43 protein-coding genes and 2 tRNA genes (2 of these 45 only partly in view) are annotated in these 57,671 nt (G+C 34.2%); 16 read left to right on the top strand and 29 right to left on the bottom strand.

Features of this window, described 5'->3' with window-relative positions; genetic code table 11:
- The 14 genes from L1276_RS10840 to L1276_RS10775 all read right to left on the bottom strand — a co-directional run.
- Nucleotides 1–1,645 carry the 5' portion of an OmpA family protein gene (locus tag L1276_RS10840; RefSeq protein ID WP_253787622.1) on the bottom strand. The gene continues 356 nt to the left of window position 1, outside the view, so the window shows 1,645 of its 2,001 coding nt (coding positions 1–1,645); it begins with the start codon at nucleotides 1,643–1,645; its stop codon lies off the left edge, out of view.
- A gap of 10 nt (nucleotides 1,646–1,655) precedes the next feature.
- Nucleotides 1,656–2,567 (bottom strand): type IX secretion system membrane protein PorP/SprF, encoded by a 912-nt coding sequence (locus L1276_RS10835; RefSeq protein WP_253787620.1) that lies wholly within the window; start codon nucleotides 2,565–2,567, stop codon nucleotides 1,656–1,658.
- A 52-nt stretch (nucleotides 2,568–2,619) separates the two neighbouring features.
- Entirely contained in the window at nucleotides 2,620–10,083 is a 7,464-nt protein-coding gene (locus L1276_RS10830) for an HYR domain-containing protein (RefSeq protein WP_253787618.1), read from the bottom strand.
- Between the two features lie 550 nt (nucleotides 10,084–10,633).
- Complete coding sequence (queG, locus tag L1276_RS10825) at nucleotides 10,634–11,560, bottom strand: tRNA epoxyqueuosine(34) reductase QueG (protein WP_253787617.1); 927 nt, start codon at nucleotides 11,558–11,560, stop codon at nucleotides 10,634–10,636.
- On the bottom strand, nucleotides 11,557–12,903 hold the full coding sequence (locus L1276_RS10820) for a cytochrome P450 (protein WP_253787615.1): 1,347 nt from the start codon (nucleotides 12,901–12,903) through the stop codon (nucleotides 11,557–11,559). Before L1276_RS10820 ends, queG begins: the two co-directional genes overlap by 4 nt.
- 5 nt (nucleotides 12,904–12,908) lie before the next feature.
- The gene (gene ruvB, locus L1276_RS10815) at nucleotides 12,909–13,931 is read right to left on the bottom strand and encodes a Holliday junction branch migration DNA helicase RuvB (protein ID WP_253787613.1); all 1,023 of its coding nucleotides are present in this window, start codon (nucleotides 13,929–13,931) and stop codon (nucleotides 12,909–12,911) included.
- Nucleotides 13,932–14,041: 110 nt separating this feature from the next.
- On the bottom strand, nucleotides 14,042–15,844 hold the full coding sequence (locus tag L1276_RS10810; protein ID WP_115888314.1) for a cbb3-type cytochrome c oxidase subunit I: 1,803 nt from the start codon (nucleotides 15,842–15,844) through the stop codon (nucleotides 14,042–14,044).
- Nucleotides 15,845–15,874: 30 nt separating this feature from the next.
- Entirely contained in the window at nucleotides 15,875–17,065 is a 1,191-nt protein-coding gene (locus tag L1276_RS10805; RefSeq protein WP_253787611.1) for a cytochrome c oxidase subunit II, read from the bottom strand.
- 19 nt (nucleotides 17,066–17,084) lie between these two features.
- Nucleotides 17,085–18,479 (bottom strand): quinol:cytochrome C oxidoreductase, encoded by a 1,395-nt coding sequence (locus L1276_RS10800; RefSeq protein ID WP_253787609.1) that lies wholly within the window; start codon nucleotides 18,477–18,479, stop codon nucleotides 17,085–17,087.
- Between the two features lie 27 nt (nucleotides 18,480–18,506).
- Nucleotides 18,507–19,052, bottom strand: coding sequence for a cytochrome c (locus L1276_RS10795; protein WP_253787607.1), 546 nt, complete (start codon nucleotides 19,050–19,052; stop codon nucleotides 18,507–18,509).
- An 8-nt stretch (nucleotides 19,053–19,060) separates the two neighbouring features.
- The gene (locus tag L1276_RS10790; protein ID WP_025572651.1) at nucleotides 19,061–19,585 is read right to left on the bottom strand and encodes a DUF3341 domain-containing protein; all 525 of its coding nucleotides are present in this window, start codon (nucleotides 19,583–19,585) and stop codon (nucleotides 19,061–19,063) included.
- Complete coding sequence (gene nrfD / locus L1276_RS10785; protein ID WP_042566279.1) at nucleotides 19,578–20,978, bottom strand: NrfD/PsrC family molybdoenzyme membrane anchor subunit; 1,401 nt, start codon at nucleotides 20,976–20,978, stop codon at nucleotides 19,578–19,580. The genes L1276_RS10790 and nrfD overlap by 8 nt, the downstream gene beginning before the upstream one ends.
- A gap of 32 nt (nucleotides 20,979–21,010) precedes the next feature.
- Nucleotides 21,011–24,070, bottom strand: a complete 3,060-nt coding sequence (locus L1276_RS10780) for a TAT-variant-translocated molybdopterin oxidoreductase (protein WP_253787605.1) — start codon at nucleotides 24,068–24,070, stop codon at nucleotides 21,011–21,013.
- Nucleotides 24,071–24,102: 32 nt separating this feature from the next.
- Nucleotides 24,103–25,434 carry a c-type cytochrome gene (locus tag L1276_RS10775; RefSeq protein WP_253787603.1) on the bottom strand — a complete coding sequence of 444 codons (1,332 nt, stop codon included), beginning with the start codon at nucleotides 25,432–25,434 and terminating at the stop codon, nucleotides 24,103–24,105.
- Nucleotides 25,435–25,653: 219 nt separating this feature from the next.
- Between L1276_RS10775 and L1276_RS10770 the strand changes: the two genes are divergently transcribed.
- On the top strand, nucleotides 25,654–26,043 hold the full coding sequence (locus tag L1276_RS10770) for an SPOR domain-containing protein (RefSeq protein ID WP_253787601.1): 390 nt from the start codon (nucleotides 25,654–25,656) through the stop codon (nucleotides 26,041–26,043).
- A gap of 208 nt (nucleotides 26,044–26,251) precedes the next feature.
- Here L1276_RS10770 and L1276_RS10765 read toward each other — a convergent pair whose 3' ends face one another.
- From L1276_RS10765 to rimP, 4 genes are all read right to left on the bottom strand, one after another.
- Nucleotides 26,252–26,764, bottom strand: a complete 513-nt coding sequence (locus L1276_RS10765; protein ID WP_253787599.1) for a DUF4920 domain-containing protein — start codon at nucleotides 26,762–26,764, stop codon at nucleotides 26,252–26,254.
- Between the two features lie 1,073 nt (nucleotides 26,765–27,837).
- Entirely contained in the window at nucleotides 27,838–30,711 is a 2,874-nt protein-coding gene (gene infB / locus L1276_RS10760; protein ID WP_253787597.1) for a translation initiation factor IF-2, read from the bottom strand.
- A gap of 49 nt (nucleotides 30,712–30,760) precedes the next feature.
- On the bottom strand, nucleotides 30,761–32,011 hold the full coding sequence (nusA, locus tag L1276_RS10755) for a transcription termination factor NusA (protein ID WP_253787596.1): 1,251 nt from the start codon (nucleotides 32,009–32,011) through the stop codon (nucleotides 30,761–30,763).
- A 13-nt stretch (nucleotides 32,012–32,024) separates the two neighbouring features.
- Entirely contained in the window at nucleotides 32,025–32,489 is a 465-nt protein-coding gene (gene rimP / locus L1276_RS10750; RefSeq protein ID WP_253787594.1) for a ribosome assembly cofactor RimP, read from the bottom strand.
- Between the two features lie 173 nt (nucleotides 32,490–32,662).
- Between rimP and L1276_RS10745 the strand changes: the two genes are divergently transcribed.
- Nucleotides 32,663–33,487, top strand: coding sequence for a universal stress protein (locus L1276_RS10745; protein WP_253787592.1), 825 nt, complete (start codon nucleotides 32,663–32,665; stop codon nucleotides 33,485–33,487).
- A gap of 55 nt (nucleotides 33,488–33,542) precedes the next feature.
- Here the strand turns inward: L1276_RS10745 and L1276_RS10740 are convergent.
- Nucleotides 33,543–33,613 (bottom strand) — tRNA-Gln (locus L1276_RS10740).
- A gap of 111 nt (nucleotides 33,614–33,724) precedes the next feature.
- Nucleotides 33,725–33,795, bottom strand: a tRNA-Gln gene (locus L1276_RS10735).
- A 245-nt stretch (nucleotides 33,796–34,040) separates the two neighbouring features.
- Here L1276_RS10735 and L1276_RS10730 point away from each other — a divergent pair.
- On the top strand, nucleotides 34,041–37,322 hold the full coding sequence (locus tag L1276_RS10730) for a DUF2723 domain-containing protein (RefSeq protein WP_253787590.1): 3,282 nt from the start codon (nucleotides 34,041–34,043) through the stop codon (nucleotides 37,320–37,322).
- Nucleotides 37,323–37,413: 91 nt separating this feature from the next.
- Entirely contained in the window at nucleotides 37,414–38,052 is a 639-nt protein-coding gene (locus tag L1276_RS10725) for a polysaccharide deacetylase family protein (protein ID WP_253787588.1), read from the top strand.
- 23 nt (nucleotides 38,053–38,075) lie between these two features.
- On the opposite strand, the gene L1276_RS10720 is transcribed toward L1276_RS10725, so the two are convergent.
- The 7 genes from L1276_RS10720 to L1276_RS10690 form a co-directional block, all read right to left on the bottom strand.
- The gene (locus L1276_RS10720) at nucleotides 38,076–38,378 is read right to left on the bottom strand and encodes a co-chaperone YbbN (protein WP_053474396.1); all 303 of its coding nucleotides are present in this window, start codon (nucleotides 38,376–38,378) and stop codon (nucleotides 38,076–38,078) included.
- Nucleotides 38,379–38,449: 71 nt separating this feature from the next.
- Nucleotides 38,450–39,685, bottom strand: a complete 1,236-nt coding sequence (locus L1276_RS10715; RefSeq protein WP_253787586.1) for a metallophosphoesterase — start codon at nucleotides 39,683–39,685, stop codon at nucleotides 38,450–38,452.
- 157 nt (nucleotides 39,686–39,842) lie between these two features.
- Complete coding sequence (locus L1276_RS10710; protein WP_253787584.1) at nucleotides 39,843–40,025, bottom strand: hypothetical protein; 183 nt, start codon at nucleotides 40,023–40,025, stop codon at nucleotides 39,843–39,845.
- A gap of 101 nt (nucleotides 40,026–40,126) precedes the next feature.
- Nucleotides 40,127–41,464 (bottom strand): ATP-binding protein, encoded by a 1,338-nt coding sequence (locus L1276_RS10705; RefSeq protein WP_253787582.1) that lies wholly within the window; start codon nucleotides 41,462–41,464, stop codon nucleotides 40,127–40,129.
- A 10-nt stretch (nucleotides 41,465–41,474) separates the two neighbouring features.
- Nucleotides 41,475–42,149, bottom strand: a complete 675-nt coding sequence (locus L1276_RS10700; protein ID WP_253787580.1) for a response regulator transcription factor — start codon at nucleotides 42,147–42,149, stop codon at nucleotides 41,475–41,477.
- Between the two features lie 185 nt (nucleotides 42,150–42,334).
- Nucleotides 42,335–42,517, bottom strand: a complete 183-nt coding sequence (locus tag L1276_RS10695) for a hypothetical protein (protein WP_253787578.1) — start codon at nucleotides 42,515–42,517, stop codon at nucleotides 42,335–42,337.
- Between the two features lie 51 nt (nucleotides 42,518–42,568).
- On the bottom strand, nucleotides 42,569–42,766 hold the full coding sequence (locus L1276_RS10690; RefSeq protein WP_253787576.1) for a hypothetical protein: 198 nt from the start codon (nucleotides 42,764–42,766) through the stop codon (nucleotides 42,569–42,571).
- 325 nt (nucleotides 42,767–43,091) lie between these two features.
- Between L1276_RS10690 and polA the strand changes: the two genes are divergently transcribed.
- The 3 genes from polA (at nucleotide 43,092) to L1276_RS10675 (ending at nucleotide 47,703) form a co-directional block, all read left to right on the top strand.
- Nucleotides 43,092–45,944: a DNA polymerase I gene (gene polA, locus L1276_RS10685; protein ID WP_253787574.1), complete on the top strand. Its 2,853-nt coding sequence runs from the start codon at nucleotides 43,092–43,094 to the stop codon at nucleotides 45,942–45,944.
- A gap of 146 nt (nucleotides 45,945–46,090) precedes the next feature.
- Complete coding sequence (locus L1276_RS10680; RefSeq protein ID WP_253787572.1) at nucleotides 46,091–47,203, top strand: hypothetical protein; 1,113 nt, start codon at nucleotides 46,091–46,093, stop codon at nucleotides 47,201–47,203.
- An 11-nt stretch (nucleotides 47,204–47,214) separates the two neighbouring features.
- Nucleotides 47,215–47,703 carry a hypothetical protein gene (locus L1276_RS10675; protein ID WP_253787571.1) on the top strand — a complete coding sequence of 163 codons (489 nt, stop codon included), beginning with the start codon at nucleotides 47,215–47,217 and terminating at the stop codon, nucleotides 47,701–47,703.
- 60 nt (nucleotides 47,704–47,763) lie between these two features.
- Here L1276_RS10675 and L1276_RS10670 read toward each other — a convergent pair whose 3' ends face one another.
- Nucleotides 47,764–48,789: a LacI family DNA-binding transcriptional regulator gene (locus L1276_RS10670; RefSeq protein WP_253787569.1), complete on the bottom strand. Its 1,026-nt coding sequence runs from the start codon at nucleotides 48,787–48,789 to the stop codon at nucleotides 47,764–47,766.
- A gap of 196 nt (nucleotides 48,790–48,985) precedes the next feature.
- On the opposite strand from L1276_RS10670, the gene L1276_RS10665 reads away from it, so the two are divergent.
- From L1276_RS10665 to tsf, 6 genes are all read left to right on the top strand, one after another.
- Entirely contained in the window at nucleotides 48,986–49,732 is a 747-nt protein-coding gene (locus L1276_RS10665) for a ferritin-like domain-containing protein (RefSeq protein WP_253787567.1), read from the top strand.
- A gap of 26 nt (nucleotides 49,733–49,758) precedes the next feature.
- Nucleotides 49,759–50,571 carry a ferritin-like domain-containing protein gene (locus tag L1276_RS10660; RefSeq protein ID WP_253787565.1) on the top strand — a complete coding sequence of 271 codons (813 nt, stop codon included), beginning with the start codon at nucleotides 49,759–49,761 and terminating at the stop codon, nucleotides 50,569–50,571.
- Nucleotides 50,572–50,767: 196 nt separating this feature from the next.
- On the top strand, nucleotides 50,768–51,223 hold the full coding sequence (gene rplM, locus L1276_RS10655; RefSeq protein WP_232675962.1) for a 50S ribosomal protein L13: 456 nt from the start codon (nucleotides 50,768–50,770) through the stop codon (nucleotides 51,221–51,223).
- Entirely contained in the window at nucleotides 51,223–51,609 is a 387-nt protein-coding gene (rpsI, locus tag L1276_RS10650) for a 30S ribosomal protein S9 (RefSeq protein ID WP_017497947.1), read from the top strand. Before rplM ends, rpsI begins: the two co-directional genes overlap by 1 nt.
- A gap of 176 nt (nucleotides 51,610–51,785) precedes the next feature.
- A complete protein-coding gene (gene rpsB, locus L1276_RS10645) occupies nucleotides 51,786–52,556 on the top strand; it encodes a 30S ribosomal protein S2 (protein WP_253787563.1) in 771 nt (256 codons plus the stop codon).
- Nucleotides 52,557–52,693: 137 nt separating this feature from the next.
- Nucleotides 52,694–53,656: a translation elongation factor Ts gene (tsf, locus tag L1276_RS10640; protein ID WP_253787561.1), complete on the top strand. Its 963-nt coding sequence runs from the start codon at nucleotides 52,694–52,696 to the stop codon at nucleotides 53,654–53,656.
- A 62-nt stretch (nucleotides 53,657–53,718) separates the two neighbouring features.
- On the opposite strand, the gene L1276_RS10635 is transcribed toward tsf, so the two are convergent.
- Nucleotides 53,719–55,782 carry a M3 family metallopeptidase gene (locus L1276_RS10635; RefSeq protein ID WP_253787559.1) on the bottom strand — a complete coding sequence of 688 codons (2,064 nt, stop codon included), beginning with the start codon at nucleotides 55,780–55,782 and terminating at the stop codon, nucleotides 53,719–53,721.
- A 155-nt stretch (nucleotides 55,783–55,937) separates the two neighbouring features.
- Here L1276_RS10635 and L1276_RS10630 point away from each other — a divergent pair, with 155 nt between their 5' ends.
- The 3 genes in view from L1276_RS10630 to L1276_RS10620 are tightly spaced (each overlapping or abutting the next) and all read left to right on the top strand, a layout consistent with a single transcriptional unit that may run on beyond the window.
- Nucleotides 55,938–56,621: a queuosine precursor transporter gene (locus L1276_RS10630; protein WP_253787864.1), complete on the top strand. Its 684-nt coding sequence runs from the start codon at nucleotides 55,938–55,940 to the stop codon at nucleotides 56,619–56,621.
- Entirely contained in the window at nucleotides 56,608–57,234 is a 627-nt protein-coding gene (locus tag L1276_RS10625) for a hypothetical protein (protein WP_253787557.1), read from the top strand. The genes L1276_RS10630 and L1276_RS10625 overlap by 14 nt, the downstream gene beginning before the upstream one ends.
- Nucleotides 57,234–57,671, top strand: partial view of a DNA-3-methyladenine glycosylase I gene (locus tag L1276_RS10620; protein ID WP_253787555.1) — the 5' portion only. The gene runs 129 nt beyond the window's last position; only the first 438 of its 567 coding nucleotides appear in the window; it begins with the start codon at nucleotides 57,234–57,236; its stop codon lies off the right edge, out of view. Before L1276_RS10625 ends, L1276_RS10620 begins: the two co-directional genes overlap by 1 nt.

Here is a 57,671-nt window from a genome sequence, read left to right as displayed (position 1 = left end):
TCCCTAAATCGGTTCCAACTGCAATGGTAACTTTAACCGGTTTAATCGAATTATTGGTTTTTATTACAACCGGAATTGCTGTTATTGGTTTTGGTTTCTTTTCTAAAGCTATTGGCAGAGAAGCAGATCCTGTTGCTTTTTTCAGCGTTATCGAAACTTCTTTAAACAAATAATCTTCTTTAGATGTTTTGATATAGTATTTTTTACCGCATCTTACATTCGAAAAAACATAATTTCCGTTGGCATCAGATTTGGCTTCAATGGCAGTTTTACCTGTTTCATCAAATAAAATCAAAGCAACATTTGAAAGTTTTTCGTTTGTTTCCTGATCTGTAATTATTCCGGATATTTGCTGTTCGCAAATTAATCTGCGGTTTTCTGTAAATCGGTACACATCGTCAAGTCCGTGGCCGTTTGCTCTGTTTGAAGAGAAAAAACCATTTCTGTTTTTGCTGTTAATGATAAAAGCAAAATCGTCTTGTTTGCTGTTAATAGGTTCTCCAACATTTTGCACTTCCTCAAAAGTTCCTTCTTTGGTTATTTTAGAAACATAAATATCGAGTCCGCCTAAACCCGGTCTTCCGTCACTGGCAAAATAAAGTTCGTTTTCATCTGAAATGAAAGGAAAAGTCTCTCTTCCTTCGGTATTAATTTCCGGTCCTAAATTTTCTGGTGTTCCATAAGCTCCGTTTGAAAAAAGACTTACTTTATATATATCCGAAAGTCCTAACGTTCCCGGCATATCTGATGCAAAATATAATGTTTTTTCGTCTACACTTAAAGCAGGATGCGCCACGCTGTATTCGTCGCTGTTAAAAGGAAGTTCCTGTACTTCTTTCCATTCGTTATTAATTAAAACTGCTTTATATAGTTTTAAAAAGGTAACCTTATTTTCGTTTTGTTTTCTTTTTCTATCTACTGAATTATTTCTGGTGAAATACATCGTGCGTCCGTCTTTTGTAAAAACCGGAGTAGACTGATTGAAGTTAACCTGTAGATTTTGTTTATGGAACAACATTGGTTTTCCAATGCTTCCGTCAGGATTTAAATCTACGGCGTATAAAGTCGAAATGGCTTTATTTGTCCATTTAAAATTCTTTTTGATTATTGAACCTGTATCTCTTGCTGATGTAAAAACTAGTTTATTATCTAAAATAGTGCTTCCATAATCTGAATCTTTTGAGTTGATTCCGGCATCTGCAATATCAAAACGTCCTGAATTTGATTTAATATCTTCTAAATAATTTCTGCTTTTTGAGAATAAAACGGCTCTTTTATCTGAAGGTGCTTTTTGGGAGAATTTCTCTAGAATTTCATCGGCTTTAGCATAATTTCCTTCTGATTTTAAGCACTGAGCATATTTATACAAATAGTCTGCTTCCTGATTTTCATTGATGCTGAATAATTCCTGATAGTATTTTAAAGCGTCTTTTAATTCGCCAATGAAATAATAGGAATTGCCGAGTCTTTGAAATATTCTTTCTTCTCTAACTCCTTTTTCAACTAATTTTTCATAGGCTTTTATAGCATCCGCGTAAGCGTAACTATCATATTTTTTATCTGCATTTTTTATACTGGCCGTTTGGGCATCTGCCATGAAAAAGCAAAAGAACAAAAAGGGAAAAAGTATTTTTTTAAGCTTCATAATTTATCGATTAAAAGAATCTTGGTGAGGTAAGTTTGCTGTAATTATTAAAGAAATCAAAACGAAGGAAAATCTCGTGCGATCCTGAATTGTATTTTCTTAATTGTGTGGTTTCATGATCGTAACCATATCCTATATACATTCCTTTTGTAACCTGAAAACCTGCCATAGCACTTACCGAAGCACTCCAGCGATAAGCAAGCCCAAGAACAAACTTATCATTAAACATAAAGTTACCCGAAACATCTATTTGTAAAGGTGCCCCTTCTACCATTTTGGTCAATAAAGCCGGTTTAAATTTTATATACTCTAAATGATCCAGATTAAATACATAACCGGCCATGAAGTAGTAGTTTATTTTTTCTTTGAAAATGGCTGTATCATTATCATCATACCGATTCGTTTCGATAAAATTAGGAACTGATAATCCTAAATAAGCACGATCTGAATGCCAGTAAATTCCGGCTCCAATATTGGGCGTAAACTTATTTTTGATGTCCTGAAACAGTTCGTCGTTTTGATCTTCATAACTTAATTTACTTGCATCAAGATTAAAAAGATTTGCTGTTGCCTTGATACCAAACGAAAGTTTAAATGATTCTGATGTTGGAATGCTGTATGACAAATCTGCCGATAATGTGTTTTCGTTTGTTGGCCCGATTTTATCGTTTACCAAAGAAACTCCTAATCCTAAATTGCTGTTAGTTAAAGGTGTATTTACAGAAAAAGTACTTGTTTCCGGCGCTCCGTCAAGACCAATCCATTGTGTACGATATAAACCAAAAACGCTCAGTACGCCACGAGAACCTGCATAAGCGGGATTTATTTCGATCGTATTGTACATATATTGCGTGAATTGAGCGTCTTGCTGCGCTGAACACACAATAGTAAAAAACATAAAAATTAAACCTAATTTTTTCATCTTAAAGATTTTAAAAAAACGGCTCAGCTTGTGGTAAGCCGTTTGTATTTTTTTATTTATTAATGTATAAATAACCTGATGTTTCGTGAGGATTTGAATCGCTGTCTTTGTATTTCAGAATATAGAAATAGGTTCCTACCGGAAGTCCTTCTGACTGTTTCATGGTTGTGCGTCCAAATGAATATCCTTTAAACACTCTGTCGATATTGTTATAATGATCTACATCAAAAACCAGAACGCCCCAACGGTTGTAAATTTCTACGGTATTTTCAGGATAACATTCTAATCCCTGAATGTAAAATCGTTCGTTTTTCTGGTCTCCGTTTGGAGAAAAGGCATTTAGAACTTTGATTTTACATCCGTTTAAATCTAATACTGTTGGTTTGTCTCCATCAATATTTTCGTAATCAGAGTTGTCTTCTACAGTAATTCCTCTTGCACTTTTTCCTTGTACACTTGCCTGATTACTAACTTTTCCGGCGTTAATATCTGTTTGTGTTATTTTGTACAGCGCCAAGAAATTTGTATCGTTTGACTCGCCAACATTTAAATCTAAAGCCTGTCCAGAAACAACAACTCCCGGCAGAAGATCTGTAATCGTGATTCCGGTTAACGGTACGTTTCCTGTATTGGTTACCGTAAACTTATAACTGATTGTTTCTCCTGCATTTGCAATTGTATTGTTGTTTTCGTCATTGAATACTGCAGTTTTAACCAGTGCAATTGCCGGAACTTCTACAAACACATTTAATGTTGCTGTGCTGCAGTTTGTATCGTTTGCTTTCTCGCAAACCTGATATACAATTGCGTAAGTTCCGCCTGGTGTATTTGGTTTAACATTTACAGTTCCGTCAGCATTAAATTCGAAATTTGAATTTCCTGACTGGTTTTTAATAAGCACATCAACCGGATTAATTGGCTGTCCGTTTAACAGGTCATTATCTAAAACATTTACAAATTCAAAAGAACCATTAATTCCATCAACCGCCACAAGGGCATCATCTGTTAAAACAAGTGGCTGCAGAGGACTGACTGGAGCAACTGAATTTAGCACCACAACATTTACAACTGCCTGACTGCAGTTGTTTGAGTTCGAAGCATCGCATATTTGATATGTTAATTGATATGTTCCTGATGGCGTTCCCGCTTTTATACTTACTGAACCATTTGCATTTAAAATTAAATTAGCATTTGGAACCAATGTGTTCAAAATAACATCTGCAGGATTAATTGTTAATCCATTTAATTTATCATTATCAAAAATATTCGTTCCTGTGTTAGCTCCTTTGCTTGTATCTACCGGACCTGCTGTATCATCGTTTGCAACAATTGCAAAAGTTGGTCTTGCATTACATTGTGATGTTGCAGCAGGATAACTTACCGGAATACTGGCTGTTGGGTTTACAGAGAATTCCATTGTAACTCCTGTTTTGGTATTTTCGAATCCGTCAGCACCTTCTGTCCATTGACCATTTGCTAATAACCATCCAGGCCAGTCTACTCCATTTCCGTTTCCATCGATAACCGCTCCCGGCCATAAAATAGTACCACTTAATGGCTGATCTATTTGTGTTGCTACAACATTGTTTGCGCTGTCAATCCATTTAATCGTTACTAGATTATTTGGCGTGAAATTATCTGCCACAACTTTATACGTTACGTAAGGAACGTTGTTTGAGCAAAAACTTTCAGCCGTAACGGTTATTGTTGGCTCTTCTACTGTAACTTCTACCTTACCTAAGCTGCAATTTGTTTGATTTAATACTTCACAAATCTGATACGTTAATTCGTAAGTCCCTCTTGGTGCATTTGCTCCCAATGTAACTGTCCCGTCAGGGTTTAATGTTAAGAATCCTTTTGGATCTGCAATTTCTACAGAAAGTTTTACATCACTTGGTAAAAGTGGCAATTCGTTCTTCGTATCATTATCAAAAACATTCACAATTGTTTGCGGCTGATTTATTCCTACAACCGATGGAATGCTGTCAGGATTTGCAACTAATATTGCTCCTGTAACTTCAACTGTGCTTTTTGCAATATCACAGTTTCCTATATTTGTTACTTCGCAAATACTGTATTCAATTTCATAAGTTCCAATTGGCGTATTAGCCGGAACTGTTACTCGTCCGTCTAATTCTAATACAAAACCTGTTGGAAGATTTACTTTTGATAAAATAACTTCTCCTTGATTAGATCCAATGGCTGCCTGAGTCCCATTTAGTTTGTCATTTATAATTACCGAAACTGTTGTTGTTCCGCCAATACTTCCGTTTACTGATCCTAGGTTTTCTCCAACAGCGTCGATTATTGGCGCTGTAACGGTAACCTGAACTTTATTTGTACTGCAGTTGGATGGATTGAAAAGCTCACAGATTTCGTACGTTAGTTCATAATTTCCTGCCGGTGCATTGGCTCCTAAAATTGCTTTTCCGTCGGCATCAATTGTCAAGAATCCTTTCGGGTCTGTTCCCGGAGTCAGTTTAACTTCTAACGGATCTAGTTTTGATCCATTTTTAGTATCATTATCAAAAACATTAATAAGTGTTTGTGAAGCGTTTCCTCCAACTACTGAACCAACTGCGTCTAGGTTTGCTGCTAAATCTGCTGCGGTTACCACAACCGTTGATGTTACTGTCGAACAGTTGGTTGTTGGATTATTATTATCGCATATTGTATATTCAATATCATAATTTCCTTTTTTAACTCCTGCGCTTACCGTAATAGTTCCGTTGGCATTAATCGTAAATCCTGTTGGGGCAGTTGCTGTTAAAGTAACTTGTCCCGGATTTGATCCAATAACGGCCTGAACTCCGTTTAGCTTATCAAGTCCAATAAGTGAGGTTGTTGTACCGCCGATTGTTCCGTTGATCGGGCCTAAATCTTCTTTTATCGCAAGGATTGCAGGCGCTGTAACGGTAACCTGAACTTTATTTGTACTGCAGTTGGATGGATTGAAAAGCTCGCAGATTTCGTACGTTAACTCATAATTTCCTGCCGGTGCATTGGCTCCTAAAATTGCTTTTCCGTCGGCATCAATTGTCAAGAATCCTTTCGGGTCTGTTCCCGGAGTCAGTTTAACTTCCGACGGATCTAGTTTTGATCCGTTTTTAGTATCATTATCAAAAACATTAATAAGTGTTTGTGAAGCGTTTCCTCCAACTACTGAACCAACTGCGTCTAGGTTTGCTGCTAAATCTGCTGCGGTTACCACAACCGTTGATGTTACTGTCGAACAGTTGGTTGTTGGATTATTATTATCGCATATTGTATATTCAATATCATAATTTCCTTTTTTAACTCCTGCGCTTACCGTAATAGTTCCGTTGGTATTAATCGTAAATCCTGTCGGAGCTGTCGCTGTTAAAGTAACTTCTCCCGGATTTGATCCAATAACGGCCTGAACCCCATTCAATTTATCTAATCCAATAAGTGAGGTTGTTGTACCGCCGATTGTTCCATTGATCGGGCCTAAATCTTCTTTTACCGCAAGGATTGCAGGCGCTGTAACTGTAACCTGTACTTTATTCGTACTGCAGTTGGATGGATTGAAAAGCTCGCAGATTTCATACGTTAACTCATAATTTCCTGCCGGTGCATTGGCTCCTAAAATTGCTTTTCCGTCGGCATCAATTGTCAAGAATCCTTTCGGGTCTGTTCCCGGAGTCAGTTTAACTTCTGACGGATCTAGTTTTGATCCGTTTTTAGTATCATTATCAAAAACATTAATAAGTGTTTGTGAAGCGTTTCCTCCAACTACTGAACCAACTGCATCTAGGTTTGCTGCTAAATCTGCTGCGGTTACCACAACCATTGATGTTACTGTTGAACAGTTGGTTGTTGGATTATTATTATCGCATATTGTATATTCAATATCATAATTTCCTTTTTTAACTCCTGCGCTTACCGTTATAGTTCCGTTGGCATTAATCGTAAATCCTGTTGGGGCAGTTGCTGTTAAAGTAACTTCTCCCGGATTTGATCCAATAACGGCCTGAACCCCATTCAATTTATCTAATCCAATAAGTGACGTTGTTGTACCGCCGATTGTTCCGTTGATCGGGCCTAAATCTTCTTTTACCGCAAGGATTGCAGGCGCTGTAACGGTAATTTCTACAGTCGCTGTATTGCAATTTGAATTATTTGCAACTTCACAAATTTTATAGTCAAATGAATATTTCCCTACTGGTGTATTTGGTTTAACAGTAACTTCTCCAGTTGTAATATTAAAAGTTAAAACTGAAGGTAATGTAGACGCTAAAGTTAAGACAACTTCATTTTTTACTACTGCATTACAATTAAGCAAATCGTTTGCTAAGACATTTGAAACTGCAATTCCTCCTTCATATCCGTTAACCGATGCGGTATCTTTATTTGCTGCAATAGGACCAACAACTTTTACTGTCTGAGTACAAGTTTGTGTATTTCCTGCTGCATCTGTCGCTGTCCAGGTTACCGTTGTATTTCCAATTGGAAAACTTGACGGTGCGTTATTTATTACAGTTACTGTTCCTGTACAATTATCTGATGTTGTTGGAGTTCCTAAAGTTACACCTGTTGCAGTACATGCATTGGCATCTGCAGAAACCACAACTGTTGACGGACAAGTTATTGTTGGTTTTTGAGTGTCGTTTACCGTTACTGTTTGAGTGCAAGTTTGTGTATTTCCTGCTGGATCTGTAGCCGTCCAGGTTACTGTTGTATTTCCTAATGGAAAACTTGACGGTGCATTATTGACTACGGTTACAGTTCCGTTACAATTGTCTGATACTGTAGGCGTTCCTAAATCTACACCTGTTGCCACGCAAGAATTCACATTGGCAGAAACCACAACTGTTAACGGGCACGTTATTGTTGGTTTTTGAGTATCGTTTACTGTTACAGTTTGAGTACAAGTTTGTGTATTTCCTGCTGCATCTGTCGCCGTCCAGGTTACCGTTGTATTTCCAATTGGAAAACTTGACGGTGCGTTATTGATGACAGTTACTGTTCCTGTACAATTATCTGATGTAGTTGGAGTTCCTAAAGTTACACCTGTTGCAGTACATGCATTGGCATCTGCAGAAACCACAATATTTGAAGGGCAAGTTATTGTTGGTTTTTGAGTGTCTTTAATAATTACTTTTTGAGTTGCTGTTTCAACATTTCCGTTTCCATCGCTAAAACTCCAAGTAATAGTATAGGTTCCTTGAGCATTATATGTTAATGGATTTGTCGTTGTTCCAGTCACTGTGCCTGCACAATTATCTGTTGTAGTTGGAGCTGTTACTGTTACTGAACACTGTGCCGTTATATCTCCTAAAACAGGTTTTACGGGTTTATCTGTATCACTAACTTTTACTATAGAAGCAGCAGAAGTAGTTTCACATCCTGTAGAAGAATTTGTAACTTTAACTTTATAATCTCCATCAGAATTTACAACTAATTTAGATGATGTTTGTCCAAAAATTACAACATTATTTTTATACCAAACATACGCTGGTGATGCGGCATTGGTTACCGCAGTTAAAGTAGTCGTAAAACAAGCCGTTAATGTGCCTGTTATCGAAGCAGTTGGTAATGGATTTGGTGTAGTTGAAACACTAGCACTGTTATTAGTAGTATTACTGTCTACTGTTGTTCCAGGTAATGCTGCAGTATTAGTATAAACACCAGAAGCATTAACCTTTGCTGCAATTTTTAATGTTTCTGTAACTCCTCCATTTACGTCTCCAATACTCCAAATACCAGTTGTCGCATTGTAATTTCCTATCGTTTGGGTTGAACTAATAAATGTATAACCAGTAGGAAGTAAATCGTTGATCGAAACTCCCGTCGCATTGTTAACGCCTAAATTGCTCAATTTTATTGTAAATTCAACATTTGAACCCACGCATGGAGTTGCATTGTCTACCGTTTTAGTAACCCCTAAATCAGTACATAAAGTAACCGAAACAGGTTTAGATTGTGTCTGAGCACCACATGTTAAAGTTGAAGCAACTGAATAAGCACCTGTTTTTGTAGCTGTATAAGTATCTAAATTTGCTCCTGATATAGCGACGCCGTTTAAATACCATTGGTAAGGAGCAAATCCTGTTGGTGTTTTTAATGTAGCTGTATTATTAGTACATCCTCCACCTGATATATAAGTAAAGGTTGGATCTTCAGGCTGAACAGCAAAATTTGAGAAAAATCCTGCCATAGAGAAACCTCCATCTTGCTGTACTATTGAAACGGTTAATTTAGCGTTACTTTCGATAGAAAGAAAATCTGGACTTCCAATTTGCTTACTATTAAAATTAATTAAATACCAGCCTGTTGAACCTATTTGATAACGTGGTGTAACACCAGATATATTAGCGATATTATTTCCATTTACATTTACAACCTCTGTACCGCTTCGCAAAAGAATATATCCAAAATAATCTAATGTTCCAGTACCATAATTTCTAAACTTTGCCGTCTCTATAAAATTAGATCCACCACATTCAGAAACTGGTGCAATTGTAGAAATATCTACTTCACATTTTTGGGCAGTTCCAGAATATACTGCAACTCTCTCGCTTGCAACAATATGAGACGCAGTAAAACTTACGTCTTTAACACCATTTATAAAAGTGTAAAAGTCTCCCGCTTTTTCTAAGGTTACAGTAACCGGAGTTCCTGATAATGAACCTGTAGTTGTGTAACTTTCTACTGTTACTTTTGTTTTGTCTTTTGTAGCCACTACAGTAGTTTGTTCTGCGGTATTATTTCCCGTTCCTCTTTCAAGAAAGTATTCTGTTCCTAAAACTGCTTCAGGAGGAATTTGATTATAAGCCCCGTCTCCACATCCGCCTGGAGTGTCAATTGCCGCCGAAGTATTCATAACTACAGGGTTTGAAGATTCTACCAGCGTACCTATAGGTGCTGTAAACAAATAACTTTGTCCGGCACTTAAGGTTGTCGTTACTACATTATTTATCTTTATAGAAGTACCATTGCTTATAGCCATCACGCTATATATTGGGCGTTGATCTCCATAACTATTAAAATTTCCAAGCGATCCATCTCTATAATATCCAACTCTAAATCGAATTCCTATTCCTGCATCACCAAAACTAGTTAATGCAGCATTTCCTTTGATATCCTTATCACTTCCGTCACCACCTAAAGCATCAGATGCAATATTTCTTAAATTTATTGAGACAGGTTTATCCCCTTTAACTAGTAAACCTGCAGCATTTAAAACAGTGTTTAATGTAAATGCCGGTGCATCTTTAGGGAGACCTGCGAATCTATAAACAGCCGGAGTACCTTTTATAGCTGTCAGATTAGTCACTAAAGTTCCATCACTTTTTGATACGGTAATTTTTACTGTACTTGTAGAGTTAGTTGCAATAACTATTTCATTTGCTTTACTAAAATACTGCCAAGGAGCCGGAGCAATGTAGTGTGTATTATAAAACTGAGCAGAAGCACTACTACTGATTAAAAGAAAGAATAAAATAATAAAATTTGATTTAAAAAACTTAAACCAATTAAAAGTAGAGTTACGCATAGACAGACTCGGTATTAATTTGAGTAATAGAAATTATTGCTGAAATCCCAGAACTGGCTTTCAGGTTATAAACGAGATACGAAAAAATTGAAGGGATAGTTTTTAGATTATTGAAAATAGTTTTTTCAAAATCAAGAAAGTAATAATACAGCGTTTTGACCATAATGTTTAGGCTCAAGACACAATTGTCTCTCGGTTAAATTAGTAGTTTTGGTGCAGCGAAAATATATAAACACCTCAATACTAGCTACATTAGTCGATAAACTACTCGGAAAAACGTTGAAATACACTTTTAGTAAAATTAAATTAACTTTAACAAGTCAACAAAGATGATAATTTAACAATGAAACAACAGAAATTTCTTAATTTTTTAAAGAAAAGTCAGTTTATTGTAGTTTATATGAAGAAAAAACAATATTACCTTACAAATAATGCTTAAGAAAAAACATTAAAAAAATAACTCAAATAATTGAATTACAATATAATAACCAATAAAAATTGTAAGAAATAAAAAAAATAATCTTAGAAAAAAATTGAACCTTTATTTATATTATTCCAGAAACTTAATGTTTCTTTTAAGTCCATCAAATTTGGTTCTTTTAATTGGTGAATTTTTAAACACTACGCGAAAAGTTTCTTCGGTAATTTCATTCCAATCCTTTTTTGAGAAAGAAAGTAAATCAGGATTTGGATTAAAAAGCGGTTCTGAATGAGCTTTGGAAAAGCGGTTCCAAGGACATACATCCTGGCAAGTATCACAGCCGAACATCCAATCATCGAATTTTCCTTTCATATCATTCGGAATATTTTCTTTTAATTCAATTGTATAATAAGAAATGCATTTGCTGCCATCTACAATATATGGGGCAACGATTGCCTGTGTAGGACAAGCATCTATGCATGCAGTGCAAGAACCGCAATGATCTGTTACAGCATGATCATATTCTAGATCTAAATCCAGAACTAATTCTGCTATAAAATAAAAAGAACCTACTTTTTGAGTTATTAGATTGCTGTTTTTACCAATCCAGCCCAAACCGCTTTTTGCAGCCCAAGCTTTGTCTAAAACCGGAGCTGAATCAACAAAAGCACGGCCAGAAACTTCGCCAATATTTTCTTGAATAGAATGAAGAAATTCTTTTAATTTTTCCTTTATAACGAAATGATAATCCTGACCATAAGCATATTTAGAGATCTTAAAACTATTATCGTTTTGAGATTCTGAAGGAAAATAATTTAGTAAAAGAGAAACTACACTTTTAGCATCGTCAACTAATAATGTTGGATCTAAACGTTTATCAAAGTGATTTTCCATGTAAGCCATTTGGCCATTATGGTTATTGTTTAACCATTTCTCAAGTCTGGGCGCTTCTTGTTCCAAAAAACCCGCTTTAGAAATTCCACAAGAAATAAAACCCAGTCTTTTGGCTTCTTCTTTTATAAATTTTGAATATGTCTCTTTTGAATTGATACTCATCGCTTAAAGAATGACGCTTCAACGTTTACAGGTTTTAGAGTAATCAGCGGATTAAATTGTACAACATCATTATTAGATTTAATGACATACTTTTTTACAATTTGAGATATCGTCAAACACATCTCATAAATGGCAAATCCAGTTCCGATACACATTCTTGGGCCAGCGCCAAACGGATAAAAATACTGCATTGATTCCTTTTTTTGTTCACCAAGAAAACGATCTGGAATGAATTCATCAGGATTGTTCCAATATTTAGGATTTCGATGCAGTTCGTAAAAAGAAACACCGATCAAAGTGTCTTTTTTAATTTTAAATTGTGCCAGAGAATCATCTTCAAGATTTTGCCTGTCAGTAATCCACGCCGGCGGAAACAAACGCATAGACTCGTTCAAAACGGCACTTGTATAGGTCATTTTTTGAAGCTGCTCGATAATATTGTCCGTTTGCGATTCAATTTCTGAAATTTCGTCAAATACTTTTTGTTGTACTTCAGGATTATTTCCTAAAAGATGAAGTGTAAATGTTAAGGCATTGGCAGTTGTTTCATGTCCCGCAATAAACAAAACTTTAATCTCATCAATCAATTGCTCAACAGTCATGCCTTCACCAGTATCTTCATATCTGGTTTCTAAAAGCATATTCAATAAATCATTTATTTCTTCATTGGAAGCTTTCCTTTCTTCAATGATTTCCTGAATAAGTTTATTATTTTCTTCTGCCAGACTGAGATGTTTTTTTACCTGACCGCTTAATGAAAACCACCAGGCTTTATGCGGAAGTCTAATTTCTTTAATTAAAAAGTTCTGAACTTCTTCAATAATAAATTTGATTCGATGAAATTTATCCTCTGCTGTTGAAAGTTGAAACAAAGATTTGGCTACTACATTAAATGCCAGATTACTCATTACAGGAAAAAGATCTATTGGCTTTTCTTCAATCAAATCATCTAATTCAGAAGTAATCGTTGTATTTATATTATCAACCAGCTGATTCATTTTTTGCTTATGAAAAGCCGGTTGAATAAGTCGTCTTTGTTTCAGCCAAAAATCACCATCATTTGTTAAGAGTCCCTTTCCTAAATACTTGGAAAGATATACTGATTGAAATTTAGATTTGTGGTAATTTTTTTGGTTTTTAACTAAAATATACTGTGCAATTTCGTTATCTCTGGATAAGATTATATATTTTGAAAAACCAATTCTAATAGAAAAAGAATCCCCTAATTTTTCAAAATATCTTCTATGAAAAGGAATTGGATTTTTTCGCACACCTTCCGCATCTTTAAAAAATCGGATTATCGATAATTTATTAGGGTAACTATATTTTACATTATTAGACATAACAATTAGAATAAACCTCCCTGAATATTTGTATTTAATTTTCCTAAATGTTTATACGCTTTATCGGTAACTTCACGGCCGCGAGGGGTACGCATAATGAATCCTTCCTGAATCAGGAAAGGCTCATAAACTTCTTCAATAGTTTCACTGCTTTCAGAAACTGCTGTTGCAAGAGTGGAAAGTCCGACTGGACCACCTTTAAATTTATTAATAATGGTTAATAGTATTTTATTATCCATTTCGTCGAGTCCATGTGCATCTACATTCAATGCTTTAAGTGCATATCTGGCAATTTCTAAATCGATTGTTCCATTACCTTTTATCTGTGCAAAATCGCGAACTCTTCGCAATAATGCATTTGCGATACGAGGAGTTCCACGGCTGCGTCCTGCTATTTCGATCGCTGCTTCAAGATCAATCGGCATTTTTAGTATACCTGCACTTCTTTCAACAATTGAAGTTAAAAGCTCAGTTGAATAATATTGTAAACGTGATGAAATTCCAAAACGGGCTCTCATTGGAGCGGTCAACAAACCAGAACGAGTAGTCGCTCCAATTAAAGTAAAAGGATTCAAATTGATTTGAACTGTCCGGGCATTTGGACCAGATTCAATCATAATATCAATTTTGAAATCTTCCATTGCCGAATATAAATATTCTTCAACAATAGGACTCAAACGATGAATCTCATCTATAAATAAAACATCCCTTTCATCTAGATTCGTTAACAAGCCAGCTAAATCACCAGGTTTGTCCAAAACAGGTCCCGAAGTAATTTTGATTCCAACCTCCAACTCATTTGCCAGAATATTAGCCAAAGTAGTTTTACCAAGTCCCGGAGGCCCATGAAACAAGGCATGATCAAGAGCTTCACCACGCTGATTGGCGGCGGCAACAAAAACTTTCAAGTTTTCTAAAACTTGGTCCTGACCGGCAAAATCATCAAATGACAGCGGACGCAATCTTTTTTCAAGATCTAATTCTTCTGGGTTATATCCTTTTGTAGTAGGATCTAGATTTTCATTCATCCTACAAAGATATAGAAACTAATTAGTTTTGTAAAATGGTAAAACCGAACGTTTAAAACTTTAACTAAACAAAAAAGACCGTCATTACTGACGGTCTTTTTTTATTATTTTTAGTGGTGTAAAACTTCTTCACCTTCTTTCATTGGTACATTTTGAGGAACAAAATCTACATCATGGTTTGGGTTACTGTAGTCATACGGCCAACGGTATACGTGAGGAATTTCTCCCGGCCAGTTTCCGTGAATATGTTCAACCGGAGTAGTCCACTCTAAAGTTGTCGATTTCCATGGATTTTGAACTGCTTTTTTACCGTAGAAAATACTACTAAAGAAGTTGTATAAGAATACTAGCTGGAATGCACCTCCCACAAGAGCAAATGTTGTAATTAAAACATTCACGTTTTGTAAATCATCAAATAATGGGAAGTTAGTATTTGTATAGTAACGTCTTGGTAAACCAGCTAATCCAATAAAGTGCATTGGGAAGAAAACTCCATAAGCACAAACTGCTGTAATCCAGAAGTGAATATAACCTAAGTTTTTGTTTAACATTCTACCGTACATTTTAGGGAACCAGTGGTAAATACCAGCAAACATTCCGTAAAGTGCAGAGATACCCATTACTAAGTGAAAGTGAGCAATTACAAAGTAAGTATCGTGAACGTTAATATCTAAAGTACTATCTCCTAAAATGATACCTGTTAAACCTCCAGTTATGAAAGTAGAAACCATTCCGATAGAGAATAACATTGCAGGATTGAATTGTAAGTTACCTTTCCATAAAGTTGTAATCCAGTTAAAAGCTTTTACAGCAGATGGAATTGCAATCAATAAAGTTGTAAAAGTAAATACAGATCCTAAGAAAGGATTCATTCCAGAGATAAACATATGGTGACCCCATACAATAGTTGACAAGAATGCAATTGCAAGAACTGACATAATCATCGCTCTGTATCCGAAGATTGGTTTACGAGAGTTCGTAGCCATGATTTCAGAAACAAGACCCATTGCTGGCAAGATTACGATATAAACCTCAGGGTGACCCAAGAACCAGAATAAGTGCTCAAACAATACTGGAGAACCTCCTTGGTAATGTAAAACCTCTCCTGCGATATAAATATCAGATAAGAAGAATGAAGTACCGAAACTTCTATCGAAAATCAATAATAAAGCAGCTGATAATAAAACCGGAAATGAAATAACACCAATAATAGCCGTTACGAAAAATGTCCAGATTGTAAGTGGAAGTCTAGTCATAGACATTCCTTTAGTTCTCAAGTTAATAACAGTTACAATGTAGTTTAATGATCCCATTAATGAAGATGCAATAAAGATAGCCATTGAAACTAACCATAAAGTCATACCCGTTCCTGATCCAGGGATCGCTTGTGGTAAGGCACTTAATGGAGGATAAATTGTCCAACCTGCAGAAGCTGGTCCAGCTTCAACAAATAAAGAACATAACATTACTACAGCAGATAAGAAGAACAACCAGTATGAAATCATGTTCATAAAACCAGAAGCCATATCTCTAGCTCCAATTTGAAGTGGAATAAGTAAGTTACTAAAAGTTCCACTCAAACCAGCTGTCAGTACAAAGAATACCATGATGGTACCGTGAATTGTAACTAAAGCCAGATAAATATCATTTGCCATTACACCATCAGGTGCAAATTTATCTCCTAATAAAACATTAAATATCTTAAAAGATTCTTCTGGCCACGCCAATTGCATTCTGAAAAGCAAGGACATTGCAATACCAATGATCCCCATAATAATACCAGTAATCAAGTATTGTTTAGCAATCATTTTGTGATCAATACTAAAAATATATTTAGTAATGAACGTGTCTTTATGATGATGTTCGTGCTCGTGATCGTGTCCGTGATCGTGACCGTGCGCTTCTGCTGACATATATGTGTACTTTAAATTTTCTTAATAATATTATTTCATAGCTACTTTAGCTACAGCTGCTTTAACAGTATCTACAACCGCTTTTACTGTGTCTTTAATTTTAGCAGTAGTATCTGCAACACCTTCAACTCCTTCAGCCGGTTTTTCTGCAGCAGCTGCCGCTTTAATATCTTGAGCTAAAGTTGTTTTTTCGCTTAACCATTTTTTATAATCTTCCGGAGTATCAACAACAACTTTCATTTGCATGTTATAGTGTGAAGCTCCACAGATTTTATTACATAATAATAAATAATCAAATGTATAAGGATCTAAAGCAGTTCCTCCTTTTGCAACTAACTCAACACTTTTTTCAGCTCTAAGTTTATTGATGTTTGCTACTTTTTCAACCATAAATGGCAACTCTCTATATTCAGAAGTAGTGTAAGTAGGAACAAATGCAAATTCAGTAACCATTCCAGGCACACAGTTCATCTGCGCTCTAAAGTGAGGCATATAAGCTGAGTGTAATACGTCTTGAGAACGCATCTTGAAATGTACTTTTTTACCTTTAGGAATATGTAACTCAGAAACTACAATATCATCCTGAGAGTTAGGATCTGACATGTCAACTCCTAATGTATTGATTCCTTCGATTAAACGTACGTTCGCTTTACCTAAAACATTATCTTGTCCAGCATATCTTGCTGTCCATTTAAATTGCTGAGCGTATAATTCAATTTCGATTACATCTTCGTCTTTATCAACAAACATAATGTTATTCCAAGCATACAATCCATAAAGAATTAAACATGCTAAAACAACAGATGGAATGATACTCCAGATTGCTTCTAATTTATTACTATCAGCAAAAAATAATGCTTTTTTATCTTTATTCCCTTTATATTTAAAAGAAAACCAGTATAATAAACCTTGAGTAATAACTTGAACTGTAAAGATCAAAACCCAAGTAATATTCATTAAACTATCTACTAAACCACCATGCTCAGAAGCTGGAGTATGAAGTGCCAAATTACCCCATTTTAGTAAACCATAAATAGTAAATATATAGATGAAAGCTAAAAAGCCAAACATAATATATCCCTGTACGTTATTGTCATTATCTGATGCAACTTGAGAATCGTCCGAAGAAGCTCCTACTTGAGTAAGATCAAATATCTTGGTCAATTGCCAAAGTGCAACTGCTAATAAAACTAAAACTATAATTACCAACAAACTTGTCATCTGTTTACTTCTTTAAATATTAATAATGAAAATGTTTACTTTCTTCAATGAAAGGATTTCTTTTTGCAAGCAAAGGAGATTTAGTTAATGCATTAAATACAACAAATATAAATAAACCTAAGAAGAAAAGAATAGATGCAATTTCAGGAACTCCAATAAACCATTTGTCTCCAACTGTACCAGGCATAATCATATTAAAGAAATCAACATAATGACCTAATAAAATTACAACACCAGCCATAACAATAACCCAGTTAAGACGTTTGAAGTCTGTATTAATTAATATTAATAATGGAAAAACAAAGTTCATAACAACCGCACCAAAGAAAGGAAGGTTATATAATTGAATTCTTGTTACGAAATAAGTTACCTCTTCAGGAATATTAGCATACCAGATCAACATGAACTGAGAGAACCATAAATAAGTCCAGAAAACACTAATACCAAACATGAATTTAGCTAAATCATGAATATGACTTGTATTTACGTACTCTAAATATCCTTTTGATTTTAAGTAAATTGTTACTAACGCGATAGAAGTAATTCCGCTTACGAAGAAAGAAGCAAATACATACCATCCAAACAAAGTACTAAACCAGTGTGGGTCAAATGACATAATCCAGTCCCAAGACATAATAGACTCAGAAACAATGAAGAATACTAAGAAACCAGCAGAAGCTTTGAAATTCTTTTTGTAGTAAAGATCATCATTAGCTTCATCTTGCGCTAAACAGTTTTTTCTTGAAATATGACGGTATAAATTCCATCCTAATAAAAAGACAGCTGCTCTTACGATCCAGAAAGGAAAGTTTAAGTAACCTGCTTTACCCGCTATGATAGCATCATAATTAGCACTTTTAGGATCAGTTACTCCCTCACCTAACCATACAAAAATATGATTAAAATGTAATCCGCATAAAACTAAGATTATGAAGAAAATGATAGAACCAGCAGGAAGATAAGCTGTAATACCTTGCATAACTCTAAACAAAACTGGAGACCAACCTGCCTGAGCAACTTGTTGAATAGCATAAAATGCTAAAACCCCCATAGAAAGCAGTAAAAAGAAAATACAAGCCACATATAATGCAGACCAAGGCTTGTTTTGCAATTGGTGCAATACGTGATTTAAATGTTCTGTGTGTTCGTCAGCAGCACCAACTTTTGCATGCTCTCCACCTTTGTGTTCTTCATGAGAAGCTTCAGCAGCTTCATGATGTCCTGCTTCTTTATGAGAAGCCTCTGCAGACTCTCCATGCGCAGTACCATGAGCTCCATGAGCATCTGCTGCTAGTATTTTTTCAACTTCTTGAATATCTTTAGGTGCACTTAAAAAACCATACCCAATTCCTAATAGCCCTAGAACCATTAAGATGATAGAAAAAGTTTTTAATTTACTTGAAAATGTATACATATCTATTACGATCAGTTTGTTCAACAATTATAATTGGCTTTTTAGTTTTAGAACATAGTCAGCAACTAACCAACGTTCGTGGGCGCTTAATTGATTTGCGTGTGAACCCATTGCATTTAAACCATAAGTTTCAACGTGAAATATACTTCCTTCAGTGATATCTCTGTCTTTATAGCTAGGTACTCCAAGAAATTTTTCTCTTTCAACCAATTTACCTTTACCGTTACCAGTTGCGCCATGGCAGCTGATACAATAAATTTCGAAAAGTTCTTTTCCTTTTCCAGAATTTTTTTCAACAGAATCCAAAGGAGATTTTAAATTAGCTTTAGCTAATTCATAACCTGCAGTTGAATTTTCATATTCATAAGGTTCAAAACCTCTATTAATAGTTCCTTCTACAGGAAGTTGTCCTTCTTTACCACCTTTAAATATTTTTGCTTCTGCGTAAGGTTCATAACTTACAGACTCATACATATTTGGGAAATACTGATAGTTTGGTGCCGAATTATTGTGGCAAGAAGAAACTAAAACAGTTATACCAACTAAAAGTGTTATTTTATATATCCTTTTCATAGCTACAATTAATTCTTTTCAATTACTTTAACTTCAACAGCTCCTGTACCTTCGAAAAAAGAAACAAGTTCTGCTTCGTTATCATTTACAGCAACTTCCATTAAGAAATGGTCATCTGTTGTTCTTACATCAGGATTTTCAGCTTGCTTAAATGGCCATAATCTACTTCTCATATAAAAAGTGATTACCATTAAATGCGCAGCAAAAAACACAGTCATCTCAAACATAATTGGCACAAAAGATGGCATATTTTGAATGAAACTAAAACTTGGTTTTCCACCAATATCCTGTGGCCAGTCATGAATCATGATATAACTCATCATTGTTGTTGCAACAGAAATACCAACACATCCATATAGGAAAGCACAAATTGCTAATCTTGTTGGTGCTAAACCCATGGCTTTATCCAATCCGTGAACTGGGAATGGAGTAAAAACCTCTTCAATATGATGATGAGCAGCTCTGGTTTTCTTTACTGCATCCATCAAAATATCATCGTCATTATAAATGGCGTATATTACTTTATTACTCATGATGTGAATCTTTATTTGCTCTTTCTCTAATGTAATTATCTCCTGTTCCTTTTAAAATTGTTTTTACCTCCGCCTGAGCAATTACAGGGAATGTTCTAGAGTATAATAAAAACAATACAAAGAAGAAACCAATTGTTCCGATGAAAATTCCAATATCAACAAATGTTGGTGAGAACATTGTCCAAGAAGATGGAAGGTAATCTCTATGTAAAGAAGTAACAATAATTACGAATCTTTCAAACCACATACCGATGTTTACCACAATCGAGATAATGAATGAGAACATGATACTTGTTCTTAATTTTTTGAACCACATGAACTGAGGAGAAAACACGTTACATGTCATCATCGACCAATATGCCCACCAATAAGGTCCGGTAGCTCTGTTTAAGAATGCATATTGCTCATATTCTACACCTGAATACCAAGCTACAAATAACTCAGTGATGTATGCTACACCTACAATAGATCCAGTGATCATGATAATGATATTCATTAACTCAATATGCTGTAATGTGATGTATGCTTCAAGGTTAGAAACTTTTCTCATAACAATCAACAAGGTATTTACCATTGCGAATCCTGAGAATACCGCTCCAGCAACGAAGTATGGAGGGAAAATTGTTGTATGCCATCCTGGAATTACAGAAGTAGCAAAGTCCATAGATACAATCGTGTGTACAGAAAGTACAAGAGGAGTAGCTAAACCAGCTAATACTAATGATACTTCTTCGAAACGCTGCCAATCCTTCGCTCTACCGCTCCATCCAAAACTTAGGATAGAATAAACTCTTTTATTAAATGGAGTTATAGCTCTATCACGAAGCATTGCAAAGTCAGGCAACAAACCAGTCCACCAGAAAACTAGTGATACCGAAAGATAAGTTGAAATTGCAAATACATCCCAAAGTAACGGTGAGTTAAAGTTTACCCATAAAGACCCAAATTGATTTGGAATAGGTAATACCCAGTATGCTAACCATGGACGTCCCATGTGAATAATTGGAAATAAACCTGCTTGAACTACTGAGAAAATAGTCATTGCTTCTGCAGAACGGTTAATAGCCATTCTCCAACGTTGACGGAAAAGTAATAATACCGCAGAAATCAAAGTTCCAGCGTGACCAATACCAACCCACCAAACGAAGTTAGTAATATCCCAAGCCCAACCAACTGTTTTATTTAATCCCCATGTTCCAATACCGGTAGATACGGTGTAAATTATACAACCTAACCCCCAAAGGAAGGCTATTAATGCGATTGAAAATACAATCCACCATTGTTTATTTGCAGGTCCTTCAACAGGCGCTGCCACATCTACAGTTACATCATGATATGATTTATCACCTATAACTAAAGGTTTTCTAATGGGTGCTTCGTAGTGAGACGACATAATCCTTTATATTGTTTCTTATTAATAATTTACTAAGTGTTTCTAACTTTAACGTGATAGAAAACATTTGGTTTTGTACCAACATGCTCTAATAAATGATACATTCTTTCGCTTTCTGCTAATTTAGCAACTTCGCTTTCTTTATCATTTACATCTCCAAATACCATAGCTCCAGAAGAACAAGCAGCAGAACATGCACAAGCATTGTTAAACTCGTCTTTAGCGACTACTCTTCCTTGACGTTTAGCTTCAAGAATTACAGCTTGAGTACTTTGGATACAGAATGAACATTTTTCCATAACTCCACGAGAACGAACGTTTACGTCTGGATTTAATACCATACGACCTAAATCATCATTCATGTGATAATCGAATTCACTGTTTTTGTTGTACAAGAACCAGTTAAAACGACGAACTTTATATGGACAGTTGTTAGCACAGTAACGAGTACCAACACATCTGTTGTATGCCATGTGGTTTTGACCTTGACGACCATGAGAAGTTGCAGCAACCGGACAAACTGTCTCACAAGGTGCGTGATTACAGTGTTGACACATTACAGGCTGGAATGCTACTTGTGGGTTATCTCCAGGTTTTTCCATTTCATTAAAAGTAGATAATGAACTAGATAAACCAGCAATACTTTCTTTTCTTTCGTTATCACCTTCAAAAGTGCTTTCAGAAGAATAATATCTGTCGATACGTAACCAGTGCATATCACGGCTTCTTCTAACTTCTGCTTTACCTACAACTGGTACGTTGTTTTCTGCATGACAAGCAATAACACAAGCTCCACATCCTGTACAAGCATTTAAATCAATCGAAAGATTAAAGTGATGTCCTGTAGAACGATCAAATGATTCCCATAAATCAACAGTAGTAGCTTCTACTTCTTGGTGATCTAAAGATACCATTGGCTGCTCGTTCCAATGTTTAGCATCTTGAGTATTGAAGATCTCTAAAGTAGTTTCTTTAATGATATCTCCTCTACCCATTAATGTTTTTTGTCCTTGAACACAAGCAAACTCATGCTCTCCATTTGCCTTGGCAATGGAAATAGACTGAACACTATTGAAATTTTTATATAAAGCGTAAGCATTTAAACCTACTTGCATTTCTTCTTTTAAAGCAGCTTTACGACCGTAACCAACAGCTAAACCAACAGTACCAACAGCTTGTCCAGGCTGAACAATTACCGGAACATTTTCTAGTTTTTGACCATCAGCTGTTGTAATAGTAGCATAACTACCATTTAAACCACCGTTTGCAACGATTTCATTTGATAAATTGAATTTCTTCGCATCAGCATTAGAAACTGTTACATAGTTATCCCAAGAAACTCTTGTAATTGGATCCGGGAACTCTTGTAACCAAGGGTTGTTTGCATGTTGTCCATCTCCCATACCCGTTTTAGTATATAATACTAATTCAAGTTCTCCTGAAGATTTTGCCTTTGAAAGCAAACCTGCAGCACCAGCGAAGTCATAAGAACCACCTGCTAAAGCAGTAGAACCCACTACAAAAACTCCATCATGTAAAACTTTATTCCAAGAAGAACCAGCAATGATTGCTCCAGAATTAGCTTTTAAATAATCATAAAAGTTTCCAGCTGTTCCACTTACTGATAATAAAACATCTTGAAATTGTTTTGTATCAAAGATAGGACGAATAGTAGGTTGAGTTAAACTATAAGTTCCTTTTGTTATTTCTAAATCTCCCCAAGACTCTAAGTAGTGAGGTGCAGCTGCAGCGATTGTAGAAATTGCAGCTGTTTCATCTTCTTTTAAAGAGAAAGCAACTGATGTTTTAACTTTTTTCAATCCAGAAACGAATGAAGCAGAATCAGCTAAAGTATAAACAGGATTAACACCACTCATAATTAAAGTATGAACACTTCCTGCATTCATATCTTTTACTAATTGAGCTACAACTGCATTAGAACCTTTTCTAATTTGTCTTGTACCTGCTGTACTAAAAGCTTCACTAGCTAATGCCTGATTAATAGCTAAAACTAATAACTGTGCATTTTTATCTTCGATTCCAGATACTAAAATTCCTTTTGTACCTGCTGCTTTTAATTGCTGAGCTGCTTTAACAACCTCTGCTTTAAATTTAGCATCTAAAACAACAGGGACTGAAGCACCCACAACAATGTTATATATTTGGACTAAAGCTTGTTTTTGATCAGCTGTAGTCATTGGAACACGCTTATCAGCAGCTGCTCCAGATAAAGTCATATTAGATTCAAACTGAAAATGACGAGACATTTTTCCGTTTTGAGGAATACGTCCTTTTGCATATCCAGAATCATATCCACCACCTTGCCAGTCTCCTAAGAAATCAGCACCAACAGATACAATTAATGACGCTTTTGAAAAATCGTAATCAACTAAAGCTCTTTCTCCGTATACAGTTTCAAATGCATCTAATGCATCAGAAGAAGAAACCGCATCATAAACAACATGCTTAGCATTTGGATTCTTAGCGATAAATTCAGCAATTAATTTTTCAGTAGTTGGACTTGCTAATGTGTTAGTCAATAATACTACTTGACCTCCTTTAGCTTTTGCATCAGCCAAACTTGATTTAATTTTTAAATCAACTGCTGACCAACTGCTGTTTTTTCCATCCAATTTTGGTTCTTTCAAACGCATACTATCATATAAACCTAAGATAGAAGCATGAATTCTTGCATTGGCTGAAAACTTAGCACCAGCAATGGTATTGTTTTCAATTTTAATTGGACGACCCTCACGAGTTTTTACCAAAAGATTTGCAAAATCAAAACCGTCAAAAACAGTAGTTGCATAATAATCTGCAACACCAGGAATGATTTGCTCTGGTTGTAATACATAAGGGATAGACTTGTGCACAGGACCTTCACAAGCAGCAAGTGTAACCGCTGCAGTACTAAATCCTACGTACTTTAAAAAGTCACGACGTGAAGTTCCAGATGAAGCTAAAGCATCTGCATTCCCTAAAAATTCTTCTGTAGGAATCTCTTCAACAAACTCGTTATTTCTAAGCGCCTCAACAATAGAGCTATTTTCTAGCTCCTCAACACTTTTCCAGTATTTTTTGTTTGATGACATTGTATATATATATTAAAATCTTAATAATTCGATTAATAGTGGCATTTACCGCATTCTAAACCTCCCATTTGCGCTGCAGTTAATTTCTCTACACCGTATTTTTTAGAAAGCTCAGCATGAATTTTCTCATAGTAAGCGTTACCTTCCATTTTAACATCAGTTTTTCTATGGCAATCAACACACCATCCCATTGTTAATTTAGAATATTGCTTCATGATTTCAAATTCTTGTACCGGACCGTGACAAGTTTGACATTCAACTCCTGCAACAGAAACGTGTTGTGAGTGGTTGAAATAAACAAAATCAGGAAGATTATGAATACGAACCCATTTAACTGGCTGCGTTTTTCCAGTATAAGCCTGTTTAGTCTTATCCCAGCCAACAGCATCGTATAATTTTTGAATTTGAGCATCGTAAAACGCTTTACTGTATTCAGCAGTAGCAGTAGTTTCAGCAACTTCAGAAATATTTTTATGACAGTTCATACAAACATTTAAAGATGGAATACCAGCAGTTTTACTTACACGTGCTGCAGAGTGACAATATTTACAATTGATCTCATTATCTCCAGCGTGAATTTTGTGAGAATAGTGAATTGGCTGAATTGGTTCATAATTTTGATCAACACCAACCTGCATTAAATATCCATACACAAAGTAACCACTCGCCAAAAGCAAGAATATAGAAGTAACTAATACTAAAAATTGGTTTCTAGCAAAAGCTTTCCAAATTGGAGTTCTACTCTCTTTTGGAGCAATTTCTATTCCGTTATTACTAGCAACTTTAGTCAATACTTTGTTCACCATGAACAACATAACAACTAAAATAGCCATTACAAGAGCAAGAGCTCCTAAAATAATATTATTAGAAATTCCACTTCCACTATCTTGATGATCACCAGTTGGCAATGCTTTAGCATCAGCAGGAGGAGGAGTTTTTTCTTCAGAAGTGTAAGCGATAATATTGTCAATATCACCTTCAGATAGCTGAGGAAAAGAAGTCATTACTGCCTTGTTGTTTTCCTCAAAAAGTTTTACAGCAACAGGATCTCCTGATTTAATCATATCAGAACTGTTGTGCACCCATTTGTAAAGCCAAGCTTTATCATGCTTTGAAGCAACTCCTCTTAGAGCAGGGCCAGTTGATTTAGCATCTAATTTGTGACATGCAGCGCAATTTGCATTAAAAAGTTCTTTCCCTTTTACCGGATCACCTCCAGACGCAGCAGCCGGAGCAGCAGCTTCAGTCGCCGCAGGAGCTGCAGCAGGATCTTGAGCAAATGAAGTTAGGGAGAAAATTAACGTTAGCGATAAACTAAGTAATAATTTTCTTGAGATCGAATTATGGTTACCCACCTTTTTCATATAGTATAATAATTATCTACTAATTTTTGGTATGATTTTTTCTGTAATAAATCAGACTAAAATTAATACCTTCTTTTAAAACTTGCACAAAAATACGACTTATGAACTATTCTCAAAACCTTAAAATAGTCTTAAATATCAATTTATATCAATTCTAAATAATATTAAAATTTTACATACAAACTTTAAATAGTATTTTTGCATAAAAACCATCACATTATGAGAATTTTAAGCTCTTCAAAAAACGTTTTCTTAACATTAACAATCTTTACTTTGGCATATAATATTAATGCTCAAAGCCAAAATTTAACACTGAATCAAGACTCTAAATTTGAGCAGTTACTTAATGATAAACGTAAATTTAACACATCAATAAGTACAAACGATTCTTATAGAATTCAAATTTTCAGCGGCAAAAGCGATGAGGCCAAAAAGACATTATCTGACTTTAAAAGAGAATACACAAGCATAGATGGAACCATAATTTTCAACACTCCAAACTACAAGGTTATAGTAGGAAATTTTAAATCCCGAATTGAAGCTGAAAGAAATCTGGCCGACATTAGAAAAAAATATAAAAGTGTCTTTCTACTTAAGCCAGGTAAATAATCAAAAAAAATACTACAAACAAAAGGCGAGATCATTTGATCTCGCCTTTTTCATACCTAAAACTATTATTTTAAAATACTTTTTCAAACTTATCATACAAAAAAAAACAATTCTTAAATAAAAAAGCCTCAACAAAATTGAGGCTTGTTATAGGATTAAAAGTATTTCTACAAACAAAAAAGCACACTTTAAAGCCCCGAATAACAAACTAGTTTACCACCTTAATTCCATTCGCTAAAAATCGAATTTCTTCTTTTGGAGCATTTATAGCATCTATTTCAGCTTTTGTCTTTTTTGCATCTTTAGCATAATGTTTTAATTCATCAACAGAGGTGATTTTTTTTTCAGCATTTCCCTCCAATACTACATTTTTACCTTTTAATGCCGTTGGAACAAAAAAAGAATAATCTTTCATTTTCACAAAGAAAGAAGAACCATCTTCTGTTTTAAGAGTAATCCAGCATCCTCTTTTTTCACACACATTCGTTACTTCGCCTTTTACAGCTACTCCATCTGCCTTTTTTACATTCTTTAATTCACTTTCTAATTTTTCTACTGAAATTGCTTTATTTACAACAGCACCGGAAACATCCGTTCCATAATAATCTCCGATTAAAGCATCACCCGCTGGCGGAGCCGGTTTTTCTACTGCTTCTTGAGAAAAAGACAAAGTCGAAAAACTTAAAAAAAGCACAAAAACATATACTGATAATCGTTTCATATTTATATAATTTACATCAAAAATAGCATTAAAATCCGAGATAAAACACAGTTTTTTTTCTCAAAAATACTGCATATTTATTTAAATAGCAGCAAAGCTATATAGCCTCCATCTCTTTTAACCCATTTAAGTCAGTCAGAAAAACTGAATTAAGACAAAGACATTCAACAGCTGCCAGCCCCATAACTCTTCCCATTTTTACATCACTACACCAATGTGTATTACAAACAACTCTACTTCAACCAAAGTCATGTCAGCGTTTTAAAATCACCTACTGTTTATCAGGAAAAAAGTTTTATAAACATCAACTACCATGTCCAGCCCACTACCGTATGACCGGAAGGAAAGAAACAACTTTATACAATACATTTTACTGATGAGCCTTACAGTTTTTTTGTTATTAACCATAAATGGCAACTCTAATTTATAATGATTTTTTTAGCGCATAAGTTGACAATCCAGCGTCTCTCATTACGCGTCGCATAAACACATAGAGCTTTAATTTTTTTACCTTATTAATTATTTCTAAAATCGGCTCAAACAATTTAACCGCAAAAGAAAAGACAATTCTGCATCTCTTGCCGCTTACAAAAAGCATTCATTATCTTTAAACTCCACTGCTCTTTGTATGTTCTAAATCGAGCTCAAAAAGAGCTGGATTATGTTTAGCGACGACAGCAAAAGAAGACTATTTCATTTCTAGTTAGACAAATACCACTTCAGAAATACAGGCATTATTTTTCTTAACAGCTGAAAATTTGCAAAATCACTATTAAGATTACCTGATTTAAAATGCTTACCTAAAATTGAATTAACAACATGAATTACACGTATTCTCATATACGCATAAATTTTATCCCAAAATTAATTCACCTTTACACTCTCTTTTACGACAAATCACAGCAAAAAGAAACAAACAATCTCCGAATCATACCTCACTCCAAATACTCCTTTACGTTTCGAAAAGCATTTGCAGGAACTAATTCCCAAACATTACAACTCTTTACATACAAAACTTTCTTAAACAAAAAAAGTCCCAACTTTCATTGGGACTCTATATAAATTATTGAATTTTATTTCAATTTCTTTTTGATCGCTACTTCGTGGTAAGCTTCAATAACATCGCTAATTTCAATATCATTAAATCCTTTTATTTGTATACCACAGTCATAACCTTTTGTTACTTCTTTAACGTCATCTTTAAATCGTTTTAAAGCAACTAAGTCACCGGTATGAACTACAACTCCATCTCTAATAACTCTAATTTTAGAAGTTCTCAAGATTTTTCCATCTGTTACCATACAACCAGCGATTGAACCCACTTTAGAAATTTTAAAGATCTCACGGATTTCTGCAGTTCCTAAAACTTCTTCTTTCATTTCAGGAGCTAACATTCCTTCCATTGCATCTTTCAAGTCATCGATAGCTGCGTAAATAATAGAATAGTAACGGATATCGATTTCTTCTTTATCAGCAAGTTGTCTTGCATTTCCAGCTGGACGAACATTAAATCCGATAATAATCGCATCTGACGCAGAAGCCAAGTTAACATCGGTTTCTGTAATCGCACCAACTCCTTTATGTATAATATTAATTTGAACCTCTTCTGTAGAAAGTTTAGAGAACGAATCTGATAATGCTTCAACAGATCCATCCACGTCTCCTTTAAGAATAACGTTTAATTCTTTAAACTGACCAAGAGCGATACGACGTCCAATTTCGTCAAGTGTAATATGTCTTTGAGTACGTACAGATTGTTCACGCATTAATTGAGAACGTTTAGATGCAATTTGTTTTGCCTCTTTTTCATCTTCAAAAACATTGAACTTATCACCTGCAGTTGCCGCCCCATCTAAACCTAAAACAGAAACTGGCGTTGAAGGTCCCGCCTCCAAAACAATATGCCCTCTTTCATCATGCATTGCTTTCACTTTACCATGATGTTTTCCAGCTAACATATAATCTCCAATTTTTAAAGTTCCATGCTGAACTAAAATTGTAGAAACATATCCTTTTCCTTTATCTAAGAAAGCCTCAACTACAGTTCCCTGTGCCGCTTTATTTGGATTTGATTTCAAATCTAAAATTTCAGCTTCTAATAAAACTTTTTCCAGTAATTCTTTCACACCTAATCCTGTTTTTGCAGAAATATCATGTGATTGTATTTTACCACCCCAATCCTCAACAAGTAAATTCATACCTGCCAATCTTTCTTTAATTTTATCAGGGTTAGCATTTGGCTTATCAACTTTATTGATTGCAAAAATAATTGGAACACCAGCTGCCTGAGCGTGACTGATTGCTTCTTTCGTTTGCGGCATGATATCATCATCAGCTGCAATTACAATAATAGCAATATCTGTAACCTGAGCTCCACGTGCACGCATCGCGGTAAACGCCTCGTGACCCGGAGTATCTAAAAATGCTATTTTTTGTCCATTATCAAGAGTAACTCCATAAGCTCCAATGTGCTGAGTAATACCTCCAGACTCACCAGCGATAACATTTTCTTTACGAATATAATCCAGTAAAGATGTTTTACCGTGGTCAACGTGCCCCATTACGGTTACAATTGGCGCTCTAGTTACTAAATCTTCTTCTCTATCTTCAACAACCTCGATTGCTTCTTCGATATCAACTGTTATAAACTCAACGTCATAACCAAATTCATCCGCAACAATTGTTAATGTCTCAGCATCTAGACGCTGGTTCATTGTTACCATGATACCAAGAGACATACAAGTTCCAATTACCTTAGTAATCGGCACATCCATCATTATTGCAATTTCACCTACAGTAACGAATTCTGTAACCTTAATAGTTTTACTTCCTTCGTCAAGAGCTCTTTGTTCATCATCAGATTTCTGACGGTGTGTTTCTCTTTTATCTCTTCTATATTTTGCCGCTTTAGATTTACCTCCTTTACCTTGAAGTTTTTCAAGAGTTTCTCTAATTTGGTTTTTTACTTCTTCTTCAGTAGGCTCTACTTTAGCTACAATTGCAGGACGATTTCCTTTTACAAAACCAGGTCTTGCATTTCTGTTAGCATTAAAACCTCCTCCACCAGTGTTTGGTGTAATTTTATTTGGATTAGGTGTTCCCGGTGCATTTCCTGTTGCAGGTTTTGGTGCACCCGGCGTACCAGGTTTAGGAGCGATCCTTTTACGCTTATTTTTATTAGCGTTATTATTATTCCCAACTCCAGGAGCCCCCGGTTTGTTTGGAGTAATTTTTGGATCTTCTTTCTTTTTCTTAGGCTTATTAAATTGAGATAAATCAATTGTCTGCCCAGTAAGAGTAGTTCCAGATAATTTTTGATATTGAGTAGTGATAGTTTCCTCAGCAGTTGCAGGGTCCGTTGAAATAATTGGCTCCTGAGCTGTTTTAGAATTTTCAGCTTTCACTTCTTTTTTCTCAGTAATAATAGGTTTTTCTACCTTTTTCTCTTCGGAAACTACAGGAACAACTGGCTCAGTCTGTACCGTTTCTTTTTGAGCAGGTTTTTCTGCTTGAGGTGGAGTAACAGTTTTAGGCTCTTCAGCTTTAACTGGCTCTTCTGGAGAAACAACTGCAGGTTTCTTTGGATTCAAATCAATTTTACCAACTTGAACAGGTCCGGTTACAACAGCTCTCGCTTTAATGATTTCTTGTTGTTTCTGACGCTCTTCGTCTTGTCTGCGTTTGTCCTCAATTTCTTTCTCGCGCTCAACACGCAATGCTTCTTTTTCTTTTCTTTTCTCTTCTCCTACTTCTTTAGAAGCTTCCTTGTTCCCCTTATCGCCCGCAAATTGGCTTTGCAGAATATTAAATTCACTGTCAGAAATTTTAGCATTTGGATTTGCATCAATAGCAATTCCCTTATCTTTTAGATAATCAACAGCTCTTTCTAACGAGATATTTAATTCCCTTAAAACCTTGTTTATTCTTATTACTCTCTCTTCAGACATATAACCTTTTTATTATTACCTTTTTCGTTGTGTTGTTAGAGTAAGACAACTAGTTATCAAACTCCTCTTTTAGTATTTTCATAACATCAAGAATTGTTTCCTCTTCTAAATCTGTTCTTCTTACTAAATCTTCTACTTCTTGTTTTAAAATACTTCTAGCCGTATCTAAACCAATTTTTGCAAACTCTTCTATAACCCAGCCCTCGATTTCATCTGAGAACTCTGTTAATTCAACGTCGTCATCGTCTTCGCCGTTTGCAGAATCACCTTCTCTGATTACGTCTAATTCGTAACCAGTTAACTGACCAGCCAATTTAATATTATGACCTCCTCTACCAATTGCTTTAGAAACTTCTTCTAATTTTAAGAATACTTCGGCTCTCTTATTTTCTTCGTCAATTTTAATTGAAGAAACTTTTGCAGGACTTAATGCTCTTGTAATAAACAATTGAATATTATTTGTATAATTGATTACGTCAATATTTTCGTTTCCTAATTCGCGAACAATTCCGTGAATACGCGATCCTTTCATACCAACGCAAGCTCCAACAGGATCAATTCTGTCATCATAAGAATCTACAGCAACTTTTGCTTTTTCTCCCGGAATACGAACTACATTTTTAACTGTAATTAAACCGTCAAATACTTCAGGAATTTCTTGCTCAAATAATTTTTCCAAAAACTTCTCAGAAGTTCTAGACATAATAATCTGTGGTTTATTTCCTTTTAATTCAACGCTTTCAATAATTCCACGAACATTATCTCCTTTACGGAAAAAATCAGATGGAATTTGTTTTTCTTTTGGAAGCACAATTTCGTTTCCTTCATCGTCGACTAAGATAACAACTCTAGGTCTAACGTGGTGCACTTCGGCAGTATAAATATCACCAATAATATCTTTAAATTGTTTATAAAGATTTGTATTATCGTGTTCGTGAATTTTAGATATTAAGTTTTGACGCAATGCCAAAATAGCTCTTCTTCCTAAATCAATCAATTTTACTTCTTCAGAAACTTCTTCACCAATTTCAAAATCCGCCTCGATCATTCTTGCTTCAGTCAAAGTAATTTCTTCATTTTCAAAATCAAGATCTTCGTCAGCAACGATAACTCTTCTTCTCCAAATCTCCATATCTCCCTTATCAGGATTTATAATGATGTCGAAATTATCATCAGAACCGTATTTTTTCTTCAATGCATTTCTAAACACGTCCTCTAAAATTGCCATAAGCGTTACACGATCAATAAGTTTATTATCTTTAAACTCTGAGAATGAATCGATTAATGCTAAATTTTCCATGCGAATTCTTTAATTAAAATGTTACTGTAACAACTGCCTCTTTAATCTCTGTATAAGGTATCTGTTGTTCTTTTTGAACTGTTTCTTTTCCTTTTCCTACTTTTTTCGGTTCTCTTGCTATCCAAGACAAAATTATAAAAACATCGTTAGCTTCTATCAATTCTGCCTCGATTTTTTCATTATTTGTAGTAACAATCAACGTTCTACCAATATTTTTCTTGTATTGTCTTATCAATTTCAAGGGAGATCCTACTCCAACTGATGCTACTTCCAGCGAAAAATCCTGTTCTTCACGATCCAAGTTATTCTCGACTGCCCGACTAATGTCAATACAATCCTGCAGTGCAACTCCATTATCTCCGTCTAAACCAACACTAATTTTAAAAGAATCCGAAACAGCCAGATCAATTAAAAAGATCGATGGCTTTTCCAGAAGTGCCTCTGTAATTAATTCGTTTACCTTTTCCTTAAATGTCATAATTTTATAAAAAGAGGGGACACTTAGTCCCCTCATTATTTAGATTTTAATAAATAACGGTGCAAATATAGTGATTTTTTTATAAATCAAATAAATAGATTGCGCTAAAAAATAATCCCTATATTTATATCACCAAATATTAACAAATTTTTTAAACCCTTAACCCTAAAATCATGAAACGAATTTTAGTACCTACTGACTTTTCAGAAAACGCAGAACACGCCTTAAAAGTAGTCGCACAAATCGCCAAAAAAAACAATTCTGAAATCGTTATTTTACATATGCTGGAATTACCGCATCAATCAAACGATGCAATATTTGGAGGCGTCAGCATTCCCGAGACGATGCTTTTTATGCAAAAAGCAAATGAAACATTAGATAAAATTTCTAACAGCCCATTTCTTGACGGAATCTCAATTACCGAAATGGTTAAAATGGATAAACCAATTCACGGCATTACACAAGTAAGCAAAGAGCAGGACATCGACCTTATTGTAATGGGATCACATGGATCTTCTGGTATGGAAGAACTTTTAATTGGTTCAAACACCGAAAAAGTAGTTAGAAACTCCGAAATCCCTGTTCTTGTTATCAAAAAAGAAATTTCAACTTTTGATGTAGATAATATTGTTTTCGCTTCTGACTTCACAGAAGAAACTAAAAAACCATTTGAAAAAATTTTAAACTTCGCTAAATTCTTTGACGCAAAAATACACTTAGTTTCAATTTGCACCCCAAACAGTTTCAAACCAACTCACGTAACCGAAAAAGCTCTTCAGAGTTTTGTCAGCGAATTTAATCTTGCTAATTATTCAACACATATTTACAATGACACTAATATTGAGAAAGGGATTATCAACTTCTCAAACAGTATAAACGCAGATATCATTGGAATGTGCACCCATGGAAGAACTGGTTTTGCGCATTTCTTCAACGGAAGCATCAGCGAAGGATTGGTAAATCACTCAATCAAACCTGTTTTGACAGTGAAAATCTAAAAATCTCAAAAATTATTGCATAAAAAAAGCCTCTCATTTCTGAGAGGCTTTTTTGTTGGTCTACTAGGACTCGAACCTAGAAAGACTGCACCAAAAACAGTTGTGTTACCATTACACCATAGACCAGCAATACTGTTAAGCGGGTGCAAAATTAAAACTTTATTTAAATTACACAAGCTTTTACGCAAACTTTTTTTTTGCATAAAAAAAGCCTCTCATTTCTGAGAGGCTTTTATGTTGGTCTACTAGGACTCGAACCTAGAAAGACTGCACCAAAAACAGTTGTGTTACCATTACACCATAGACCAGCAGTGCTGTTAAGCGAGTGCAAATTTAAGGTTTTATTTAGTTTGCGCAAACTTTTTAGTCAAAAAAAATCATTTTTTTTGTTTTTTTTCTCTTTAAAACCACGTACATTTTTAAAACAGCCTTATAACCAATACATTAATGTTTACGGATAGATTTATAGATTTTTTTGTTAATGGTCGTTTCTTTACATAAAAAAACATTTTCTTTGTAGGATTGAAAACACACAAAATTTTAATACCTAAATATGGCACAATTCAATTTCAATAAATGGAATACAATTATTGGTTGGTTTGCATTTGCAATCGCTTTAATTACTTACACACTAACTGTTGAACCTACAATGAGCTTTTGGGATTGTGGCGAATATATTGCTACAGCGGCTAAATTAGAAGTTGGCCACCCGCCGGGAGCTCCGCTATTCCAAATGATGGGTGCTTTCTTTGCTATGTTTGCCATAGATGCTCAACATGTAGCCTTGATGGTAAATATGATGTCTGTTTTTTCAAGTGCATTTACAATTTTATTTATGTTTTGGTCTTCGTCTATGATTTTAAAGAAAATCGTAGCACGTTTTGCCGAGATTGATCAAAACAATTCAATTGTTATTTTAGGAAGTTCATTTGTAGGCGCATTAGCCTATACTTTTTCTGACAGCTTTTGGTTTAATGCTGTTGAAGCAGAGGTCTATGCAATGGCCTCTTTATTAATAGCATTACTTTTCTGGCTTGGATTACGCTGGGAACAAGACATGGACAAACCAAAAGGAAATAAATGGTTATTAATTATTTCTTTGGTTGTAGGTCTTTCGTTTGGCGTTCACTTTATGGCGTTATTAACAATCCCGTCAATTGGATTTCTATATTATTTCAAACATTACGAAAAAATCACAATCAAAAATTTCCTTATTGCTAACGTTGTTGTAATTGGAATTTTGTTGTTTATCTTTAAATTACTTCTTCCTTTAACAATGGCATTCTTTGGTAAAACCGAGATTTTCATGGTTAACAATTTAGGATTGCCATTTAATTCCGGAACTATTTTCGTTACTTTATTGTTAATCGCCTTTTTCTATTTCGGATTAAAATTTACCAAACAAAAGGGATTGATTTTTTATAACACCATCATACTTTGTATCTTATTTATATTAATTGGATTTTCTACATGGATCATGCTTCCTGTTCGTGCAAACGCCAATACAGTAATTAATGAAAACAAACCATCTGATGCTGCCGAGGTTTTAGCTTACTACAATCGTGAGCAATATGGCGTAAACCCATTATTCTATGGCCCTCAGTATACTGAAGTTTTTGCTGGCCTTGATGCTAAAACTCCTTATTTAGACAAAAAACCTAACTACGAAAGAGACGATAAAACAGGTAAATATATAATTACCAATAATTATAAGAATGCAGAACAAAATTCTGATGACAATCAAAAAACGATTCTGCCAAGAATGTGGAGTACCGAAACCGGACACATTCAAAACTATATTAACTTCACAAATCCTCCTAAATTCAGAATCAACCCAAATTATGACTATGAAGATGATTTGGCAAAATACGGAATTGATGCAAGCCAATTAAGTGAAGATGAATACAATAAAGCTACCGCACAGCTGCGTAATGAAGTTGAAAAAACAATTTCTGAATTTAGACACGCATATGCTCAAAAACAAATTGATAATGAAGGCTACGTTAAATTCTTAAGAAGTTATGGCGATTATTTAATTATCGAAAAACCAACTGTAACTGACAACTTCAGCTTTATGTTCGAATACCAATTTGGATATATGTATTGGAGATATTTAATGTGGAATTTTGTTGGACGCCAAAGTGATGTTCAGGGAAAATATGACAACTTAGATGGAAACTGGATCAGCGGTATCAAAGCTCTAGACTCTATTCATTTAGGTTCTCAAGACAATTTACCGTCTGATGTCTTAAACAATAAAGGAAGAAATGTTTACTTTTTCCTTCCTTTCATTTTAGGTTTAATTGGACTAATGTACCACGCAAATAAAGATCTTAAAAGTTTTTATGTGCTCTTGGCATTATTCTTATTTACCGGAATTGCCTTAAAAATATACTTAAACGAAAGGCCTTTTGAGCCTCGAGAAAGAGATTATGCTCTTGTTGGATCTTTCTACGTGTTCGCCATCTGGATTGGTTTTGGAGTTTATTCTTTATATGAAAGCTTCAAGAAATATGTCGCTCCCAGAATTGCCGGACCAGTTATTATTGCCGGAAGTTTATTAGCCGCACCAATTTTAATGGCTGCTCAAAACTGGGATGATCACGACAGATCTAACAAATACACCGCTGTTGCAATGGCAAAAGCGTATTTGAGTTCTTGCGATAAGGATGCTATTCTATATACCATTGGAGACAACGACACTTTCCCTCTTTGGTATGCACAGGAAATTGAACATTTTAGAACCGATGTGAAAATTGTAAATACGAGCTTGTTCATGACAGATTGGTATATTGATCAAATGAAAGCCAAATCATACGAATCAGATCCTCTGCCAATTTCTTTCACACATGATCAATATGTAGGAGATAAATTAGATTATGTCGCTCATATTCCAAAAATTGAAACACGCTGGAACATTAAAGATTTTATTGATTTTATTAAAAATCCAAAATCGACTGTGGGCTTACAAAATGGACAAACTATCCATTTTTATCCAACAAATAAAATCAGAGTGAATGTTGATAAAAACACTATTATCAAAAATAAAGTTGTAAATGCAAGATACAATGACTCAATTGTTCCTTATATGGATATCAACATCAAAGGAAATGCACTTTACAAAAACAGATTAATGATGCTGGACATCTTAGCTAATAACGACTGGAAACGCCCTATTTATTTCAGCGGAGGAGCTTTTGATGATGAGGATTATTTATGGCTGAAAGATTATCTGCAATTAGATGGTATGGTTTACAAATTGGTTCCAATTAAAAACACACCTTCTAAAGACGGCGGACCTATGGATATGGGACAAATTGATGCTGATAAAATGTACAATATTGTAATGAAATGGGATTGGGGTAATAGTGAAAGTGAAAAAATTTATCATGATCCTGAAACAAGAAGGAACAGTATTACATACCGTACGAACTTATCTCGTTTAATGAAAGAACTTATTGCCGAAGGTAAAATCGATAAAGCTAAAAATATTATCAATTTAGCGGTAACAAAAATGCCTTTAGATAAATTTGGCTATTATTCATTAGTTGAACCATTTGCCGGCGGTTACTATAAAGTTGGAGAAACTGCTAAAGCACACGATTTATTAGACAAATTGGTTAATAAATACAGAGAGAATCTGGACTATTATAAAACTTTAAGCGGTTCTGATCAATCAGATTTAGCAATTGATATCATTACCGATATTGAACGTTACAGAAGCTTACTGCAAGTTATGAAAGAAAACAACGATAAAGCTTTCTACGAAAAACACAAAACCACTTTTAATACGTATGTAAATATTTTTGAACGTTTTGGACGTGAAAAAGAATAATATACGAAAATTATATTGATTAAAAAAATGCAGTGCTTCTTGATAAAAAGCGCTGCATTTTTTATTTTTACATACATTTAAACCACTTAAAATGAGCTTTTATTGGGTAAAAACTAATTCATTTATAAAAAAGGTGTTTTCTAAATATTGCTGGGATATTCCAAACAATGAGAAGAAAATATACTTAACATTTGATGACGGCCCTACCCCAGAAATCACCGACTGGGTTTTATCTGAATTAAAAAAATTCGACGCAAAAGCTACTTTCTTCTGTATTGGAAAAAATATTAAAGCCAATTTATCTTTATTCGAAAAACTAATAATAGACGGGCATTCTATAGGAAACCATACTATGAACCATGTAAATGGATGGAAAATACATACGAATGATTATATAGAAAACGTAAAGAATTGTGCCCAGATTTTAGACGAAGAAATCAAACCTAATAATTTGATATTTCGTCCGCCTTATGGAAAAATAAAAAAAGCACAATCTAAAATTTTGCGAAAACTGGGTTACAAGATAATAATGTGGGATGTTTTGAGCGCTGATTTTGATCAATCTATTACTCCTGAAAAATGTCTTGAAAATGTAACTAAAAATGTAAAATCAGGAAGTGTAATTGTATTTCATGACAGTATAAAAGCTTCGCCAAATTTAAAATTTGCCCTGCCAAAAACGCTTCATTTTTTAAAAGAAAATGGATATAAGTTCGATATTATTCACTAATAATATCCTCAAAAAAGAATGTATTATACGTCGAATTGATCCTGAACAATTCCAATAAGAGTATTGGCATCAAGTTCCCCAGACTGTCTCCAGATCATTTGTCCTTCCTTGTATATCATTAAAGTCGGAAGTCCTTTAATTCTTAATGCTTCGGCTAATTCTTGATTTTTATCAACATCGATTTTAATTACCTTTGCTTTATCGCCTAGTGCCGCCGCAACATCCTTTATTACAGGATGCATCAATACTGATGATTCGTTCCAATCTGTGTAGAAGTCAATTAACACCGGAACCTGAGCATTTATAAGTTCTCCAAATTTTGACATAAAACCAAAAATTTAATTCTTTTAATCTATTAAAAAGAGATAATTAATACAAATGTAGCATTTTTAACGAATTAAGCCACATTCTCGCCTTTTTTTAGTTCAATCACTGTGATTTCAGGCATTATCCCAACTCGTCCGGGATAGGCATGAAAACCAAACCCCCGGTTTACATAAACGTATCTTCCGGCCTCTTCGTATAATCCGGCCCATTGTTTATAAATATACTGTGCCAGACTCCATTTAAAATATCCCGGAATTTCAATTCCAAACTGCATTCCGTGTGTATGACCTGCTAAGGTCAAATGAAAGTTTTTAGGATGTTTTTTAATTTCATATTCCCAATGACTTGGATCGTGGCTCATTAAAACCTTAAAATCATCTTTATGAAGATTCTCCGAAGCCTTATTCAAATCACCCGCTTTTTTAAAATTAGCACCCCAGTTTTCAACCCCAACCAAAGCAATTTTATCTGTGCCTTTTTGAATGTATTTGTTTTCATTCAACATTAAATCAAAACCAATTTTACCATAAAGGCTTTTAATTTCGGCAAAATTTTCATCCTTCTCTTTTTCAGAAGACCAGGTTACATATTCTCCGTAATCATGATTTCCTAAAACAGCATATTTTCCGTATTTATAGTCTTTTATTCTATTAAAAGTTTCCAGCCACGGATGCATTTCTTTTGCATGTGTGTTTACAATATCTCCGGTAAATAAAATCATATCAGCTTCTTGTTCATTGATTAAATCAATTGCATAATTAATTTTATCAGGATTGTCGAAACTACCGCTGTGAACATCTGAAATCTGCGTTATTTTAAAACCGTCAAATTCATCCGGAAGATCTGGAAAATATACGGTTTGCTTAAATACTTTAAAATTATATTTTCCTTCAAAAATTCCGTAAATCAAAGACAAGAAAGGAACTGCAGCAAGCCCTAAAGCGATTTGGCTGACAAACTTTCGTCTCTCCGGCATCATTTCTTTTCGAGGTGTATGGTAAATAAAATAATTTAAGATGCTTGCCCCTATTCTAATAATATCCTCTCCAAACATTACTAAGGTAAGAACAATTTTTGGAACATATACCAATAACATTAATCCTGTAGTAAACATAAACTGCTTAGTCTGCCCTACCGAACGATCAATTTGAGAAAATGAATAGATAATAAATAGAAGTATCAGCAGGCTTACAACCTGATAACTAACCAAAACCCATCTAAGTTTAATTAAAGTGCGAAAGGCTTGATAGGAATAGAACTCAATAAATATAAAAAGAGCACATAGAATTACAAAACGAAGGATCATTATTTACAGTTTTAAGCAAAGTAACAAAGAATGAAAATTTTATTGCTTTTTATTATCAAAAATTTAACTCAAATAATAGCAAAAGCCGATAGATTTCTCCATCAGCTTTTGTGACCAAATTATTCAAAACCTTTATTCTACAACAAACCTTGTTGTATTATTTTTGAGCTTTTGCCGTTTCTGGCTTAGCTTCTGCTTTTTTAGCTTTTTTGTCTGCTTTTTTCTCTTTTTTAGCTGCTTTTGCTTCCTTTGCAGGAGTTTCTTTTACTGGAGCTGTTTGAGCGTTTACCATTGCTGTTGTTCCTAAAACTGCTGCTGCTAATAAAACTAATTTTTTCATGATCGTAGATTTTTGATTATTATTTCATTATTTATACCTCAAAGATATAACCAGTAAATGAAGGCAAAATGAAGATTAAACCAATCTGAAAAAATTAACTTTTAATTGTGTTTTAGTTCCTCAGGAAACAATAATGTAAAGGTTGTTCCTTCATTAATAACAGATGAAACTTTTATTTCTATATGATGAAAAACGGCAATACTTTTTGCAATAGCAAGCCCTAAGCCCTGACCTTCCTGATCTGAACTTACTCTAGCAAATCTGTTAAATATATTTTCGATTTGAAACTCATTTAAACCAATGCCGGAATCTGTTATTGAAATATAATACTGGTTACTCAAAAAGCCGTCAGAAAAAATGATGCTTCCATCCGGTTTATTATACTTAATAGCATTTGTGACTAAATTATAAATTAGAATATGAATTAACGTTTTATTTCCTGTAAAGCCAAAATCATGTTTTATAGTATTGACAAACTGGATGCCTTTATCATCAATACGATCTTGAAGATCTTCCTGTAAATCTTTAACTATTTCTTGAAAACTAATATTTTCATTTGCTTCATATTGATTGTTTTCAATTCTTGAAATCAGCAATAGATTATTGATAATTTTTTTCAGCATATCTAATGTCTTCAATGAACCCGCGATTTTATCTATTGCATTATCATCTAGAGAATCATTTTGCAATAAGTTCTCTAATTTATTTTTCAGCAAAGCAATTGGAGTTAAAAGCTCGTGCGAAACATTAGATATAAATTGCTTTTCTTTTTTAAAAAGTTCTGCAATACGATCCATCATTTGGTTTAAAACCAAATCTAATTCTCTAAAATCTCTAGACTTTGCATTTATGGGCGTATGATCAAAAACCTCCGGTTCGTTGACTCGTCTTATTTTAGTATCAATTATTTTATAAAACGGTTTCAGTAAATATTCGATATAAAAAGTATCAGCCAAAAATGTCACAAAAAGAATAACAACCAAAACCACAATTATAAACAGCTTAATAATAAAAGTCAGGTCTTTTACTTCGCTTAAACTGCTTCCTATTTCTAGTTGATAGTCTTGATTTTCATAACTAAAATGATGCTGCAGAATTCTGTATTCATTTTCTTCACCTTCAATAATTCGATATTCATTACTAAAAGTGGTTCTTTTTTGATGCGTTTTAATAGGCGCTTTCGAAAGAACTAAAAATTCGCTGTGAAGTGTAGAAAACTGCGAATAAGTTTCGGTCGAATCATCTTCATCTTCAATAAAATCATTAATTTCCTTTTGATTCAAATGATCGATGAATTTCTTCTTCTTTTCAATTAATCCATTATTAATGTGTCTGTAAACTACATTTTCGACCAAAATAGGAAGCATCAGCCATAAAACCAAAATCACCAACAATCTTGTTAGTGCATTAAATATGGCCAATTGATGTTTTATCTTCACAAAAATCTATTTATTCATTAATACGATAGCCCACATTTCGAACAGTTTCAAACCAATCGATTGAAGTGTGTTTGTCTAATTTTTTTCGAAGATTTCGAACGTGAACATCTATAAAATTAGAATCGGAATTTATTTCGAGAATATCTCCCCAGATGTGTTCTGTTAATTGTAATCTTGTAATTACCCGGTTTTTATTTAAAACCAAATACTGAAAAATGTCAAATTCTTTTTTGGTCAAACTTAAAGGCACTTCATTAAAACTTACTTTATAATCCTGAAGCTGCAATAAAAAACCGTGAATACTTAAATGGTTTAAAGTAAAACCATGAATCCTGCGAATTACGGCAAACAATCTTGCTGCGAGTTCGGTCAACGCAAAAGGTTTTGTCAAATAATCATCAGCTCCAAGATGAAGTCCATTAATTCTATCGTCAAGTTCACCACGTGCTGTAAGCACAATTACCGCAATTTTTGATTTTGTTTTTCGAATAGTCTTTAAAACCTCAAAACCATCTCCGTCGGGCAGACCAAGATCAAGCAGCATGGCATCATAATCATTACTTGCAAATTCTTCCAGAGCATCGGCACAATTATTGGCAATTTTACAAATATAACCTGCTTTGCACAGAAAATCATAAATCTCTACAGCAAGTTCCTTATTATCTTCAACAATCAAAACATTCATAAACAAGGCATTTAAGCGCAACTAAAATTAATCAATTATCAAAAGTCCAATCGCACATTATTAAAAAATTAACGAATAAAAAAAGCTGACAAATTTCTTCATCAGCTTTTCAATCGCATTAATCATAATCATTATTCCTGTTTTGTATCCGTTACAATGCTTCGAAAACAAAACGAGAGCAATTCTTATTTTTTCACGGTTGCCGCTTCAGCTTTTGGAGCTTCAGCTTTTGCTTTTTTATTTGCTTTGTGATGGTGTTTTGTGGCTTTTACTTCTTTTGCCGGAGCTGTTTGAGCTGGAGTTGTTTGAGCGCTTACCATTGCAGTTGTTCCTAGAACCGCTGCTGCTAATAAAATTAATTTTTTCATGACTTTAAATTTTTAAATTATTTTACCTTTTATTCTAAATTACTTGTTTGTTTATTTTTTTGCTTTTGTTGTTTCTGCTTTTGGAGCTTCACTTTTTTCTGATTTCACTTTTTTATCAGATTTGTTTTTTTTGTGTTTTGTTGCTTTTACTTCTTTTGCAGGAACTGTTTTACCCTCTTTTGCAGGAAACGCATGAACCATTGCACTTGTTCCCAAAACTGCTGCTAATAACATCAATAAATTTCTCATGATTTCTAAGATTTAAATTAAATACCTTTTATTTTACAGATCAAAATTACCTTCGCAACATGAAGAGAAAATGAAGAAATCCCTGAATAAAAAATTTTAACTTGACATTAACGCTTTGCTGATTTTTGAATCATATAAGTTATATAAATTCATTAAAACATCTCCATAATAATATTCACCATAAATATGACACGCACAGCAGTGCGCCTCTACGGGTACGTCTCTACTAAAATAGACTTATATAACTTATATGGTGGAAAAAAAATCTCGTTAGTCTAATTTTTGAGAACCCAATTGTTTATTTTTACAGACTAATATTTTTTATATGTCAACTCAAAAACGTCTTTTTCTTCTAGATGCTTATGCATTAATTTTTCGTGGTTATTATGCTTTTATAAAAAACCCGAGAATCAACTCAAAAGGAATGGATACATCTGCAATTATGGGTTTTATGAACTCACTTTTGGATGTTATTAAAAGAGAAAAACCAGATCATTTGGCTGTTGCTTTTGACAAAGAAGGAAGTCAGGTAAGAACCGAAATGTTCGCAGAATATAAAGCCAATCGTGACGCAACGCCTGAGGCTATTAAAATTGCTATTCCATACATTCAGGAATTATTAAGAGCCATGCATATTCCTATTATTGAAATTGCAGGCTGTGAAGCCGATGATTTAATTGGAACAATTGCCAAACAAGCCGAAAAACAGAATTACAAGGTTTTTATGGTAACGCCGGATAAGGATTTTGCACAATTGGTTTCTGAAAATATCTTTATGTACAAACCGGCCCGTATGGGTAACGGAATCGAAATTTGGGGAATTCCTGAGGTTCTGGCAAAATTCGAAGTGGAAAGACCAGAGCAAGTAATCGATTTTCTTGGAATGATGGGGGACGCCGTGGATAATATTCCGGGATTGCCTGGAGTTGGTGAAGTAACGGCCAAAAAATTCCTGAAAGAATTTGGCACAATGGAAAACCTTTTAGATAATACTCATCTGCTAAAAGGAAAAATGAAAGAGAATATCGAAGCAAATAAAGACAAAGGTATTTTATCTAAAAAACTGGCAACAATTATCTGCGACTGTGATGTAGTTTTTAATGAAGATGATTATGAACTTTCACGTCCGGATATTGAAAAAACAGATGCTATTTTTCAGGAATTAGAATTTAGAAGAATGGCAGAACAGTTTGACAACTTATTTAAAGTTGGAGGCGGAAATGAATTAGCCGGCTCTAATCCTGCTCAAGATGCCAAATTGTACAAAAAGCCACAGCCTAAAAACGAAGACCAGTTTGATCTTTTTGGCGGAGGCGGCACTACTCTTGATGAAAGCGCGGAGGCTGCAAGAAATTCATTTTACAGTACTTTAGAAAATACGGAGCATTCGTACCAAACTATTCAAGGTGATTTAGGAATTAAATTGCTTCTACAGAATTTACAAAAACAGACTTCGGTTTGTTTTGATACCGAAACTACAGGAATCGATGCTTTGCATGCAGAACTTGTTGGAATGTCTTTCTCTTATGAAAAAGGAAAAGCATTTTATGTTCCGTTTCCGGAAAGCCAGGAAGAAGCACAAGTTTTAGTAGACAAATTTGTTCCGTTTTTTGAAAATGAAAACATCGAAAAAATTGGGCAAAATTTAAAATACGATTTAAAAATCCTTGCAAATTATGGCGTTACCGTAAAAGGAAAACTTTTTGATACCATGATCGCGCATTATTTGATTAATCCGGATATGCGTCATAATATGGATATTTTAGCTGAAACGTATTTGAAATATTCTCCAAAATCAATTGAAACTTTAATTGGTAAAAAAGGAAAAAATCAGCTTTCGATGCGCAATGTTCCTTTAGAAGATATTAAAGAATATGCTGCCGAAGATGCTGATATTACTTTACAGTTAAAAGAAATCTTTACAACTGAATTAGATAAAACAGAAACTAAAAAGCTGTTTGATGAAATCGAAATTCCGTTAGTCAGCGTTTTAGCTGCAATGGAAACAGAAGGAATTCGTCTTGATGTTGAATTCTTAAAACAAATGTCTGGAGAGATGGAAATTGAAATCAAATCTCTCGAAGAACAAATTTACGAAACTGCCGGCGAGAAATTCAATCTTGCTTCTCCAAAACAATTGGGAGATATTTTATTTGATAAACTTAAAATTGGCGGCGCCAAACAAAAGAAAACCAAAACCGGCCAATATGCAACCGGCGAAGAAGTTTTGACTTATTTAGCCAACGACAATCCAATTGTAAAACAGATTTTAGACTGGCGTCAAATGGTAAAATTACAAAGTACCTATATATTGGCTTTGCCGGAACAAGTTGACAAAAAAACTTTACGTGTTCATACTGATTATATGCAAACTGTTGCGGCAACAGGACGTTTGAGCTCTAACAATCCGAACTTACAAAACATTCCAATTCGTACGGAAAGAGGCCGACAAATTCGTAAAGCTTTTGTCGCACGTGATGAAAACCATACTTTAATTTCTGCCGATTACTCGCAAATCGAATTACGAATTATTGCTGCTTTGAGCGGTGAAGAAAATATGATTGCAGCTTTCCAAAACGGAGAAGACATTCACAGAGCAACTGCTGCAAAAGTTTTTGATGTGGCTTTAGAAGAAGTTTCCCGCGAACAAAGAAGCAACGCCAAAACGGTAAACTTCGGTATTATATATGGGGTTTCTGCTTTTGGATTAAGTAATCAGACTTCATTATCCCGAGGCGAAAGTGCTGCTTTAATAGATGCTTATTATAAAACATATCCGAGATTAAAATCATATATGCAGGATCAGGTTGATTTTGCTCGTGAAAATGGTTATGTACAAACTATTTTAGGTCGTCGCCGTTATTTAAAAGATATCAATTCTGCAAATGCCGTTGTAAGAAGTGCTGCCGAACGAAACGCTGTAAACGCCCCAATTCAGGGAAGTGCTGCTGATGTGATTAAAATCGCGATGATTAACATTCATAAAAAATTACAAGACGAAAACTGGAAATCTAAAATGTTACTTCAGGTACATGATGAGCTTGTTTTCGATGTTCACAACGATGAACTCGAAAAAATCCAGCCTATGATTAAACACGAAATGGAAAATGCTTTTAAAATGGCAGTTCCTTTAGAAGTTGAACTTGGTTTAGGTAAAGATTGGCTAGAAGCGCACTAAAAAAATACTTTTCAAATTTTAAAAGTCATTCAAATTTGAATGGCTTTTTTTAATTGATAAAAAACCATTTTAAAATATAAGATTTTACATCTTTCTTACGTTTATTGCTTCAAACCAAAAAACTTTAAAATTTAAAAAAAAGGAAAATGAGAAAATGTTTTTTCTGCCTATTCATACTTTATTCAACAATTGCATTTTGTCAGGACAAAATTTATTATCTGGAAGGAAATTTAGGCAAAAGCCCAATTTTCATGACCGTTCAAGTCTATAAATCAGGCAGCGAAACTAATCTAACCGCAGTTTATTTCTATAAGAATTCATTAAAAGACATTAAACTGGAAGCAAAGCTAATAGATAATAACTATACTTTTTATTTCAAACCAGGGGATATTGTGACCGAAAAGTTTTACCTGAAAAAATCAGGTAATAATTTTGATGGTTTTTGGTATGATTCCAAAGAAAAACAATTGGCAGTTCATCTTGAACCTGTAAATTTTGACAATTACAACTCAAATCTAACCATTAGGTTTGATGACGAACGTTTAAATCTGGTGAAATATAAATTTCTTGAATTCAAAAAACAAAAAACTACACTTTATAACAATAAAGAAATTATCTGGTATTCTGAAAAACATTGTGATTCTGAATTCTTTAGACTTGGAAATAATTTTTCTGAGAAAAACAAAACTGTGATTAATCCTGTTTTAGAACAAATACACATTCAAAATACATTAAGCCAGCTTAATTGTTCTTCGAGTTTTGAATATAGTAATGGCCGGGGAATTGAAAATACAACAACCCTAAATTTTCTGAATAATAATTTGCTGGGATTTGAAATTTTTAGAGGATGGGACTGTGGAGGCGCTCATCCAGATTTTGGAGGAAGCGGTTATCTAATTGATTTGAATAATGGAAAACAATATGAAATTGACGATATCATAGCATTTGACAAAAGTGTGACGGGCGACAAAAAAAATAATTTTGACGCTTTTTCAAAATACAGAAATGATTATTTTGCTCCAAAATTAGTAGAGCTTATTACCTCGATAGAGCATTTTAAAAAACCAGATAATGATGACGACTGCGATTACACAAATGTTGAATATTGGGATTTTGTGTCTTGGAGTTATACAAAAAAAGGAATAACATTTACGCCTTATTTTCCAAGAGTAAACCGAGCGTGCGAAGAACCTTTTCTTGTTCCTTTCGAAAAATTAAAAAAATATAAAAACCCGAAATTTCCATACAATTTAAATTAAAGAATATCCTCTTGAAAAAATTATTCCTCACGATTATTGTCTTTATTTCGTTATTTGGCAAAGCCCAGATAAGGGATGAAAACATTAGATTGAAAGTTCTGCGAAAAAATACAATTGAAAAAGAGTATGTTTTTGGAAAATGGAATAATAAAGGTGGTACCGAAACTTCTTTAACCTATTTAGGAATTTTAAAAACCAATACAGGCAAAACTTATAAAATCATGAATTCCGTTTGGACGTGGGGTATGTCATGCCGAAGTACAAGCAGAATCTTAGTATTTAATGCTAAAAACCAATATTTAGGTAATTATTATATTACAAAGGAAAGTAATTTGCCAAAAAAAATTAAAGATGGAGTTCTAATCTTTGAAAACAGGGATTCTGAATGTGATAAAAAAATTATTTCCAAAATCAGTTTTAAAAACGGATTACCACAAAAAATTTACAAAAAATGCAATAACGAGTATGGAGATTCATTTGAGTTTGATAGTAACAATTAGGAATCTAAATAATCATTTCATAAAAAAACCATCAGCTAAAACTGATGGTTCTTTATTTATCTAAACTTTTCTGGTAGATTCTCTTTCTTTCAATTTTGTTTTAATAACGATGGTTTCGTAATCAGAAGTTTCACCTTCCGGCTCTTCCAGCCTTTGGATCAGCCTTTTTGCGGCCACTTCACCAATTTCAATTCCGTGCTGGCTTACCGTTGTCAAACTTGGAGACAAACGTCTTGAAGCCAAGATTCCGTCAGCAAAACCAATTATCGAAATATCTTCCGGAACTTTAAACCCTTTTTTCAAGCTTACTCTTAAAGCCGCAACCGAGTCATTTTCATCTAAAGCAAAAATTGCATCAATTTTATGATCAAAAATCGAATCAATTTTAGCTTTCATATCATCTTCAGAATCGGTACGAAGAATAATTTTTTCGTTTACCGGAATATTATTGTCTTTTAAAGCTTTTAAATATCCATCGGCTCTAAGTTTTCCAACACTTAAATTATCTACAGAAGAAATTAAGGCAATACTTTTACATCCTAAATTAATTAAATGCTGAGTTGAATTTAAAGCAGAGTCAAAATCATCTACTACTACTTTATCACATTCTACTTCATCAGCAATTCTGTCAAACATTACAATTGGCGTTCCATCATTAATAATAGCCGAAAAGTGATTGTAATCCTGCAGCTTTTGCGCTTCTTCAGAAACCGAAAGAATAAATCCGTCGATAGTTCCGTTGCTCAGCATTTCAAGCGTGTGAACTTCTTTTTCTAAAGATTCATTAGAAATACACGTAATTACGTTATACCCTTTTTTATCTGCTACTTTTTCAATCCCGCTAAAAACTTTTGCGAAAAAAGAGTTCAATATATTAGGTATAATTACACCTATTGTTTTGGTTTTACGATTTTTTAAATTCAAACCAATAACATTCGGTTTATAATTTTTGAGTTTGGCATACTCTTTAATTTTCACCTTCGTCTGCTCACTTATTTCCGGACTGTCATTTAGCGCCTTAGACACCGTTGACACAGAAACACCTAGTTCCTTCGCAATTTGTTTTAGAGTTGCTTTAGCTTTCATCTAATAAAAGTTTATGTAATTAATACAAATATAGTAGAATTACCGAAAATAAAACAAAAAACAACTACCAGTATTTGAAATCATGCCACGTATTCGAAATAATCCTAAAAAAGAATGATTTTTCTGAAACCGTATCTGCTAAAATTTCGTTAATAACCTTAATACAATGTTATTAACCTTAATAAAAACCTAGATTATGAAAAACGAAGTTAAAATTCAGGAAGTCAACCCTTCCCTGGATAGCAGAAGGAGCTTTCTTAAGCTCAGTGGACTAACATTAGTTACCGCAGGTTTGGTTTTAGCTGGTTGCAGCGACAATGATAATGATGATAATATGGAGGACACTTCCTTGCCAGGAGTCAAAAATGGTGTTTTTGACCTGGGCTCAGGAGACTTTGGTGTTCTAACTTATGCTTACGCTTTAGAGCAGCTAGAAGCAGATTTTTACACTAAGGTTGTAAACGCCTCAAACTTTAATACAGTTTTTAATGATACTGAACGTCAAGTTCTAACCGATTTATATCACCATGAAGTAATTCACAGAGATTTTTTTAAAGCCGCTTTAACCGGAGCGCTTCCAGATCCTGGTTCACAATTACTTCCTTCTTTAGCCTTTAGTTACGGGTCTTTAAATTTTAACAGCCGCACTGAAGTTTTAGCTACTGCAAAAGCATTAGAAGATACCGGTGTTGCTGCCTATAATGGTGCAGGCCGACTTATTAAAACTGCAGATTATTTATTATTAGCAGGGAAAATTGTTTCTGTAGAAGCCAGACATGCTGCTGCAATCCGAAGCTTAATCAATCCTAATTCCAAAGATTTTGCCGGCGATGATATCGTGAGTACTTCTAACGGATTAGACGCTGCTAAAGATCCTTCTAAAATCCTGCCAGTTGCAGCGGGATTTATTACAACAAAATTTACGGCCAAATATTTACCTTAATCTTAACTAGCTAAAAATTAGAAATTATGAATATTTTAAAATTTATAGAAACCTTTACTGATGATAACTTAATGAAAAGTACTGGTTCAAGAAGAGAAAGTTTTACTCAGTTTGGGAATATCGGAAAAAATCTGGCCTTGGCATCCATTCCTTTCGGATTATCGGCCTTAACCGGTAAAGCATTTGCAAAAGATATTACAGCAACACCCGCAACACCTATTGGCGCTTTGCAGTTTGCATTGACATTAGAATACCTTGAAAACGAATTTTATGCCATGGCATTAGACTCTGGAGTAATTCCGGCTTCAGAAAATGGCGGACGTGATTTAAAGGTTTTCCAACAAATATCGGCTCACGAATCAGATCACGTATCTTTTTTAATTGCAGGATTAGGCGGCACTATGAGTGCTAACTTTGTTCCAAAACCAACTTTTGACTTTACTGTTGGAGGTGCATTTGATCCTTTTGGAGACTATCCAACATTTTTGGCATTGGCACAAGCTTTTGAAGATACCGGAGTTAGAGCTTATAAAGGTCAGGCAGCAAATTTAATGTCTACACCGGATTTACTAACAGCAGCATTACAAATTCATTCCGTTGAAGCACGTCATGCTTCAGAAGTGCGACGTTTACGCGGATTAAAGGGATGGATTTCTAATGCGGAAAGAGGTGCAGGAATGCCGGCCGCAACACAAGCAGTATATGACGGCGAAGGCGTTACGCTGCAAGCGGGATTCAATACAGCAACAGCATTTGGCGCCGCTGCAGGATCAGAAGCTTATGATGAGCCGCTTACAACGCAACAAGTAGTCGATATTGCGAATATATTTATAGTGTAACTAAAAGATAATTCAAAATAATGAAGCACCTTTACAGTAAAAAAGTAAAGGTGCTTTTTTTATGGTTTTAAATAAAAAACTGAGCGCCTGATTTTCAGGATATAAAATATTCTTTTCAGGTATTTGGATTTAAAATAATTAATTGTACTTTTGCATCCCCTTTATTGGGGATGGAATGTTTAATTAAAATAATATTATGGACGCATTAAGCTACAAGACAATTTCAGCTAGCAAAGCCACTGTAACTAAAGAGTGGATCGTTGTTGATGCTGAAGGTCATAACTTAGGACGTCTTGCTTCTAAAGTTGCAATGATCTTAAGAGGTAAGTACAAGCCAAGTTACACACCGCACGTTGACTGTGGAGATAACGTAATTGTTATCAACTCAGAAAAAATTAACCTTACAGGTACAAAATTGAATGACAAAATTTACATGCGTCATACAGGTTACCCAGGAGGACAAAGAACTTTAACTGCTAAAGTATTGCAAGCTAAAAACCCTGCATTATTAGTAGAAAAAGCTGTAAAAGGAATGTTACCTAAAAACAAATTAGGAGCTGAACTTTTTAGAAATCTAAATGTTGTTGTAGGTGCTGAGCATACTCACGGAGCTCAAAAACCTAGAACTGTTAACCTAAACGATCTTAAGTAATGGGAGTTATTCACAAAATCGGTAGAAGAAAAACCGCTGTTGCACGTGTATATGTTTCTGAAGGAACAGGAAAAATCACTGTAAACAAAAAAGAATTCGCAACTTACTTTCCAACTGCAACTTTACAATACAAAGTTTTACAACCATTATCTATGACAGAAAATGCTAGTAACTTTGATGTAAAAGTAAACGTTTACGGAGGTGGTTCAACTGGTCAGGCAGAAGCTGTAAGAATGGCATTAGCACGTGTTATGTGTGAAGTGAACATCGAAAACAGAGCTATCTTAAAACCAGAAGGTTTATTAACAAGAGACCCTAGAATGGTTGAACGTAAGAAATTCGGTCAGAAGAAAGCTCGTAAGAGATTCCAATTCTCTAAACGTTAATATTACCTGTCTTGTTCAAATGGGACAAGACATTATCAATTATTTATTGAAATTAAAAAACACAGTTATTGTTGCTCTCCTATCGAGGTAGGATATAGTTTAGCATCTAAATGTATAAAGCCTGGGAAACCGCCATTTATACATTGCTAATCAACAGAACGTAAACTAGTACAAAAATGGCAAACAAAATAGAAGTAAAAGACTTACTAGAAGCAGGTGTTCACTTTGGACACATGACTAGAAAATGGGATCCAAATATGGCCCCTTACATTTATATGGAGCGTAATGGTATTCACATTATCAATCTATATAAAACTGCAGCTAAAATTGAAGAAGCTAATGAAGCTTTGAAAAAAATCGCTGCATCAGGTAGAAAAATTTTATTCGTAGCTACCAAAAAACAAGCTAAAGACATCGTTGCTGATAAAGCAAAGGCTGCAAACATGCCTTACATCACTGAAAGATGGCCAGGTGGAATGCTGACTAACTTCGTAACTATCAGAAAGGCAGTTAAAAAAATGTCTTCTATTGATAAAATGAAGAAAGATGGTACTTTCATGACGTTATCTAAAAAAGAGCGTTTGCAAGTTGATCGTCTACGTGCTAAATTAGAGAAAAACTTAGGTTCAATTGCTGATATGTCTAGACTACCTGCAGCATTGTTCGTAGTAGATATCAAAGCTGAACACATCGCAATAAAAGAAGCACAAAAATTAAACATTCCAGTTTTCGCAATGGTTGATACGAATTCTGACCCAAGAGAGGTTGATTACGTTATTCCTGCAAATGATGATGCTTCTAAATCAATTGACAAAATTTTATCTTTAGTAACTGCTGCTGTAATCGAAGGTCTTTCTGACAGAGGTTCTGAAAAAGAAACTGAAGCTCCTGCTGAAGAAGCTGCTCCTGCTGTTGAAGCTGAAGCTGCTCCTGCAACTGAAGAATAAATCAAATTTTAAATTCCAAATTTTAAATTCTAAAATCCAAACACAAATTAAAAACGTTATGTTGATAATTTAATAAAATTGGAGTTTAGAATTTAAAAGATGGAATTTTTACTTTTAACATTAAAATTCAAAATATTATGGCAACAATTACTGCTGCAGACGTAAATAAATTAAGACAATCTACAGGTGCCGGAATGATGGACTGTAAAAAAGCTTTAGTTGAGGCTGATGGAGATTTCGATAAAGCTATACAAGTACTTAGAGAAAAAGGACAAAAAGTTGCTGCTAACCGTTCTGACCGTGAGTCTTCTGAAGGAGCTGCTGTTTCTTTTATCAATGCAGATAACACTAAAGGAGCTATCATCACTTTAAACTGTGAAACTGATTTCGTAGGTAAAAATGAAGCTTTCGTAACTTTAGCTAAAGAATTAGTAGAAAGAGCTATCAACTTCTCTTCTAAAGAAGAATTATTAGCTTCAGATTTCAACGGAATTACTGTTGCTGAAAAACTAATTGAGCAAACTGGAGTTATTGGTGAAAAAATCGAAATCGGTGGTTTTGAAATTTTAGAAGGCGCTTTCGTTGGATCTTATGTTCACGTTAACAAAATTGCTGCATTAACTGCAATTTCTGCTGCAATTCCTAACGCTGACGTTTTAACTAAAGATGTTTCTATGCAAGTTGCTTCTATGGGAGCTGATACATTATCTTACAAAGATTTTGATCCAGCTTTCGTTGAATCTGAACTTGCTGCTCGTATTGCTGTAATCGAAAAAGATAATGAAGAAGCAAAACGTTTAGGAAAAACTTTAAAAAATGTTCCTAAATATATTTCTTACTCTCAATTAACTGAAGAAGTTTTAAAACAAGCTGAAGAAGATGCTAAAGCTGAATTAAAAGCTGAAGGTAAACCAGAGCAAATTTGGGACAAAATTATCCCAGGAAAAGTGCAGCGTTTTATCTCTGACAACACTACTTTAGATCAGGAAAAAGCTTTGTTAGATCAAAACTTTATCAAAGACGATAGTAAAAAAGTTGGTGATTACGTTAAAGGATTCAACGTTGAAATTACAGGTTTCAAAAGAGTTACTTTAGGTTAATATATTATTTCAATATAAAAAGCCCGAATATTAATTTATTCGGGCTTTTTTATTTTCAGTTTTTAACTCTTGACTGGAAAATTTCTCGCACGCATCAAAGCATTTGATTGCGGAGAATGTCCTCTGAAATTCTCATACATCTTTTCATTATCGATTGTGTTTCCAACACTTAGAACAGTATCGTAAAGACGTTTTGAAACTACCTTATCAAAAGGCCCATTTCCTTCTAAAAAAGCCTCATAAGCATCTGCATTTATCACGTCTGCCCATAAATAGCTGTAATATCCTGCTGCATATCCGTCACTGGAAAAAATATGAGCAAATTGTGGAATTCTATGTCGCATTACAATCTCTGAAGGCATATTAATTTCTGCCAACACATCTTTCTCAAATTGATGCGAATCAACGGTTTCTGTCGTTAAATGCAGTTTCATATCAACAAAAGAACTTGAAATGGTTTCTACAGTTGCAAAACCTTCATTAAAATTAGCTGCTTTTGCAATTCTTTCCACCAAAGACTGCGACAATGGTTGATTAGTTTTATAATGAAGTGCAAACTTATTCAGCACCTCTGGAGTTGAAAGCCAATGTTCTAACAATTGCGAAGGAAACTCAACATAATCCCTGGCAACAGAAGTTCCTGAAAGACTTGGATAAGTAACATTTGAACACAAACCATGTAAAGCATGACCAAATTCATGAAATAAAGTGGTTGCATCATCCCAGGAGATTAAAACTGGTTCATCTGCATTTCCTTTTATGAAATTACAATTGTTTGACACTATTGGAAGCACATTCTCTTTTATTTTCTGCTGATCGCGATGCGAGTTCATCCATGCACCAGAACGCTTACCAACACGTGCGTAGGGATCGAAATACCAAAGACCAATTACTTTTCCTGTATTCTTATTATTTACTTCCCAAACACGAACATCAGAATGATAAACAGGAACGTCGAATAACTGTTTAAATCCTAAGTCAAACAATTCACCAGCGGTCCAGAACATCCCTTCTCGTAAATTTTCTAACTGTAGATATTGCTTAATTTCATTTTGATCCAGATCATATTTTGCTTTACGAACCTTCTCGGCATAATATCGATAATCCCAAGGCTGAATTTTAAAATCCCCTCCTTGTTGATCAACCATTTTTTGCATAGCCGTAACATCGTTTTTTACTTTTTCAACTGCAGGTTTCCACACAGACTCCATTAAATCTAAAGTTTTCAGAGGGTCTTTCGCCATTTTATTTGACAAACTCCATTCGGAAAAATTCCTAAAACCTAGTATTTTTGCTTTCTTGGCTCTTAATTCCAATATTGAAACCAATGTTTCATTTGTATTGTTTTCATTATCATTATCTCCTCTTTTCACAAAAATATCAAATGCCTTTTCTCTTAAATCCCTTCGGCTTGAGAAAGTCAAAAACGGTTCGATAGAAGATCTTGTATTACCAATACAAGCTAAAACATTCAAATTTCTTTCTTTGGCTTCAGCTATAGCAGCATTTTTAAATTCTTCGGGCAAACCATCCAAATCTTCCAAATCTTTCAATTCTACAAACTGATCATTTTCTTCCGCCAATAATTTCTGACTGAAAAGCGTAAAAAGTCTGGCAAGTTCCTGATTTATTGCAGCCACTTCTTTTTTATCTTCTTCATTTAATTCAGCTCCTTCACGAACAAAATCTGTATAATAAAGCCAAAGCAGACGCTGCTGTTCGTCATTTAACTTTTTACTTTCTTCAGATCTGTATAATTTTTTAATCCTAGAAAACAATTTTTCATTCTGATACAATTTATCACTAATCTCAGCTAATTTTGGAGACATTTCTGTATCAACTGCATTAAACTCCGGACTGCTTAAATTGGATCTGTAGATTCCGTAAACCGCATGAATTTGATCCAGTTTTTTACCAGAAAGTTCTAAAGCCACAATTGTATTCTCAAAAGAAGGTTCCTCTGTATCATTTGCTGCCACTTCGATTTCATCCAGTTTTTGCTGAATGGCAAACTCAATTGCAGGTTTAAAATCAGAAATTTTATAGTTTGTAAAATCCGGAACTCCGCCATAACTCCCTGACCACTCCTGAAGTAACGGATTATCTAAATTAATTTGTTTTTTCATAATTAAATACACTTATTTGTTTCTGCATTTCGTTAAATAAATAACAGCAGAATATCAAAATTAACCAATCGAAAGCAAACTTCAAACGAACCGAGCAATCCGTTTCGATGATTTAAAGAAATAGTTTAAATTTGAAACATCATAACCCAAACAAAATGTTTAAAACCCGAAAAGAAATTGTCTTTGTAATTCTCGCAGGAATATTTATAACCAATGCTGTTGTAGCAGAACTTATTGGAGGAAAATTAATCCAGATTGGTCCTTTTGTAATGAGTATAGGGATTTTACCTTGGCCAATCGTTTTTCTAACAACCGATTTAATTAATGAATACTTTGGAGAAAAAGGTGTAAAAAAGCTCTCTTTTATCACAGCTTGTTTAATTGCTTATGCATTTCTGATTTTATTCATGGCTATTGTAATTCCAGCAGCGAAAGGTATTAGTCCTGTAAATGATCAACAATTTGAGGCCGTATTTGGACAAAGTATGTGGATTATTGTTGGAAGTCTAATTGCATTTATGGTTTCTCAATTAATAGATGTCAGTGTTTTTTGGTTCTTTAGAAAACGAACGGGACATAAAAAAATATGGCTTCGAACAACAGGTTCAACCGTAATTTCACAATTATTTGATTCTTTTATTGTTCTTGGAATTGCTTTTTGGCTTCCGGGAAAAATCGATTTTGATACTTTTATTTCTTCTGGATTAATTGGGTATACTTTTAAATTATCCATTGCAATTTTATTAACGCCTGCGATTTACTTAGGGCATCATTTGATTAAAAAATATTTAGAAAATGACCCACAAAAAGCAAAGAATTACAAGGATGAAGAATTATAAAATATACTTTTTAATTGTGATTTTATTTAGTGCTGTAAGTTGTTCTAAAAATGTCAAAAAACAAATACAGGACGCCACAGATAAAATTTCAAATAAAATAGAAACTATTTCAGAGAGTACTATTGAAACTGTAAAAGAATATAAAAATTCAATTGTAGATCAAATAAAAACAATTGAAGTCCCGACTGAAAATAAAGAAACTGTAAACGACAGCATTGCAAAGCTTGAAACAGAAAACCAAAAATTTTTAGGAATTACTTCTTTCAAAAAAATTATATCGGATTGCAAAACCGGAGAAACCTTAACACAAAAGGAGCTTATTGAGAATCACAACATTCCTGCTGATGGAATAAAACTGATCAAAAGCATCACTAAAACAGCCGAAGATGAAATTGAAATAAAATGGAAATCAACTTGGTTTATCGAAAGAATTTCGGATGCAAAATTTACCGATGCAAAAATGAAAATCAAATTTGAGGCTGATAAAATGTATACTTCTGGAAAAGCCATCGGAATTAAATACAATAAAAAAATCTATAACGATTTAATAATCATTGGAACCAAAGCTTACATCCCAAGTGTAAAAGGTTATCACTGGAAAATTGGAAAATGATGGAAAACAAAATAAGATGCGGCTGGTGTTCTGCCAGTGATTTATATAAAAAATACCACGATGAAGAATGGGGCATTCCGGTATATGATGATCCCACAATATTTGAGTTTCTAATTTTGGAAACTTTTCAAGCTGGTTTAAGCTGGATTACCATTTTAAATAAGAGAGAAAACTTTAAAACTGCATTTGACAACTTCGATTATAAAAAAATTGCTAATTATCATGAGGATAAAATCGAAGAATTACTGCAGAATACAGGAATTATCCGCAACAAACTTAAAGTTAGATCGGCAGTTACAAATGCTCAGGCTTTTATGAAGATTCAAGAAGAATTTGGCAGTTTCTCCAATTACATTTGGAAATTTACTGATGGAAAACCTATCGATAATAATCCGAAAACTTTAAAAGACGTTCCGGCAACAACCTTAATTTCGGAT

Origin of the sequence: Flavobacterium sp. HSC-32F16 (assembly GCF_024171645.1) — a bacterium.
Classification (GTDB): Bacteria; Bacteroidota; Bacteroidia; order Flavobacteriales; family Flavobacteriaceae; genus Flavobacterium.
This window is presented reverse-complemented; position numbering and strand designations above follow the sequence as displayed.

What these genes read in the sequence shown, in the direction of transcription:
- tsf (WP_253787561.1), top strand. Translation starts at nt 52,694, where the DNA reads ATGGCAACAATTACTGCTGCAGACGTAAATAAATTAAGACAATCTACA.
- L1276_RS10710 (WP_253787584.1), bottom strand. Translation starts at nt 40,025, where the DNA reads ATGAAAAAATTAGTTTTATTAGCAGCAGCAGTTTTAGGAACAACAGCA.
- L1276_RS10630 (WP_253787864.1), top strand. Translation starts at nt 55,938, where the DNA reads ATGTTTAAAACCCGAAAAGAAATTGTCTTTGTAATTCTCGCAGGAATA.
- L1276_RS10770 (WP_253787601.1), top strand. Translation starts at nt 25,654, where the DNA reads ATGAGAATTTTAAGCTCTTCAAAAAACGTTTTCTTAACATTAACAATC.
- L1276_RS10805 (WP_253787611.1), bottom strand. Translation starts at nt 17,065, where the DNA reads ATGACAAGTTTGTTGGTAATTATAGTTTTAGTTTTATTAGCAGTTGCA.
- L1276_RS10670 (WP_253787569.1), bottom strand. Translation starts at nt 48,789, where the DNA reads ATGAAAGCTAAAGCAACTCTAAAACAAATTGCGAAGGAACTAGGTGTT.
- rpsI (WP_017497947.1), top strand. Translation starts at nt 51,223, where the DNA reads ATGGGAGTTATTCACAAAATCGGTAGAAGAAAAACCGCTGTTGCACGT.
- L1276_RS10830 (WP_253787618.1), bottom strand. Translation starts at nt 10,083, where the DNA reads ATGCGTAACTCTACTTTTAATTGGTTTAAGTTTTTTAAATCAAATTTT.
- L1276_RS10745 (WP_253787592.1), top strand. Translation starts at nt 32,663, where the DNA reads ATGAAACGAATTTTAGTACCTACTGACTTTTCAGAAAACGCAGAACAC.
- L1276_RS10625 (WP_253787557.1), top strand. Translation starts at nt 56,608, where the DNA reads ATGAAGAATTATAAAATATACTTTTTAATTGTGATTTTATTTAGTGCT.
- L1276_RS10800 (WP_253787609.1), bottom strand. Translation starts at nt 18,479, where the DNA reads ATGTATACATTTTCAAGTAAATTAAAAACTTTTTCTATCATCTTAATG.
- L1276_RS10680 (WP_253787572.1), top strand. Translation starts at nt 46,091, where the DNA reads ATGAGAAAATGTTTTTTCTGCCTATTCATACTTTATTCAACAATTGCA.
- nusA (WP_253787596.1), bottom strand. Translation starts at nt 32,011, where the DNA reads ATGGAAAATTTAGCATTAATCGATTCATTCTCAGAGTTTAAAGATAAT.
- infB (WP_253787597.1), bottom strand. Translation starts at nt 30,711, where the DNA reads ATGTCTGAAGAGAGAGTAATAAGAATAAACAAGGTTTTAAGGGAATTA.
- polA (WP_253787574.1), top strand. Translation starts at nt 43,092, where the DNA reads ATGTCAACTCAAAAACGTCTTTTTCTTCTAGATGCTTATGCATTAATT.
- rpsB (WP_253787563.1), top strand. Translation starts at nt 51,786, where the DNA reads ATGGCAAACAAAATAGAAGTAAAAGACTTACTAGAAGCAGGTGTTCAC.
- L1276_RS10765 (WP_253787599.1), bottom strand. Translation starts at nt 26,764, where the DNA reads ATGAAACGATTATCAGTATATGTTTTTGTGCTTTTTTTAAGTTTTTCG.
- L1276_RS10690 (WP_253787576.1), bottom strand. Translation starts at nt 42,766, where the DNA reads ATGAGAAATTTATTGATGTTATTAGCAGCAGTTTTGGGAACAAGTGCA.
- L1276_RS10725 (WP_253787588.1), top strand. Translation starts at nt 37,414, where the DNA reads ATGAGCTTTTATTGGGTAAAAACTAATTCATTTATAAAAAAGGTGTTT.
- L1276_RS10635 (WP_253787559.1), bottom strand. Translation starts at nt 55,782, where the DNA reads ATGAAAAAACAAATTAATTTAGATAATCCGTTACTTCAGGAGTGGTCA.
- L1276_RS10835 (WP_253787620.1), bottom strand. Translation starts at nt 2,567, where the DNA reads ATGAAAAAATTAGGTTTAATTTTTATGTTTTTTACTATTGTGTGTTCA.
- L1276_RS10780 (WP_253787605.1), bottom strand. Translation starts at nt 24,070, where the DNA reads ATGTCATCAAACAAAAAATACTGGAAAAGTGTTGAGGAGCTAGAAAAT.
- L1276_RS10715 (WP_253787586.1), bottom strand. Translation starts at nt 39,685, where the DNA reads ATGATCCTTCGTTTTGTAATTCTATGTGCTCTTTTTATATTTATTGAG.
- L1276_RS10795 (WP_253787607.1), bottom strand. Translation starts at nt 19,052, where the DNA reads ATGAAAAGGATATATAAAATAACACTTTTAGTTGGTATAACTGTTTTA.
- L1276_RS10775 (WP_253787603.1), bottom strand. Translation starts at nt 25,434, where the DNA reads ATGAAAAAGGTGGGTAACCATAATTCGATCTCAAGAAAATTATTACTT.
- L1276_RS10790 (WP_025572651.1), bottom strand. Translation starts at nt 19,585, where the DNA reads ATGAGTAATAAAGTAATATACGCCATTTATAATGACGATGATATTTTG.
- L1276_RS10820 (WP_253787615.1), bottom strand. Translation starts at nt 12,903, where the DNA reads ATGTCTAATAATGTAAAATATAGTTACCCTAATAAATTATCGATAATC.
- L1276_RS10810 (WP_115888314.1), bottom strand. Translation starts at nt 15,844, where the DNA reads ATGTCAGCAGAAGCGCACGGTCACGATCACGGACACGATCACGAGCAC.
- L1276_RS10720 (WP_053474396.1), bottom strand. Translation starts at nt 38,378, where the DNA reads ATGTCAAAATTTGGAGAACTTATAAATGCTCAGGTTCCGGTGTTAATT.
- L1276_RS10730 (WP_253787590.1), top strand. Translation starts at nt 34,041, where the DNA reads ATGGCACAATTCAATTTCAATAAATGGAATACAATTATTGGTTGGTTT.
- L1276_RS10665 (WP_253787567.1), top strand. Translation starts at nt 48,986, where the DNA reads ATGAAAAACGAAGTTAAAATTCAGGAAGTCAACCCTTCCCTGGATAGC.
- L1276_RS10700 (WP_253787580.1), bottom strand. Translation starts at nt 42,149, where the DNA reads ATGAATGTTTTGATTGTTGAAGATAATAAGGAACTTGCTGTAGAGATT.
- nrfD (WP_042566279.1), bottom strand. Translation starts at nt 20,978, where the DNA reads ATGTCGTCTCACTACGAAGCACCCATTAGAAAACCTTTAGTTATAGGT.
- ruvB (WP_253787613.1), bottom strand. Translation starts at nt 13,931, where the DNA reads ATGAATGAAAATCTAGATCCTACTACAAAAGGATATAACCCAGAAGAA.
- L1276_RS10695 (WP_253787578.1), bottom strand. Translation starts at nt 42,517, where the DNA reads ATGAAAAAATTAATTTTATTAGCAGCAGCGGTTCTAGGAACAACTGCA.
- rimP (WP_253787594.1), bottom strand. Translation starts at nt 32,489, where the DNA reads ATGACATTTAAGGAAAAGGTAAACGAATTAATTACAGAGGCACTTCTG.
- L1276_RS10660 (WP_253787565.1), top strand. Translation starts at nt 49,759, where the DNA reads ATGAATATTTTAAAATTTATAGAAACCTTTACTGATGATAACTTAATG.
- rplM (WP_232675962.1), top strand. Translation starts at nt 50,768, where the DNA reads ATGGACGCATTAAGCTACAAGACAATTTCAGCTAGCAAAGCCACTGTA.
- queG (WP_253787617.1), bottom strand. Translation starts at nt 11,560, where the DNA reads ATGAGTATCAATTCAAAAGAGACATATTCAAAATTTATAAAAGAAGAA.